Here is a 57,671-nt window from a genome sequence, read left to right as displayed (position 1 = left end):
TTTTAATTGCATTAAATGTAAATTATTATCATCTCTATTCTTATGTGCTAATTCTAGTGCTTTTGTTAAACCAACAATTTGTGCTAAATTTTCTGTTCCTGCACGTCGTTTAGTTTCTTGTTCTCCTCCTAGTTGAGAGTACTCTATTGGGGTTTTATCTCTAACTAATAAGACACCTACACCTTTAGGACCGCCGAATTTATGTGCTGTCAAACTTAAAGTATCCATTTTAAAATCTTCAAAATTAACATCTAAGTGTCCGATTGCTTGAACTGCATCTACATGAAATAATGCGTTTGACTCACTAACAATATCTTCAATATCATACATAGGTTCAACAGTTCCAACTTCATTATTAACAAACATTATTGAAACTAAAATAGTGTCATTCGTTAATGCTTCTTTAAGTTGATGCAAATCTATTGCACCTGTATCATCTACATCTAAATAAGTGACATCATATCCTTCTTTTTCCAATTGTTCAAACACGTGTAAGACAGAATGATGCTCAATTTTAGTTGTAATAATGTGATTTCCAAGATGTTCATTTGCGTATACTAATCCTTTAATGGCTGTATTATTTGATTCAGTTGCGCCACTTGTAAAAATGACTTCGCTAGGCTTAGCATTCAATAATTTAGCAACTGTTCTTCTTGATTCATCTAGATAACGACGTGCATCTCTTCCTATAGAATGAATAGACGATGGATTACCAAAATGTGATTTATAAATTGTCATCATCTCTTCAATTACTTCTGGTTTGACAGGTGTAGTTGCAGCATAATCTGCATATACTTCCATTTTTAAGTACACTCCTCACAATATTATCAATGTTCCTATAATAGCACCTGAATAGAAATTTTTCTATATAGTTGTTCATAAACATAAATTTTTCCATTATTTAATATTTTAACACTCAACCACTTTCAAAATTAACCCCACATTAACTTATAAATATTTTTAAATGTACTTTAATTAAATTATTAATATTTTTTCACTAACATTATCGATTATGAGCATTTCAATATAAATTAAACTACATATTTTGTTAAACTGAACCATATTAATTTTATATGAGGAGATGAAAACTGTGGGTAATCTAAAGGTATCTGCATTAAATTTAGTTCCAATAAGAGAAGGTCAGAGTGATAAAGAAGCAATTGAGGATATGATTAGTTTAGCTCAAAAGTTAGATTCACTTAATTATGAAAGATACTGGATTGCAGAACACCATAACGCACCAAATTTAGTAAGTTCTGCAACTTCTCTATTGATTCAACATACACTTGAACATACGAAACGTATTAAAGTTGGATCTGGAGGGATTATGTTACCAAACCATGCTCCTCTAATAGTTGCGGAGCAATTTGGAACAATGGAAACACTTTTCCCAAACAGAGTTAATCTAGGCTTAGGTAGAGCTCCAGGGACTGATATGATGACAGCTAGCGCATTGAGACGTGATCAGCATAATGGCGTATATGAGTTTCCTGAAGAAGTTGAACAATTACAAACTTATTTTGGACCTGGAAATAAACAAGCTTATGTAAGAGCTTATCCTGCTGTAGGTAAAAATGTACCATTATACATTCTTGGATCATCTACTGATTCAGCTCATTTAGCTGCACGTAAGGGATTACCTTATGTCTTTGCAGGTCATTTTGCACCTCAGCAAATGAAAGAGGCTATTCAAATATATAAAGAACTATTTGAACCTTCTGACGTATTAGATAAGCCTTATATGATTGTATGCTTGAATGTGATAGTAGCTGAAAGTGATGAAGAAGCTGAATACCTAGCAAGCACTTTAGCTCAAGTATTTATTGGTATTGCTCGTGGTAGAATGCAACCAGTACAACCACCTACAAATGACTTACAAGCTCTTCTAACACCTAGAGAATTTGAAATGGCTAAACAAAGATTTAATGATTCGCTAATAGGTTCAGAGGAAACAGTTAAAGAGAAGTTAGAAGCATTTATTGAAGAATATGGTGAAATTGATGAACTCATGGGAATCAGCTATATTTATGATCAAGAAAAGCAATTTGAATCCTTCACTCGTTTACAGAATATTATTGAAAAATTGAATCAATAATCAATATTAAAATTTAAAATTGATGGATAGTGAGAGAATTAAGGTATAATTTGGAGTGGGATATTATTTAATCTCACTCCTTTTATTTGCTTATAAACATTTAGGTATTAGTGCTAAAACAACATTAAATTTAATAAAAATGTTTTGAATTACCTAATTTATAAATATTTATTTACACATAAAAAAGCGATAACATCAAATGTTATCGCTCAAAAATTTAATTATTTATCATCTTTTTTGTCATCGTTGTTTTTTTCAGTATATTCATTGATTTTGTCTTTAGCTTTATCAACTTGTTCGTTATCGCTATTTTTAAATTTATCTGCTGCATCTTTCGCTTTATCCATGAATCCCATAATGAAATTCTCCTTTCAAATTTAAGAATATTTTTATCGATCAAGTATCAAGTTAATTCTGAGATACAAAATAAAGAATGTACCGTACTGTTGTAATTATTATTTACCACACACATTTGTATATAAACATATTTTTTAAAATTAAATATAAAACATGTAACCATCAAGTTTATCATCAGTTTCGACATAGTCTGCTAGATATTTTAAAGTAGTATTATCTAATACTTCTCTAACAGCATCTCTCATTCTTAACCATAACTGTTTTTGTGCAGGTGGTTCTGATTCAATACTTTCGACTATCGTTATAGGACCTTCTAGTAAACGAATAATATCGCCTGCTTTAATTTCGTCAGCTGGTACTCTAAGTTGATAACCACCTTTGGCACCACGAACACTTCGAATTAAACCAGCATTTCTTAAAGGACCAACTAATTGTTCGAGATATAAATCACTCAAACTGTTTTCTTCAGCAATTGACTTTAAAGATACGCATCCTTGCCCTTCTCTTTTAGCAAGGGAAATCATTAAAGTTAAGCCGTATCTCCCTTTCGTTGATATTTTCATAACATTACCTCACTTAATTCGAATAATATATAATACCATTCTAGCATTTTTTCAGTTAAGATAGTATTAGAAAGGTGTGAAAATAGTGATTACAGAACCTTTAGCCTCAAGAATGAGACCTACTAACATTGACGAAATCATTTCGCAGCAACATTTAGTAGGACCTAGAGGCATTATTAGACGAATGGTTGAAACCAAAAGATTATCATCAATGATATTTTATGGGCCACCAGGCATTGGTAAAACGAGTATTGCGAAAGCAATTTCTGGTAGCACTGACTATAAATTTAGACAATTAAATGCAGTTACAAATTCAAAAAAAGATATGCAAATGGTAGTCGAAGAAGCCAAAATGTCTGGTCAAGTCATTCTTTTATTAGATGAAATTCACCGGTTAGATAAAGCTAAACAAGATTTCTTATTACCACATTTAGAAAATGGTAAGATCGTCTTGATTGGTGCAACAACTTCAAATCCATATCATGCAATCAACCCAGCTATTCGCTCTAGAGCTCAAATATTCGAACTGTATTCATTAGATCATGATGATGTGCGACTCGCAATCAATAGAGCATTAAATGATTCTCAACGTGGCTTAGCTAATTATCATCCCAAAGTAGATGAAGATGCATTAGAATATTTTGCTACGCAAAGCCAAGGAGATGTTAGAAGTGCTTTAAATGCTCTTGAATTGGCTGTTTTAAGTGCTTCAGTTGAAAATGAAATTAGACATATTACTCTCCAAGATGCTAAAGATTGTTTGCAAAAAGGTGCTTTCGTAAGCGATAAAGATGGAGATATGCACTATGATGTTATGAGTGCTTTTCAAAAATCAATAAGAGGTAGTGATGTAAATGCTGCATTACACTATTTAGCAAGATTAATTGAAGCTGGCGATTTACCGACTATTGTAAGACGCTTATTAGTCATTAGTTATGAAGATGTAGGATTGGCTTCACCTAATGCGGGACAACGTACGCTTGCAGCCATTCAATCGGCAGAGCGACTGGGGTTCCCGGAAGCGAGAATACCTCTTAGTCAAGCTGTAATTGAGCTTTCATTATCACCTAAATCCAACTCAGCAATCACTGCGATTGACAGTGCACTTAGTGACATACGTAAAGGTAATATAGGCCAAATTCCTGACCATTTACGAGATGGACATTATGCTGGAGCTAAAGATTTAGGTCGTGCCATAGGTTATAAGTACCCTCATAACTATGAAAATGGACACGTCATTCAACAATACTTGCCAGATAAACTCAAAAATAAAATTTATTATGAGCCTAAATCAACATCAAAAAGTGAACAACAATTTAAAACTATTTATGATAATTTAAGAAACAAAAAATAAAAAAGACTATGAATCAATTAGCCATTATAAATGACTTTTAAATTTGATTCATAGTCTATTATTTATATATTCCCTTTATCTTTAATACGGCGTACAGGTATATTTTTTAAAATGTCATTTACTACGTAACTCGCACAGATTAATCCTACTGTACTTGGTACAAATGCATTTGATGATGGAGGCATTTGCCCTTTACGATTAATAGCGTTTGCATCTCCAACGGTTGCTTTTACATCTTCACGAATTACAATAGGACTTTCATCAGAAAACACGACAGGTACACCCTTTTTTATACCTTGACGCTTTAGTTTATTACGAATAATTTTAGCCATAGGGTCCATATAAGTTTTAGAAATATCTGCTATTTTAAATCGTGTAGGATCAGTTTTATTAGCTGCCCCCATACTTGAAATCATCTTAATTCCTCGTTCTAAACACTCTTTCATCAGATGAACTTTATATATTATAGTATCACTTGCATCGATAAAGTAATCAATATCATAATTATTAAATAAATCCTCATATGTCTCCTCAGTATAAAACATGTGAAGTGGTGTTACTTTACAATCAGGGTTAATAAGTTTAATACGTTCTTCCATCAAAGTGACCTTACTTTGTCCGATAGTTGTAGTGAGTGCATGTATTTGACGATTGACATTTGTGATATCTACGTCATCTTTATCGATTAAAATAATATGACCAATATTGGTTCTTGCTAATGCTTCGGCAGCAAATGAACCAACACCACCTACCCCAAGAACTGCAACTGTTTTTTCTTTTAATAGATCTAAACCCTCTTGTCCATATGCTAATTCGTTTCTTGAAAATTGATGTTTCATTTTAAACTCCTTTATAAAAAACAATACGATAACTTTATATTAACAGAAAAAGACAAATAAAAATACGCAAGACATAAAGCCTTGCGTACCGGTAGAGTCCGTGATTGCCGTAGTTATAAAAAGCTTGATCATTCGGCCTGCTATATACAGGTGGGTGCCCTGTTTCTTGTTTTGCAAGTCCTCCAATTGAGGCGTGTGCGCTGCAAGAAAACCTATTGGGCTCCCTGATCAAAAAGTGTTAGGCCCAAATAAAAAGCAAACGTACGAACAATACAGATGACTACCTTATGTTTATATATTACCACAGAGGTATAAATAAAGAAATCCTTATGAACTAGATAGAAATGTATATTTTGTGAAGCAAAACTATAATAAAATTAAGTTTAAATAATATTATTATAGTTTTTTAAAGACTGAATATAATTCTAAAAGAAAAACACTAAATAAAAGTCACCAAAATCTATTGTGATTTCGATGACTAATGTATTTATATCCTTCTATATGTTAAATCTAATGACGAATACGTAAAGAAAGCTCTTCTAATTGTTTATCTGAGACTTCACCTGGTGCATCTGTAAGCAAGCAAGTCGCAGAAGCTGTTTTAGGGAATGCAATTGTATCACGTAAGTTTGTACGATTAGTTAGTAGCATTACTAAACGGTCTAAGCCTAGTGCAATACCGCCATGTGGTGGTGCACCATATTTAAATGCATCTAATAAGAATCCAAATTGTTCTCTAGCTTGTTCTTTAGTGAATCCTAATACTTCAAACATTTTTTCTTGTAATTCACCGTCTGCAATTCTGATTGATCCCCCACCTAATTCATAACCATTTAAAACGATGTCATATGCATTCGCTTGTGCGTTTTGAGGTTCTGAATCTAATTTACTAATATCCTCTTGTTTAGGTGAAGTAAATGGATGATGTGCAGCTACATAACGTTTAGCATCTTCATCATATTCTAATAACGGCCAATCTGTTACCCATAAGAAATTAAGTTTATTTTCATCAATTAAACCTAATTCTTTGGCAATTTTAATACGTAAAGCACCTAAACTTTGAGCTACTACATTTGGTTTATCAGCGACAAACATTACTAAGTCTCCTGATTCAGCTTGTGTAAGATCTTTTAAAGTTGCAACATTTGAATCTTCAAAGAAACGAGCGATTGGACCACTCAATCCATCATCAACAACTTTTACCCATGCAAGTCCTTTAGCACCATAAATATTTACGAATTCTGTTAATGCGTCCATGTCTTTACGAGTATAATTGTCGGCTGCACCTTTAGCTACAATGGCTTTTACTTCGCCGTTATTTTCTACAGTATCTTTAAATACTTTAAAGTCCATTTCACGACCTAACTGTGATACATCTTTAAGTTCCATTTCAAAACGAGTATCAGGTTTATCTGAACCATAGCGTCTCATCGCTTCTTCATAAGTCATTCTAGGGAAAGGACCTGATACGTCAATGCCTTTAACATCTTTAACAACTTTTCGTAACATTTCTTCACCCATTTGAATCACATCTTCTTGATCAACGAAACTCATTTCAATATCGACCTGAGTAAATTCAGGTTGACGATCTGCACGTAAGTCTTCATCACGGAAACATTTAACAATTTGATAATATTTGTCAAAACCACTAATCATTAATAATTGTTTAAATAATTGAGGTGATTGTGGTAATGCATAAAATTCTCCTTCATGAACTCGAGAAGGTACTAAATAATCTCTGGCACCTTCTGGTGTAGATTTAGTTAAAACAGGAGTTTCAATATCGAAGAAACCATTGTTATCTAAATATTCACGAATAGCGCGTGTTGTTTGATGTCTCATTTTGAATGTTTGTGCCAACTCTGGACGTCTTAAATCTAAATAACGGTATTTTAAACGGATGTTTTCATCAACATTTTGATTTTCTTCATTAATAGAAAATGGTGGTGTTTCTGATTTATTGATAATTGATATATTAGAAACTTGTACTTCTACTTGACCAGTTTTAATTTTAGAATTCACAGTATCAGGATCTCTCTTTGTTACTGTTCCCTCAACTTCAACTACATATTCTGATCTTACTGTTTCAGCAACACTTAAAGCTTCTTCAGAGAAATCAGGGTTAAAGACGATTTGCACGATACCTTCTCTGTCACGTAAATCGACAAAGATTAAACCACCTAAGTCACGACGATTATGAACCCAACCTTTTAAAGTAACTTTCTGGTTTAAAAGTTCTTCTGTAACTAAACCACAATACGTTGTTCTTTTACTCATTTATATTCTCCTTTTTATTAATTATTTTTTTCTTGAAAATAATTTACTAAGTTATTTAAGTTAATAGTTTCTGTTTCACCTGTTGACATGTCTTTGACATCTATCACTTCATTTTCAAGCTCTTGATCACCGATAACAACAGTATATTGAGCATTCAAGCGATCAGCTTGTTTCATTTGGCCTTTAACTTTACGTTGTAAATAATCTTTGTCGGCTTTTATACCCGATTTTCTGAGTTGATTTAAAAGCTTAACGCTGTATCGTTCAGCTTCTTCACCCATAGTAACGATAAAAAGATCAAACGTATCCTCGACGTCCAATTCAATTCCTTCTTCTTCAAGCGCCAATAACAATCTTTCAATACTTAAAGCGAAACCAATACCCGTTTGATTTGGTCCATCTAATAATTCAAGCAGTCCATTATATCGACCACCACCACATAAGGTAGTTATTGCACCATCATAATTAGGATTATCCATCATTAACTCAAAAGCAGTGTGTGTGTAATAATCAAGACCACGTACAAGGTTAGGATCTTCAACATATGAAATACCTAAATCATCTAAGTGAGTCTTCACTTCATTAAAGTAAGCTTTTGAATCGTCATTTAAGTAATCAGTAATTCTTGGCGCATTTTTAACCGCTTCTTTATCTCTATCAATTTTGCAATCTAGTATTCTCATTGGATTTGTGTGTAATCTTGATTTACAATCATCACAAAATGTATCTATCACTGGCTCAAAATGACGTATTAGTGCCTCATTATATTCTTTACGTGAATCAGCATCACCAATACTATTGATAACTAATTTTAAATGTTTAAGACCAAATGATTCATAGATATGCATCACCATAGCTAGAACTTCAGCATCCATGCTCGGATTTTCAGCGCCAATCGCTTCAACGCCGAATTGAGTGAATTGACGGTATCGTCCTTTTTGTTTACGTTCATATCTGAACATTGGCCCATTATAATATAATTTAACAGGCTGATTTGGAATACCTTGCATTTTATTCTCAATGTATGAACGTACAACAGCTGCAGTTCCTTCTGGTCTTAAAGTTATGCTTCTGTCACCTTTATCTTTAAAAGTGTACATTTCTTTTTGTACGACATCTGTAGAGTCACCCACGCCACGTGCAAACAAATCTGTACTTTCAAATATCGGCGTGCGGATTTCTTTATAATTGTATAATTTCATTAATTTATCAAGTTGATTTTCAATGTAACGCCATTTACTAGAATCTTCAGGTAAGATATCTTGTGTACCTCTAGGAATTCTAATCACACAATCACTCCTTCTTTGTATTTTTACAAACTCTCTTTAATAAAAAAAGTCCCTTATATAGCATTTCTACTATACAAGGGACGAATCGCCGTGTTGCCACCCTAATTGTAATTAAATTCGTTAGTAAAACTTAATTACCACTCAAAACGTGTAACGTACGTCAAACGGCTTAATCTATTAAAGCACCTGTTCTTGTGTTCAAAGTAATAAATTACTCAGTATAATCTTCCAGCCATGGATTATATCTCTTCACAATATCAATTATTGCTACCTCTTTCATTTATACTTTCAAGAATCATAACGGTATTATATATAAAGTTCACTAATTATAATAACGAGTTTATGCATAGTTTGCAAGCTTTAAGATGCAAAATATTGTTTTAAACCATCCACTACAGCTTCCTCTACAACTTGTCGATGGATTTGATTTCGTATCATTACCTCATCTGTTGGATTACTTATATATCCTAATTCTAATAATACGGCTGGCTTATTGGTTTGTCTGAGTACTTGGAAGTTCTCTTGTCGAGTTCCTCTATTAAACAACATGGCTTTCTTTTGTATGTTTGTATTTAACGTTTCAGCTAAAGCTTCTTGATTATTTTTATACCAATAAACAGTTGCACCATTAGCATTAGGACTATCAAGAGAATCATTATGTATACTAATGTATGCATCACCATTAAGTTTTCTATCATCTAAGCTAACATATGTATCATCAGAACGTGTTAATTTAACTGTTGCCCCCGCTTTTTCAAGAGCACGTCTCAGTTCTTTAGCTGTTTTTAAAGTATAGTTCTTCTCCAAACTCTTTTTTGAAGTATTACTGGATGCACCCTGGTCATTGCCTCCATGGCCAGGATCTAAGACAATGACCTTATTTTTCAAAGGGTTTACTTTTTTATTCGCACCCGCTTCAATATTTAAGCTTGTGTGCCATCCAGCTATCCAACCTTTTTCAGAACCATCTCTGCTTTCAACTTCTATCCATTTACCTGATTTACTCAATCTAGTAAACGTATCACCTTTTTCGACTTGGTAAATCACAGGATAAGCAGCATTTGGACCAGTTCGTAACTCAGCATTCTCTGAAACTGTAATTCTATTACTCCCTTGATCACTATGATTCATTAACATAAATAATAATATTAAAAATAATATAAAAGCACCTACAACTATCAATGTTGTTAGATTTTTAAGGTCATGTTTAGATAACCATGCATCTACTTTGTTCATATTATTTTGCCATCCTGACTTTCATAGATAATAGTAACTGGACCATCATTGATAATTTCAACTTCCATATCAGTACCAAATTCACCTGTTTTCACTTCAACGTCATAAGCTTTTAAAGCAGTGTTAAATTTTTCGTATAACACATTAGCTTCTTCAGGATTTTTTGAATTTGAAAATCCTGGTCTATTACCCTTACGTACATCAGCATATAAAGTAAATTGTGAAATAGATAAAATTTGACCTTCAACTTGTTGGATATTTAAATTAAGTTTGCCATTCTCATCTTCAAACAAACGAGCGTTAATAATCTTTTTAGCAACTGCATCTATATCTGCTTCTGTTGTATCCTTACCTATTCCGACTAAAAGACAGAAACCCTTGTCGATTTCATTGTGAATGCTTTTATTTGTAACTGCTGCTCTTTTTACTCTTTGTACAACTACTTTCATATTAATAGCACCTCATTAATTCCAAACTCTTGACACTGTATATACATCACTTAATTGTTTTAGTTTTTCAACTACACGGAATACATCATTAACATTACGCACCATAACACTAATAGTGATAATTGCATTTTTATCAGTATCAGACCGCCCATTGATTTTAATAATACTTCCAACTGTAGAATTAACGGCTTGTATTACTTCATTTAATAAACCATTACGATCATATGCACTAACTTCTAAATCTACTTGGTATCGTTGAGTAGAATCTTTAGATTTAACCCACTCAACTGCTATTAATCGTTCTGTTTCATTTTTAACATTAGGACAATCTGTACGATGCACTTTAATACCATGTCCTTTAGTGATATATCCTACAATATCATCTCCAGGGATTGGATTACAACATTTTGAAAGCTTTATCAATACATTCTCTATACCTTCGACATATACACCACTATCAGTGATGATATCATCTTTAATCGGAAGTGATTTAATAACTTCCTGTGCCTCGTTTAGCGCTTTTTGTTTATCTTGTATACGTTGTCTTTCGGTCAATTTATTAACAACCTGTAATGCTGTTACACCACCAAATCCAACTGCTGCAAATAGGTCATCATCATTTGCAAAATTGTATTTCTCATTAACAACTTCTATATTTTTATCAGTTAAAATATCATCTACTCTAAAGCCCTGTTCTTTAATTTCTGCTTCGACCATAAACTTACCTTTTTCAATGTTAGATGAACGGTCTTGTTTTTTAAAGAAACCCTTAATTTTACTTTTAGCGCTTGATGATTTAACTATCTTAAGCCAATCTCTACTAGGTCCATAAGAGTGCTTACTTGTACGAATTTCAATAATATCTCCGGTTTGAAGAACATAATCAATAGGAACAATTTTACCATTAACTTTTGCACCAATCATCTTATTTCCGACTTCGCTATGAATAGCATAAGCGAAATCTATTGGAACTGCTCCATAAGGCAATTCAATAACATCACTTGCAGGTGTAAAAGCGTATACTTTATCACTTTGTAAATCATATTTCAGTGATTCCATAAATTCTTGTGCGTCAGATGATGTATGATCAGCTTCAGCTAATTCTTTTAACCAATTTAATTTATTTTGAAAATCTTGGTTCTTTTCATTAACTGTTTTTCCTTCTTTATATGCCCAATGAGCTGCAACACCATGTTCAGCTATTTCATGCATTTCATACGTTCTAATTTGTATTTCTAAAGGGTCTCCATTAGGACCAACTACAGTGGTATGGAGAGATTGATACATATTCTGTTTAGGCATTGCAATATAATCTTTAAATCTTCCGGGCATTGGTTTCCATAATGTATGGACTAACCCTAAAATTGCATAACAATCATTAATAGAATTAACAATTACACGAATAGCTAATAAATCGAATATTTGATCAAACTGCTTTTTTTGCTTCATCATTTTTCGGTATATACTATAAATATGTTTAGGTCTACCGCTAATTTCTCCAGTGATGTCCATTTTAATCATTTCTGTTTGAATTTTATCTATTGCATTAGCGATATAAGCTTCCCGTTCACTACGCTTTTTCTTCATTAAATTGACAATACGGAAATACTGAACACTGTCTATATATCTTAGTGCAGTATCTTCTAATTCCCATTTAATCGTATTAATACCTAATCTATGTGCTAACGGTGCATAAATTTCTAGTGTCTCTTTTGAGATACGCACTTGTTTTTCTCTAGCCATAGCTTTTAATGTTCTCATGTTATGTAATCTATCGGCTAATTTGACAAGTATCACTCGAACATCTTTTGCAATTGCAATAAATAATTTACGATGATTTTCTGCTTGTTGTTCTTCTTTAGAGCGGTATTTTACCTTTTTAAGTTTAGTAACACCATCAACAATACGCGCTATTTCTTCATTAAACATATCTTTAACATCGTCAAATGTGTACGGCGTATCTTCAATGACGTCATGCAAAAAACCTGCCACTATCGTTGGACCATCTAAACGCATTTCTGTTAATATGCCCGCTACTTGAATAGGATGCATGATATACGGAAGACCATTTTTGCGGAACTGTCCTTGATGGGCTTCATAAGCTATATGGTAACTTTTTAGAACATATTGATAATCGTCAGTTGATAAATATGATTTAGCTTTATTTAGCACTTCATCAGCGCTATATGGATACTCGTTATTCAATATATGACACCCCAACTCATTTGTATTTCAAATACTCAACTCATATTCGAATTTTTGAAAATTAAGAAAACATACATTGTCCTTCATTAATCCGAGTATATCATCTATTTAGATATAGAAATGCGAGTATTACTTTAATTTTATCAAATGTTAAAAGAACTACAAAAGCCTTAACATTTTTATAAATAATAGTTCTATGATACTACAAGTTTTTAAATAAATAAATGGTGTTACGCTGAAATCAAATCAAGTAAACAATTTAACGAAAAAATGGGAATGAGATAGAATCCCATTACGAATTCATTATCTCATTCCCAAAAATTGTTAGACATTAAAAACATGTTAATATGTCTTTTTATTCTAGTCATCTATTCATCATATGAAATTAAACTCATAACATCATAATCTTTAATTTTTTCGATACCATTTAAATATTTAAGTTCGATTATGAATGCAATACCTACGACGATGCCTCCTAGTTTTTCAACTAATTTAATAGCTGCTTCAATAGTACCACCAGTAGCTAATAAGTCATCAGTTATAAGTACACGCTGCCCTGGTTTAATGGCATCATTGTGCATCGTTAAAATATTTGTACCATATTCTAAGTCATATTCATATCGGATGACTTCACGAGGTAATTTACCTTCTTTTCTAACAGGTGCAAAACCAATGCCCATTGAATACGCTACTGGACATCCAATGATAAATCCTCTAGCTTCCGGACCTACAACAACATCTACATCTCTGTCCTTAGCATATTTTACAATTTGATCGGTAGCATAACCATAAGCTTCCCCGTTATCCATAATTGTAGTTATATCTTTAAAACTTACCCCCGGTTTAGGCCAATCTTGCACTTCCGAAACATATTGCTTTAAATCCATTTATCTATTTCCTCCTATTTACTAACCCTTCTGTGATTTGATCCAAGTTTTTAGTTGCGTGAAATCATCATATAGTAAAAGTTTCTCAACTTCCATTCTTGATTGTCTTAATTGATAAACGCGACTTGTTTCAATATTTTGTTTGTTAGCATTATCTACAATTTTAATTATACCATTTTCTTCTGTAACAAAACCTAACTCATAAAATACTTTAAGCATAAATTTTAAAATATTAGGTTTAACATTCAAATGTTGACACAGTAACATACCCTCTTGTTCAAGATTGGTTTCTTTTTTGGTCATTAGCGCTTTGAAACAGCTTTTAAATTGATTTGACGTGGGCATACCATCAAAATATATACTCTGCTGATGTTGCAGTACTAAATAGAGTTGTGAATAATTTAAGTTTTTGAGACTATCTTTAAGACTGTCTAAATCATTGGGCAAGTCTCTTAAAATTACTACTTCATGTTCTTGATCGATTTTATCACCATAATAATAGTAATTATGATTCAATTTTTCTTTTTTAGGGTGTATTAAAAAAGCAACTTTAGTATCGTTTGGGTCTATATTTAATTGTTTACGTTTACTTCGGTAATCTAATATTTGTTCATTATTCGTTGCTATATCTTGAATAATAAACTGTGGTGATTGATTTCCGTTCCATTCATTGATTTGTAAATTTCCTAGTAGATTGATTGGTTGACCAGGTTCAATTTGAGTTGCTAACTGACCATTTTTCCAAAATATGCTTTGTAATTGTAACTGACCGGTTACTAATTTTAAATGGTTTTTATCTTTTCCAATTGCTCTAACATCAACGACTTCATTATCATCAATTTCCAATAATGGTTTTTCAAAGTCTGTGCCAAATGGACTTAGTCTTTGAATATCACGAATGTTATTTATAGAAATATCATTCTCTTCTAATTTAACTGATACATGTTTTGTCGGCTCTAGTGACGTATGTTCTGATAATTTAAACATCCAGTCATTTAATCCTTGCTCTAATGCTTCAATATAATCTATCTCCATAGTCATACCCGCAGCCATATGATGACCACCAAACTTAGAAATTAAATCTTGATGTGCACTCAAAATTTCAAACATTGAAACTTGTTCTATACTACGAGCTGATCCTTTAGCATGATTTTGTTCTAAATCAATATTCAAAATTAAGGTAGGTAATGCATATGTCTCAACAATTTTAGATGCTACTATACCTAAGACACCTTCATGCCAATTTTCTTTAGCTAATAGTAAAAATTGATTGCCATTATTTACTTTTTCTTCAGCAATGGCTAGTGCCTCATCAGTTATCTGAGCTACTATTTCTTTACGTTCAACATTAAAATGTTCTACTTGTTCAGCAAGAAATTCAGCTTCTTCTTCATCTTCGGTCATTAATAACTCAGCAGATAATGATGCATCCTCTAATCTACCAACGGCATTAAGTCGCGGCCCTATAATAAAACCTACAGTTTCTTCGTTAATCGTGTCATTATAACCAGCTTGGTTAAGTAATGCTTTAATTTGAATCGGGCAGCTTTGATTTAAAAATGATAAACCTTGTTTTACTATAGAGCGGTTTTCATCTGTCATTGACACTAAATCTGCTATAGTACCAATCGCAGCTAAACTTACAAAATAATTAGGAGGATTGTCTAATAAAACTTGAGACAGTTTGTAAGCTACACCAGCACCACATAAAAAGTGAAATGGGTATTCATACTCTGGATGCATTGGATGTACGATGGCATACGCTTCAGGCAAAGTATGTCCAATTTCATGATGATCAGTTACTATGACATCAACTCCTAGCTTTTGTACCATTTCAATCTCTTTATGACCTTGTATGCCATTATCGACAGTTATGATGAGAGACACGCCTTCATCATATGCATTTCTAAATGCAAGTTCATTAGGACCATAACCTTCTGAAAATCGATTAGGAATATACCAACCCACTTCAGCCCCTAATGTCTGCAATGTTTTAACTAATATAGTTGTAGAAGTGACACCATCGGCATCATAATCACCATATACCAATATACGCTCATTTTTATCAATTGCTTCATTGATTCGAGTCACCGCTTTTTCCATATCACTTAATAGCCATGGATCGTGGTTAATGATAGTTTCATCTAATAAGGCTTTAATTGACTCATCATCAGTTATCGATTTACTTTCAAGCAGTTTTTTTATAATCGGTGTTAATTGATATTTTTTTATTAAAGTTTCATTTATGTATTCTGTTGGAGGTTCATAGAGCCAGTTATATTTAGATTTAATCATGTAATTATCCTCCCTTTTTCCAAAAGCCATTATACCGAAAATTCAACTAAATAAAAAGTAAACAACGTTTAGTTGATAAAACTATTAATGATACTAGAAAAAGAGTAGAACATTGAATGCAATGTCCTACTCCCTAATAATTTATACTAAAATCTTTTCATCATTTGATTTTTTCTCTTTGTATACCGTTAATTTACCGTTATCTGCTTTTTTAAGTTGTCGTTTCTTCATTATACCCCATAAAGGAACAGCGATAAATACTGAAGAGAATACACCAGATACTAATCCAATTAATAATGCTAATGAGAAATTGAATAAGCTTGATGCCCCAAATATTAAAATCGCAACTACGACAACAATTACCGTTAAAACAGTATTAACGGAACGAGTCATTGTTTGACGAATAGAGCGATTAACGATGTAATCGATTTGCTCTGGTTTAGTAATGACTTTAATTTTATGCAGATTTTCCCTTACACGGTCAAATGTTACAATCGTATCATTAATTGAATAACCTACGATAGTTAGTACTGCTGCAATAAATGTAATATCAACTTCCAAACGAAGTAAGCTGAATAATGCAACAATCATAAAGACGTCATGCAGTAATGCTAATACTGATGATAGACCCATTCTCCATTCGAATCTTAGTGAAACATAGATAATAATACCTATTGCCGCATAGATAAGAGCCTTCATAGCGTTTTTAGCTAATTCTTGTCCAATCATTGGTGATACTGTATTTACAGTTGGTTTATGACCGTATTCATTGTTCACTTTTTTGTTAAGTTCTACAACTTCATTTTTAGATAAATCTTTCTTAAATTGCACAGTTGCTTGTTTATTGTCACTACCATTAATTTGAACTTGATCTGGAGTTAATCCCATGTCTTTCATCGTACGTTCAACTTTAGGTTGAGACAATTTTGTATCAGAGTCGATATCAACACGCGTACCTGCAGAGAAATCAATACCTAAGTTTAATTTGAATATACTTAAAATCACAATACCAACAATCAAAATCAGAATACTGAATCCGATTAATGGTTTGGCTAATTTAACAAAATTCCACTTTTCATATGAAGTTTTAAGATCATGAACATCTACACCTTCATTAATATCATGTCTATTTTTCTTACTAACTCCAAATAGCCAGAATTTCTTCTTAAAGTAATTAGATGATACAAGTAATGATAATAAACCTCTTGATAAAAATACTGCTGTTACAAATATCATAAGAATACCTAAAAGTAACATTGTCGCAAAACCTTTTACTGAACTTTCACCGAAGAAGAATAATACACCTGCAGCAATAACTGTAGTTAAGTTCGAGTCAAATATCGTTAAGAAAGAACTCTTGTTTGCTTTAGAGTAGGCTTGTTTTAACGTCCTACCAATTCGTAATTCATCTTTTATCCGTTCATACATAATTATGTTAGCATCGACAGCCATACCTACACCGAGTACGAGAGCTGCTAATCCTGGTAATGTAAGAACACCAGAAATGAAATTAAATGCTACTAATGTAAGATAAATATAAACAGTTAATGCGATGATAGCAACTAAACCAGGTAGTCTATAGAAACCGACCATAAATAGATATATAATTGCTACGCCTATCGCTGATGCAAATATTGTTTTATCAAGTGCATCTTGACCAAACTGTGCACCTACTGAATTAGAATAAATTTCTTTTAAATCAACAGGTAGTGAACCAGCATTCAGTAATTCTGCAATTTGTTTAGCTCTTTCCACACCTTGTTGACCATGAAATCCACCTGAAATTTCAACACTATCAGAATTAATAGGTTGATCTACTGATGCAGCTGAAACGTATTTACGTTTATCTTCAGGTTTTTCTAACTCTTTATGGTAGCTATCACCTTTTTTATAATCAAGCCATACTACCATCATATTTTCTTGTTTTTTCGAAATTTCTTCTGTTACTTTTTTAAATTTAGCACGATCTTTTAATTTAAATGTAACAGCTGGTTCATTAGTACCTTGCTTAAATTCTTGTTTAGCTGAACCTTGTACAATATCTTTACCAGTTAATTTAACTTTATCATTGGCATCACGAATAGTTAAATTAGCCTGAGAAGATAATATTTTACGTGCCTCATCAGGATCTTTTACACCTGCTAATTGAACTCTGATACGATCTGGATCCTCAACTTGAATGTGAGGCTCAGAAACACCTAGCACGTTAACACGGTTTTCCAAAGTTCTAGCAGTAGATTGCAAGGCTTTTTCATCGATTTTTTTATCCCCATCAAGTGGTTTAACTTGATAAAGAACTTCAAATCCACCTTGTAAATCTAGTCCGAGATTTACATTTTTAACTACATTCTTATATGTAAGCCCCATTCCGACAAACAAAACGGCTACAATTAGTATGAATGCAATTATCCTACTAAATTTCTTCACATGAACACCTCATTGTTTACTTATGTACTAAGAATAATCTTTTAACAAACCATGTGCAAGTTAATTAAAAATTACATAGTTATTACATGACCTATCTATATTAACATACTACATCTTTTAGTGAAATTAAGATTATTACACATATACATATAATATAAAAACTGTCAACATAGTATGAACTTTGTCGACAGTTTTAAATAAATAAATTTCATTTCCCCTTAACTTTAAGAAGGGTCTACTTGTTTAATTGCTGGTTTTTCGAAAGTCATTTCTGTTCCATGACCATTAACTGTGATAACAACTGTAGTTTCATCAACAGCTTTAACAGTTCCTTTCAAGCCACCAATAGTAGTAATACGTTGACCAGATTCGATTCGGCTAATCATTTCACGATGTTCTTTTGCACGTTTTTGTTGAGGTCGAATTAAAAAGAAATAAAATACTATAATTAAAATTATAGGTAAAATAAGTGCTGAAACGTTCATTATGTTGTCTCCTTATTAGAAATTTTTAGGGTTTTCTACATTAAGCCCATATTGTTCAAAGAATTCATCTTTAAAATCTAAAAGACGATCTTCTCGAATAGCTTGTCTAATATCTTCCATCAATTTTAGCAGAAAATGTAAATTATGAATAGTAGTAAGACGGATACCGAAAGTTTCTTCAGCTTTAATCAGATGTCTGATATAAGCACGTGAATAATTCTTACATGTGTAGCAATCACAATTTTCATCTAGTGGTTTAAAATCGTTTGCATATTTAGCATTCTTAATTACTAATCTTCCGTTTGAAGTCATACATGTACCATTTCTAGCAATACGCGTTGGTAATACACAATCAAACATATCCATGCCACGTATGCTACATTCAATTAATGCATCAGGGGAACCTACGCCCATTAAATAACGAGGTTTATCATCTGGCATATATTGCACTGTATGTTCAACCATTTCATACATAACTGGTTTAGGTTCGCCTACCGACAACCCACCAATAGCATATCCAGGAAAATCTAAAGCGACTAATTCCTTAGCACTTTGTTCTCTTAAATCTTTATATTCGCCACCTTGAATAATACCAAAGAGTGCTTGGTCCTCTGGGCGCTTATGTGCGTTTAAACAACGCTCAGCCCATCTCGTAGTGCGTTCAATTGAATCCTTAACATACTTATACTCAGAAGGCATAGGTGGACATTCATCGAAAGCCATCATTATATCTGAACCTAAGTCATTTTGTATTTCCATTGATTTCTCTGGACTTAAAAATAACTTCAATCCATTTGTATGGTGTCTAAACTCAACACCCTCTTCAGTTATCTTACGAAGATTACTCAAACTAAATACTTGGAAACCACCTGAATCAGTAAGAATAGGGCCATCCCAATTCATAAAATTATGTAGACCCCCAACTTGTTTGATAATATCATTTCCAGGTTGTAACCACAAATGATATGTATTTCCTAATATTATTTTCGCTTCTATTTGTCTTAATTCTTCAGGACTCATTGTTTTAACAGTTGCTTTTGTTCCTACTGGCATAAACATAGGCGTTTCAAAAGAACCGTGCGGTGTATGAACGATACCTAAACGTGCACCTGATTGTTTACAAGTCTTTATATGTTCATAAGTTACTGCTGGCATATTTAATACCTCTCATTCATTAAATAATTAACATCGCATCTCCAAAACTGAAAAATCTATATTCTAGTTTAACAGCTTCTTTATATGCGTTTAAAATGTTTTCTCGACTACTAAATGCTGATACAAGCATAACTAAAGTTGATTTAGGTAAATGGAAATTAGTAATTAAACCATCTATAGCTTTATATGTAAATCCTGGATATATAAAAATATCAGTCCATCCACTAACAGCTACAAATTCATTGTAATCACGACGAATAGTCTCTAGAGTCCTTGTTGAGGTTGTACCTACAGAAATGATTCTATGACCTTCTTTTTTTGTTTGATTTAATAAGTTAGCTGTTTCTTGGGTCATTTGATAATATTCACTATGCATTTCATGGTCATTAATATCTTCAACACTTACAGGTCTAAATGTTCCTAATCCAACATGCAATGTTATAAATGCAATATTTATACCTTTTGCTCTAATTTCATCTAAAAGTTCATCTGTAAAATGCAACCCTGCTGTTGGTGCTGCTGCAGAACCACTTTCTTTAGCGTAGACAGTTTGATAGCGGTCAGGATCATCTAATCGTTCTTTTATATATGGTGGTAAAGGCATTTCACCGAGTTCATTTAATCTTTCCTCAAGAATTCCCTCATAATGCAAACGCATGATACGTCCACCTTGATCCAATTCCTCTATACATTCAGCTATAATCTTACCCTCTCCGAAAGACAACTTATTCCCCACTTTAATTCGCTTTGCTGGTTTAAGTAAAACTTCCCAATCATTATTCTCAATTCGAGTAAGCATTAGCATTTCAACTTTTGCACCAGTCTCTTCTTTTAAACCAAATAATCGTGCAGGCATAACACGTGTATCATTTAAGACAAGTGTATCACCAGTTTCCAAGTAATTAATGACATCTTTAAAATGTTTATGTTCAATATTACCACTGTTTCTACCTAACACTAACAATCTACTTTGGTCTCTATCTTTTAAAGGGGTCTGAGCAATTAATGATTCAGGCAAGTCATAATCAAATTCCTCAACATTCATTTTTTATCCCTCATTTATTAAAATTTTTGAAATGTTCGTATGCAAATGCAGTAGCTTTTCTACCTCTAGGTGTACGTTCTATAAATCCTTTTTGAATTAAAAAAGGCTCGTAGACATCCTCAATTGTTATACGCTCCTCACCGATAGAAACAGCTATGGTATCAAGACCCACCGGACCACCATCATATTGATTAATGATGCATCTCATCATTTTATGATCAATGTAGTCTAAACCTTCTGCATCTACTTGAAGCAATTGTAAAGCTTGTTTAGTAGTCTCAATATAAATCTGTTCATCTTCATTGACTTGTTGAAAATCTCTAACGCGTTTCAATAAACGATTTGCGACTCGAGGCGTTCCTCGTGAACGTTTAGCTAACTCAGTTGCACTTTCATCATCAATTTTTGTGTTTAACACTTCTGCTGTTCGAATTATAATTTCTTTTAAATCATTCTCATTATAATATTCTAATCTCAAATGAACGCCAAATCTATCTCTTAGTGGACCAGTTAAGCTTCCAGCCCGTGTAGTCGCACCTACTAGCGTAAATGGAGGCAAATCTATTCTAATACTACGAGCCTCATCACCTTTTCCAATGATAATATCAATGAAGAAATCTTCCATCGCTGAATATAAAACTTCTTCAACTGTGCTGCTTAAACGATGAATTTCGTCAATGAATAGTACATCCCCAGGTTGCAAACCAGATAGTATTGCTGCTAAGTCACCTGGTCTATCTAATGATGGACCTGAGACAGTTCTTATATTAACGTTCATTTCATTAGCGATAATATTGGATAGTGTTGTTTTACCTAATCCTGGTGGTCCAAATAGAAGTACATGATCTAATGGCTCTTCACGTAGTTTAGCTGCTTTAATGAATACTTCTAAGTTGTTTTTTATTGATGATTGCCCAATATATTGTTTTAACATTGTTGGTCTAAGTGATAATTCAAAAGAAGTTTCTTCACTATGCAAAGCTTGATCAACCATTCTGTCATCCATAGTTTCTCCCCCCAGTTACATTAGTAGTTGTAAATAATATGATTTTTTTATAATTTAAGACACAAGTGTTTTTAGTCCTAGTTTTACTGCTTCATCAACAGAATCAAATGTTGATTTGTTGAGTACTTTTTCAACTTTAGAAATTTCTCGTTTTGAGTAACCTAAAGCCTCTAGGGCGAGTAATGCTTCTTTAACTAGGTTTTCGCTATTTGAATTTTCTTCATTCATACTTAAAAGTGTCTCAGTTGTTTCTCTTGTAATTTGAACTTTGCCTTTTAAATCTAGCACAATTTGACGTGCAGTTTTTTTACCAATACCTGGAAACTTAGTCAAATAAGCATCATTCTCATTTTCAATTGCCATTTTAACTTCATTTGGTGTACTAGTAGCTAAAATTGCTAATGCAGACTTTGGACCTATACCTGTAACTTTGATTAAACTTAAGAACATATCTTTTTCTTCTTCATTAATAAATCCATAAAGTAACTGAGCATCTTCTCTAACAATTAAAGATGTATAAATTACTAATTCTTTCTCCAAATATTTTTGAAATCGATAGGAATTTGGAGTCTGAATTTCATATCCAACCCCATTAATTGATTCAACAACTACATGCGTTGGAAATAATTGCGTCAATTTACCTCTAATATAAGCGTACATTCGTTACCTTCCTTACATACTCATACTTATTAATTCAACTTTAGAAACATGTTCAATATTTCTTAGTGCCTTTATAATTTCATCAATTGAAATGGTGGTATCTTTTGCGCTAAGTGATAATGTTATCGTAGCTTTCTCTTCCATTGGTACACTTTGATGTATAGTAAGAACAGATAATTGCAATTTAGAAACCGTATTAAGTACTTGTGCTAACATCCCTACAATATCATTAACATAAAGAATAAGCGTAAATTCACGATGATCTAACATTTTTTCATCTACAGGGAAGATTGTTTCTCTATATTTATAAAATGCACTACGTGAAAGATCAAATAATTTAACAGCTTCATAAATGGACAATTCCGGATTATTTTTTAAAGCATCTTTAATTTTTAATGTTTTTACCACTGATTCAGGCAAGACATCTTCACGTATCAAGTAAAACTTTTTATAATCATTGTTGTCCACTGTTAGCACTCCTATTCTACAAATTCAAATTCTCCACCTAAAATTCTAACGATGTCTCCATTACTACAGCCACGTTCTCTCAATGCATCATCAATACCCATTGAACGCATTTGTCTAGCAAACCTTCTTACTGCTGGGTCACTATTAAAGTCTGTCATTTTAAACATTCTCTCAATTGCATTACCACTTACTACATACGCACCATCGTCGTCTCTAGTGATAGTGAATTTATCTTGAGAAGGCGTGTGTTTATAAAGTACACGGTTAACACCTATTTCTTCATCGTTATCAACGCTAAAGTCAATATCTTTAACTTCATCTAATTTATCTGCTATAGCGTATAATAACTGTTCAATATTATCTCTTGTAATTGTAGAAACAGGAATAATCGTAACGCTATCATCTACTTGTTCCTTAAATAAAGTTAAATTATCTTGTGCATCGGGCATATCCATTTTATTAGCTACTACAATTTGAGGTCTATCCTCTAATCGTTGTTTATAATTTACTAATTCTTTATTTATAATTTGGTAATCATCAAATGGATCTCTACCTTCTGACCCACTCATATCTATCATATGAACAATCACTTTTGTACGTTCAACATGTCTTAAAAACTGATGTCCTAATCCAACACCATCTGAAGCGCCTTCAATTAAACCTGGTAAATCGGCCATAACAAAACTTCTATTGTCGGGTGTTGAAACGACACCTAAATTTGGCTTAATTGTAGTAAAATGATACGCACCAATCTTAGGTTTAGCTTTTGAAACTATTGACAATAATGTTGATTTACCAACACTAGGGAATCCAACTAATCCAACATCTGCTAATAATTTAAGCTCTAATGTTACATCTAATTCTTCACCTGGCTCACCATTTTCACTAAAGTCTGGTGCTGGGTTTCTAGGTGTAGCAAAACGAGAATTACCTCGTCCACCTCGTCCACCACGAGCTACGACAGCACGTTGGCCATCTTCAACAAGGTCAGCTAATACTTCATCAGTTTCCACACTTTTGATTATTGTACCAGGAGGTACTTTTAACACTAAATCGTCTGCACCTCTACCATGCATATTACTACTTTGCCCATTTTCGCCCTTTTTAGCTTTAAAATGACGTTGGTATCTAAAGTCTAATAATGTTCTTAATCCCTCATCTACTTCAAAAACAACTGATGCGCCCTTACCACCGTCGCCACCAGCTGGTCCTCCAAATGGTACATATTTCTCTCTTCTATAGGCAGTGATACCATTACCACCATCACCAGCTTTAAGAGATATTGTAACTTGATCGACAAACATATATCTCACCTCTTTTACGATTTGTTCTTTAATGACAACATTATATCATTATCCATTAAAGCATGAAAAATTAACACTATAAAGTTACACTTTTGTATTAAAACAAAATAAAACACCAGAAGCATTCACTTCTGGTGTTAACTAGACAAAAATTATTCAGCTACTGCGTATACAGAAACTTGTTTTTTGTCGCGACCTTTACGTTCGAAACGAACAACGCCGTCGATTTTAGCGAATAATGTATCATCGCCACCACGACCTACATTTTCACCAGGATAAATTTTTGTACCACGTTGACGGTATAAAATAGAACCGCCTGTAACGTATTGACCATCAGCACGTTTAGCACCTAAACGTTTTGATTCTGAGTCACGACCGTTTTTAGTAGAACTTACCCCTTTTTTAGATGCGAAGAACTGTAAGTTTAATTTTAACATCGGGATACACCTCACTTGTAATTTAATCTGATATTTTCATTATATTCATCTTCAATCGTTTGTAAAGAAACTAACATTGCTTGAAGAATTAATTGCGCTTGTTCATTGTTTGTATCTACACTTCTAATATGAAAATGACCTCCATCATCCTCATAGTCAATGTCTGGTTTCTCAGAAGTTAAACCTAGAATTGCATTAACGCTTCCAAATAAAACCGCTGAAGCACCTGCACAAACAATGTCATGTCCATATTCACCATGATTAGCATGACCATCCATAATAACGTCTGTTACTTTTCCACTATCATTAATAGTGATGTCAATTGTAATCATAAATTAAGCCTTGATTTTATCAATAGTTAATTTAGTATATGGTTGACGATGGCCTTTTTTACGTTTAGAGTCTTTACGACGTTTATACGTAAATACAGTGATTTTTTTACCGCGACCCTGTTTGTTAACTGTAGCAGTAACAGTAGCACCTTCAACAGTTGGGGCACCAACTTTAACTGAATCGCCACCTACAAATAATACTTTATCAAATGTGAATGAGTCACCTTCATTAACATCTAATTTTTCAACGAAGATTTCTTGACCTTCTTCTACTTTAATTTGTTTACCGCCTGTTTCGATAATAGCAAACATACTTTGCACCTCCTATATTAATAAGTCACGCCATATATAGGTGACATAAAAAAATGTTCTTAAACCTATATTTGAGCGGTTGTATGTAGCTATAAAACTACTCAACTATTGCATCTTACCATTACTAAATACCGGTGTCAATCTTGTATATGAGTTTTTTTCATAAATTTTATAAAAGCTGGGAAAAGTATAATAAGTAAAATGACATTTAATATAATAGTTGGAATCATTCTTAATAAAGTGAAATTGATTATATCAATATTAGCGAATCCAATCACACCATAAATAATTGCTACGTAAATTTCGAAAACAATAATACTAATAATACTCAAAATACAAATCATTGTATAGTCTCGATAAAAAACTTTGAGAAATTTATCAAATATAACGACAAGTGCTAAGTAACCAAACATATATAATCCATAGACACTGCCGACATATATATCAGTTACGATTCCAAACAGAATTGCGAATATTAATCCGATTCCAAAGCCACGATAAATCGTTATCAACAATATATACAACAAAATTAAATGAGGAATAAAATTAAACTCGAAATGACCAAAATGCATTGGGATTAGAAGTCCAATGATACTGTCAATGTAAAACAGTACTACACCAACGATTAAGTACAAAAATACTCTCATCAATTGTCCCTGCTTTCATCGGAAGCATTGTCAGGATCTTTTTTGGCGATATATATATGGCTAATATCGGATAAATTAGCGCCTGTTTTAACTCTAACTTCTTTTGCTAATCCGTACTCATCATTTTCAACTTTGGTCACTTCACCTATGTATAAATCACTTGGTAATTGATCGGCTAACCCACTAGTTACGACCTTATCGCCTTTTGAAATCTTATTTTTATTATTGATATTGCCAATGATTAGTTCTTGATTCTTTTTATCATAGTGATCGATTAAACCAAATACATTTTTAGAATCGTGTTGAATGTTAACAGACAATTTACCTGTTCTAGTGTTAGTAGATAATAAGTCTACTTGTGCTGAAAATTGGTTAACTTTCGTTACTCTTCCAACTAAACCTTCAGCTGTCATTACAGCCATATTTGATTTAACACCGTCTTTATTTCCTTTATCAATGATTACTGTATTCATCCATTGATCAGCATTTCTAGCGATTACAGCACCAGAAATTGGATCATATTTAGAAATATCAGTCATATCTAATTCTTTTTTTAAATCTTTATTTTCCGCTTCTAACTTTTCATTTTTAGCCTCTAGTTGTTTTATTTTCTTGTTGTCAGTTGTTTTATTTGAGCTAAAAAGATTATTTATCGCTCCAGTAACAAAATTGACAGGATAGCTCACGACTCTTTGCCCAAGAGAAACAGAATCCCCCACATATTGTTCAGGAGGTGATTGTGTATGTGACCTTAAGGACAAACCAATCAGTGCAATAAAAATTATAACAGCACAAAAAACAACAATTAATTTGTTATTTTTAAAAAACTTTTGCACTCATAACACCTCTACAAATTCTAATTTAAATCATCCTTTATTATTTTATATTACTCGTTGTTTGAAATAAAGCACTAAGTTCATTCTATATCAACATCTTTGAATAAAAAAGAGATTAGATAGCACGACTATTTCGCAATGCGTAAAATAGTTAGTGGTACCTAATCTTAATAAACTCAGTATGAACTCAATTTAGTTATTTATCTTTATCCTTTTTATCATCGTCACTATAAAGTTTTTCATCTTTTCTCCATTTAGCGAAAAGATTTTGTGCTTTAGCTTGTTCATTTGCTTGTTTTTCTTTAGATTGTTCAGACATGTATCACACCAACCTTTGAAATATAGTTTATAACTTAACCATAACGTAGAAAATAAACTAGTTCAATTATGAAAACTTAATTAATATGCATCAAAAGGCTTTAATTCAATATATTGACCAAGTGCATTCAAATCTTGTTCCATTTCTATTTCAGTTCGATATACTTTTATCTGATCACTACCAAATTTATAAATAATGAATTCGTCATTACGTTGTCCAGCAATGTAATTTTCATTATATCCCATTCTTCCTAAGCCTGATACCGCCATAAACTCTTTCTTATCTATGTATTTAAATACATTTCTTGTTTGACTTGCCGGGATATTTTGTAAAATATCATTATCCTCAAGCACATAACGCTTACCATTTGTTGATATGTTATGAGGACGATCTAAATTGTTTGGTAAGTTATTCAACTGCTCATTGTTTATAGAATGATTTATCGGATTCCAATCTTGATCTCTTAGAAATGGTGCATATTTTAATGCAAAATATATAATACAAATAATAGCTATAACTGCAATGGTATTTTTTATAATACTAAGAAAAAACCGCATTAAATACCCTCCAATAGTAATCTTTATTATTATAATAGAACAATATAATATCAACATCAGTCTTTAGCATGATAATGGTATGTACTAAAGTATGATTCCAAATTAATCATGGATGCTTTATAATAAGATTATATTATCGTTTATGGATATTCATGAGGAGTGTTGATAATGAGTATTGTGAGTATCATTTTAATTGCATTACTTGTGATATTGTTATTTAGAGTTGGGTTTGCAATTCTTAGATTTATAATATCTGCAGCCTTAATATTATTAGGATTATATTTAGGATATCAAGGCATACTTTGGATTATGGAAAATTTCCAAGTACTATCAGCCTATATTCAATAAATTATTAAACTAGCCATGTCTCAATTTTGTAGGATTGATATTGCAATGGCTAGTTTTATTTTTTAAATGTATGTGTCAGATAGTTAAATAATTTATATACACCTGATAATAATAGTCCCCATATTACCCCTGTAATTAACGAGGCAAAAATTAATGATGCTATATTAATATTTTGACCGCTAATTAGTACACCTATCACAGTAAATATGACAATTCCTATCATAGATAAAACAATTGTCGTGAACATTTCCTTGAGTCCAATCGTATGTTCTTTGATTGTCAGTCTAAGAACATAAACTACTGGTATCAAAATCCCTATTATTAAAAATAATGTCATAATGCACCTCTATAAAATTTTTCAACCATAATTATACAGGATTACTAATATTTTAAACAAATGATACCATTAATTTCTCAAGTCAAAGTAACCTTCTTCTACTAAACTAGCATATTTTTGATCACCAATAATTATATGATCAAGGACTTGAATTCCTAGTAATTCACCACATTCCTTTAACCTAATTGTTGTTTCTATATCTTCTTTAGAAGGTGTGACATCGCCAGAAGGATGATTATGCAAAACTATAATCGCATTACTAGATGCTCTAATAGCTGCTTTGAAAACTTCGCGTGGATGTATTACTGAAGAATTCAATGTCCCTTTGTAAATCGTTTCTTCTTTTATCACAATATTTTTAGAGTTTAATAGAAGTACTACAAAATGTTCTTGAGTCAAATCTTTCATTTTTGACATCATAATATTAGATACATCACTTGGTGATGTTATTTTAATTTTTTCATTAAAATCTCTAGCATACATTCTTTCACCTAATTCAAAAGCAGCTTTAAGGATGACTGCTTTATAGAGTCCAATTCCTTTAATTGTTGTTAAATCATTAATTGATAAATGTTTTAGTTCTTTCAAACCATTAAAGCTAATCAGTAATTCATTAGCAATATCTAAACTTGAAAATCCGTGTCTTCCTGTATTTATAAGAATTGCTAATAACTCACTATTGGATAAACTTTTTGCTCCATTGTGAATAAGACGCTCTCTAGGTAATTCAGACTTTGCCATACTTTTAATTCTCAAACTAGATCAACCTTTCTAAATGTATAATAGCGTGTTCTGGTATAAATAATTTGTCATTATAAAACCAATAAACATGAATGGTACAAATGGAATATAAGTTTGCTGTTTCATTATTAATAAAATTGAAGAAACTATAATAGCGATTAAAAGCGTATAAAGGAGAAATATCAAATAAAAGTGATATGGAAAAAAACAAGATAAGATACTTAAAAGTAATATATCACCATATCCTATTTGTCTTGGAAAAAGAAAATAGTATAGATGAAATATTAAAGTGAAGAATATAAAGGTTGAAAAATAAATCATCGTGATTTTTGCACATACAATAGTATATAGAATTATCATGACTATATTAATTGTTAATGTTTGAAGGTCATATAATGCCATTGTAAGAAGGAATAAATAAGTAGTAATAAACAGAGAGAAGTGTACATTAGTATCAAAATTAATTATTAAAGGGATAATTAAGAAGGCAAAGCATTCTCCAAAAATATAATGACGTTTTAACTTTTGATTACAACAATGAGATTTTCCTTTTAAAATAAAAAAGCTAAATATAGGTACTAATTCGAACCAACCTAATTTACGACCGCAATGATCACACTTGGAACGCCTAACCAGATAATTCAAATTCAAACTGTTAGTATTGGTAAGATGGTATAAAAAACTAAACAAAACACTACAAACATAAGATATTAAAAACACTAGCATCACCTAAATTAATTATAACTATTTAATCTTGAAAGTAAATGAGTTGTATCATTTATTTTATAAATAAATAATAGTATTTAATAAAAATGTTAATCTCATTATCAATAACTAAAATTTAGTGATAAACAAATATCCCCGAGTCACATAGGTATAAAGTTAGCCTAAATGACTTGAGGATATACTATTTCAAATTTAAAATTCAGTTTTACTTTTTACTTCACTTATAAAATATAAACTACCTGTAATTAATAACCCATTGCCATCATAATTGTTTATAAAAGAAACATAATCATCAATAAATTCAATATGCTCTAAATTTACTTGTTCTGACAACTCATCTTTAGTCAATGCTTTAGGGAAGTCGAATTCAGTGAAATATAGGTGATTTGAGATTTCTTCTAGTTTATTAAGCATGCCATGCACTGGTTTACCTTTTATCGCCGAGAAAAGAACGTCCATTTTTTCGTTATCGTAATAATTCTTAATCGTATCAATTAAAGCTTCAATACTTTCGTTATTGTGGGCTCCATCTATAATGATTAATGGATTCTCTTTTACTTGTTCAATACGACCAGTCCAACTAACACTCTCAATAGCATCAATCATCTTATTAAAATCTAACGTAATAATTTCTTGTTCATATAGCTCAATCAATGCAGTAATTGCAAGCGCTGCATTTTCTTTTTGATGTTCACCAAGCATGTTTAAAATAATTGTTTCTAGCTCATAGTCCTTATAACGATAAGTAAATTCATCGCCTTGTGAAACAACCACAATCTCACGGTCTAATTCAATTGGTTTAGCCTCACTACTTTCAGCTAGGTCTCTAATATATTTTAATGCTTCCTCGTTTTTAACAGCATAAATCACAGGTATATTAGGTTTAATAATGGCACCTTTGTCTTTTGCAATATCTAAATAAGTGTTACCTAAAATATCAGTATGATCTAATCCAATACTTGTAAGTACTGAGAGAATTGGGTTAAACACATTAGTGGAGTCATTTTTTATACCTAACCCCGCTTCAACTACAACAAAATCAACTGGGTGAATTTGTCCAAAGTATACAAACATCATTGTTGTAATGATTTCAAACTCAGTAGCACCACCTAGTTCAGTTTCCTGCTCTAAGACTTCACTAATTGGTTTAACTATTTCGACTAATTCAACAATCTCGTCATTTGTAATTGGAAGTCCATTTAGACTAATTCTTTCATTAAAAGTTTCAATAAATGGAGAAGTAAACGTTCCTACCTCATAACCATTTTCCACTAAAGCGGCTCTAATATAAGCTACAGTTGAGCCTTTACCATTTGTACCACCAACATGTATGCCTCTAATATTTAATTGAGGGTTATTCAAACGATCTAGCATCCACTCCATACGTTTTACACCAGGTTTGATACCAAATTTAGTTCTCTCATGTATCCAATACAAACTCTCTAGGTAATTCATTGGCGATTCTCCTATGCTTTTAATTGTTCAATTCTGTTTTTCACACCATCATATTTTTCTTGATAACGTTGTTGTTTTTCTTTTTCTTCGTTGATAACTTTTTCAGGCGCTTTATTAACAAAATTTTCATTAGATAATTTTTTATCAACACGATCAAGTTCTTTTTGTAATTTATCTAATTCTTTTTCTAAGCGTGCAATTTCTTTATCCATATCAATTAAACCTTCTAAAGGTAATACAACTTTACCAGCGATTACCACTGCAGTCATTGCTTTTTCAGGAATATCAATATGTGTATCAATCGTTAATTCACTAGGATTACAGAATTTATGAATATAATCTTCATTTTCAATTAGTGTTGCTTTAATATTTTCATCTTTGGCTTGAATGTAAATAGGTATAGCTTTAGAAAGTGGCGTATTTACTTCAACACGAGATTGTCTTACAGATTTGATAATTTCAACTAATTGTTGCATCGTTTGCTTACTTTCTTCAAATACAAGCTCTTCCCTAACCGTTGGCCATGATGCTTTTACAATTGTTTCTCCTTCATGTGGAAGACTTTGCCATATCTTCTCAGTAACAAAAGGCATAAATGGATGTAACATTCTCATAATTTGATCTAGTGTATAACTTAAAACAGAACGTGTCGTTTGTTTTTGTGCTTCATCTTCACCGTTCATTGGTATTTTACTCATTTCAATATACCAATCACAGAACTCGTCCCAAATGAAATTATATAGCGCACGACCAACTTCACCAAACTCATACTTTTCACTTAAATTAGTAACTGTTTCAATCGTCTCATTCAAACGAGTTAAAATCCATTTATCCGCTAAAGAAAGGTTTCCAGTTAAATCGATATCCTCAAATTTAAATTCATCACCTATATTCATTAAGCTAAAACGCGCACCGTTCCATATTTTATTAATGAAATTCCAAACAGACTCTACTTTCTCAGTAGAATAACGTAAGTCATGACCAGGTGATGATCCTGTTGCCAAGAAATATCTTAAGCTATCTGCTCCATATTCTTCAATTACATCCATAGGATCTACACCATTACCTAAAGATTTACTCATTTTCCGACCGTCTTCAGCTCGAACTAAACCATGAAGTAAAACATCATTGAATGGTCTTCTGTCAGTGAATTCAAGACCTTGGAATATCATTCTTGCAACCCAGAAGAAAATAATGTCATATCCAGTAACAAGTGCATTAGTTGGATAGTAACGTTTAAAATCATCTGCATCAATATTCGGCCAACCTAAAGTTGAAAATGGCCACAATGCACTAGAGAACCAAGTATCTAGAACATCTTCATCTTGCACCCAATTATCAATATCTTTAGGCGCTTCTTCACCAACATAAATTTCACCAGTTTCTTTATGGTACCAAGCAGGTATTTGATGACCCCACCATAATTGTCTAGAAATTGTCCAGTCTCTAATTTCTTCCATCCAACGATTGAAAGTGTTCTCAAAACGTGGTGGATAAAAATCGATGCGATCATCTGTTTTTTGATTATCAAGTGAACGTTGCGCTAACGGTTTCATTTTTACAAACCATTGCGTTGATAAGTATGGTTCAACAACAGCACCTGAGCGTTCAGAATGACCAACTGAATGAACATGTTCTTCAATCTTAATGACTAGATCTTGCGCTTTTAAATCTTCAACTAATTGTTTACGACATTCAAATCGATCTAATCCAGCATATTTATCAGCTTTATCGTTCATTTTACCATTTTCATCCATGACAATAATGTTCTCTAAACTATGTCGTTGACCAATCTCAAAATCATTTGGATCATGTGCAGGCGTTACCTTCATAGCACCACTACCAAAATCAATATCAACATACTCATCAGCTAATATCGGTAACTCTCGACCAACAATTGGTAATATAACTTTCTTACCAATTACATCTTTGTAGCGATCATCATTAGGATTAACAACTATGGCAGTATCTCCTAACATTGTCTCAGGTCTTGTTGTCGCAATTTCAATATAGCCATCACCATCAGCGTAAGGATATTTAAAATGATAGAAATGACCTTGCACATCCTCATGAATTACTTCAATATCTGATAAAGCCGTTCTAGCTTCAGGATCCCAGTTAATAATACGTTCACCACGATAAATTATGCCTTTATTGTATAAGTCAACGAAGACTTTTCTTACTGCCTTACTTAACCCATCATCTAGAGTAAAACGCTCTCTGCTATAATCTAGCCCCAAACCTAATTTAGCCCATTGTTGGCGTATAAATGACGCATATTCTTCTTTCCATGACCAAGCGTGTTCTAGGAACTTCTCGCGTCCGATATCATGACGAGAAATACCTTGTTCTTTTAATTTAGCATCTACCTTTGCTTGAGTAGCAATACCTGCATGGTCCATACCAGGTAGATATAGTGTGTCATACCCTTGCATACGTTTCATACGCGTAATAATATCTTGTAAAGTTGTATCCCATGCATGTCCAAGGTGTAATTTTCCTGTCACATTGGGTGGTGGAATTACAATTGTATATGTCTCTTTTGACTTGTCTTCTGAGGGTTTGAAATAATCATTCTTTACCCATTCTTCATAACGCCCAGCCTCAACTTCGCGTGGATTATACTTAGGCTCCATATTCATCGATTAAAACCTCCTAATAATTAAAAAAACATCCTCCTAAATAATATAGGACGGATGTTCCGTGGTACCACCTAAATTCAAGTATAAATTAATATACTTGCACTTAATTTGATTAACGCTCAAACACGCTTTTATCTACTAATTAATGGTTCAATAAAAGTTCAAGTGGGCTACCTTCAGATTGAATGTTATACATATTTACACCAACCATATGCTCTCTGTGCTATCATTCAAACTTACTCTTCCCAATAATATATTTCATTACTTAATTATAGTATAATGGAAATCGTGATAAGTCAATCTCTTGGAGGTATATTTATGAATGAATGTGCATTTAGCACAAAAGACCCGACTTACTTAGATTATCATGACAATGTTTGGGGTCAACCTATATATGATAGCAAAGCCCTATTTAAACTAATGGCTTTAGAATCTCAACATGCTGGATTATCTTGGCTAACCATTTTAAAAAAGAAACAATCTTACGAACAGGCATTTTACAACTTTGAGCCAAGCAAAATTGCTCAGATGTCTACGAAAGATATAGATGATTTAATGGAATTTCCTAACATTGTTCATAATCGTAAAAAGTTAGAAGCGATTGTATCACAAGCACAAGGTTATTTTGAAATAGAAAAGGACTTTGGTAGTTTTAGTAATTTCCTTTGGTCATATGTTAATCATCAACCTATAGATTTGAACTATACAACTGCCTCAGAAAGAATTACAGTTGACGATCGTGCTAAACAATTATCTAAAGACTTAAAAAAATATGGTTTTAAATTTTTAGGACCAGTAACTGTTTTTTCATTTTTAGAAGCGGCAGGTCTATATGATGCCCATTTGAAAGGATGCCCATCTAAACCTTCTTAAAATTAATATAGATTGTGTCATAGAGTGCAATTTAAGAAATGAGTCGAATAGTTATTGTAAGTAGAAGGTTTTATCAATCCTCTCTTATTTCAAGTATACTAACGCTTAAACTTTACATGACACAACCTATCTTTTTTGATGAAATTTTGATATACCACCACGTAAGAAAAAGCCAATGACAGGCGCTACTACAAATAAAATAAAAAAGATTCTAAATATGTGGAAACTAGAAATCATAGCCACATCTGCCCCAGTTGCCATAGCAACTAAAACAATTTGACTCATACCTCCTGGCGCTCCGCCTAAAAACAACTCATTAATATTATTATTTGTAAATATGTGCACAATATATACCATGATAAATGATCCAATAATTAGAAAGACATTTTGATAAATGATTGCAACGGCAATTCGACCTTTTAAATCGGAAAGTAAATTGGCAATCTGCAATCCAATTCTAATCATATAAATCACTTGTGCAGTAGCAAGAATATAATTATCTAATGTAAATGTGTGATGTGTAGTTAAATTCCATATTACTAACACGACAATAGGGGCCAATAATTGCTTAGTAGGAAAATTAATTTTAGCCATAAGGCTATAAATGATTGCAATACAACACATTAATATTATTATTTGTGATAAGTTTAGTACTTCCGTTAATGGAGGTGATTTAATAGAAGTTGTTTCATTTCCACCATCACTACTAAAGAAATAAGAAATTAAGGGTACTAATATCACGACGAATATAACGCGAGACGTTTGAGTTAAACTCACTACGAGAATATTTGCCTTTTTATTTTCCTCTGCCATAATTAGCATTTGACTTAAAGCACCTGGAATGACACTTAATATAGCTGTCTCAGTGTTTACTCTTGCTATTTTTTTGAAAAAGAAGGCGATCAATAGAGATAAAACTAATAGTAATAGTGTAATAACAACAATTATCAACCAATCATTTTTAATATCATGCAACACTTCAGACGTAAATGTTAATCCAATTTGCACCCCTAATAGAATCAATCCAATTTGACTAAGCCAGAATGGCCATTTAACCTCTAATTTAAATACTTTAATGACGATTATCGATGCAATAATCGGACCGAACATAAATGGTAAAAGAACGTGCGCAACATGTAATAACAAACTTATAACAATAGCAGTCACTAATAGAATAAAGTTATTGGTCCATACATTTTTCATTATGTAGCCACTTCTTTCATTAAAAATGAGGTTAAGACGTCATCTAGTTGAAAGTCCTAACCTCATTTTATTTCATAACATTATACAATACGACTTAAAGCAGTATCAAATGCTTGGATTGTTTTTTCAATGTCTTCTTTACTATGTGCTGTAGATAAGAATGTTCCCTCAAATTGAGAAGGTGGTAGGAATACACCTTCTTTAGCCATTTCACGATACATTTGACTGAACAATTCTAAATTACTTTTATTTGCTTCTTCAAAGTTAGTTACTGGTCCTTCATTTAAGAAATATCCAATCATAGAACCAGCTCGATTAATAGTAATTGGGACATTATGTTTGCTAAATACTTTTTTTAGTCCTTCTTCTAAGATATCACCTAATTCTTGGAAATACTCATAAGATTCAGGTGTTAATTGACTTAGAGTTTCGTAACCACTCGTCATTGCTAATGGGTTCCCGGATAATGTTCCAGCTTGATAAATATTTCCAACTGGAGCAACTTTGTCCATAATCTCTTTTCTACCGCCAAACGCACCTACTGGTAATCCACCACCAATAACTTTACCTAAACATGTAAGATCTGGTGTTACACCAAAGTAACCTTGCGCACAATTGTACCCTACTCGGAAACCTGTCATTACTTCATCAAATATTAATAGCGCCCCATAGTCATTTGTAATCTCACGTAACCCTTGTAGGAATCCATCTTTAGGAGGTACAACGCCCATATTACCAGCAACTGGTTCTACGATAATTCCAGCGATATCATCTCCATAATTTTCGAAAGCAATTTTAATTGCTTCTAAATCATTATACGGAACTGTAATCGTATTCTTAGCAGTACCTTCTGGGACACCAGGTGAGTCTGGTAATCCTAGTGTTGCAACACCAGAACCCGCTTTAATTAATAAAGAATCACTATGACCGTGATAGCATCCTTCAAATTTAATAATCTTATTTCTTCCAGTATAACCACGAGCCAATCTTAACGCTGCTAACGTTGCCTCAGTTCCTGATGAAACCATACGCACTTTTTCAATTGATGGTACGCGTTCGATTACTAATTCTGCAAGTTTGTTTTCTTCTAAGGTAGATGCTCCGAAGCTTGTTCCTCTATTAACAGCCTCATGTAGTTTTTTTATAACTTGTTCGTTTTTATGACCTAGAATTAAAGGTCCCCAGCTTAATACATAGTCAATATACTCGTTACCATCGATATCATAAATTCTTGATCCTTTTGCATGATCCATAAAAATCGCTGGTGTATCTACTGATTTAAATGCTCTTACAGGACTATTAACGCCACCTGGCATTAAATTTTCAGCAATTTTCATCGCTTCAATCGATTTCTCGTAACCCATATCAAAATCCTCCTAAAATTAATTATTTATCTAAGTAATGGCAAATATCTTTCGCAAAGTAAGTAATAATCATATCTGCACCTGCACGTTTCATTGAAACCATTTGTTCCATAACAACACGTTCTTCATCTATCCAACCATTTTGTGCTGCTGCTTTTGTCATTGCATACTCACCACTTACGTTATAAGCAATAACAGGAATATTTGTATTGTTTTTAACGTCTCTTACAATATCTAAATAACTTAGCGCAGGTTTTACTATCATCATATCAGCGCCCTCTTTTAAGTCACTTTCAAGTTCACGAAATGCTTCTAAGCGATTCGCTGGGTCCATTTGGTAAGTCTTTCTGTCACCAAAAGAAGGTGCAGAATCAGCCGCATCTCTAAATGGACCAAAGAAACTTGATGCATATTTGATACCATAACTCATAATTGGAATATTGTAATAGCCGGCATTATCTAGACCTTTACGAATTTCTGCAACAAAACCGTCCATCATATTACTTGGTGCGATAATGTCTGCTCCCGCTTCAACTTGTGAGATAGCTGTTTTAACAAGTAAAGGTAATGATTTATCATTATCTACATCATGAGTGTGATCATCAATAACACCACAATGTCCATGATCTGTATATTCACATAAACATGTATCTGCTACAATTAATAAATCTTTATGCAATTCTTTAGCCTTTCGTGTTGCTTCTTGGATAATACCATTATGATCATATGCACCAGAACCTACGTCATCTTTAGCATTTGGTACACCAAAGAACATGATTGCTCTAATACCTAGTTCATATGCCTCATTTATTTCATCATCTAATAAATTCAAGCTTATTTGGTAAACGCCTGGAAGTGATTTAATCTCACTTTTTACGTTATCTTTTTCAACTACGAATATTGGATAAATTAAATCTTCTTTTCTAACATGGTTTTCTCTAACTAAATTACGCATTGACTCTGATGAGCGTAATCGTCTATGTCTATCAAATTTCATTATTATACCAACTTTCAATAATTTTATTTATAAGTGATTCCGAAGTTTGTTTATCAGCTATTAATGGCTTGAGACCGTTCTTTCGTAATGTGTTAGCAGTTTGGGCCCCAATAGCAACATACTTATCAAAACCACAAGGAACGTCATGCTTTATATATGCATTTACTGCAGAAGAACTTGAAAATGTTAACGCATGAACTTTGTGATGTTCTATCAATTGAATGACTTCTCTAATATTCCTATCATTAGGAATAGGTTTATATAAATCGATTTTAGTCACTATATTGTTTTGTGCTAATGTATGTTGGAGTTTGGGACGCGCTTCAGCACTACTCGGTATGAGAATGCTTTGTTGATCCTTTTTAAACTGATTCAAAAATCCTTCTTGAGAGTAGTCATTAGGTATAAAATCAACATTAATTTTAAGCGCTTCACAAAGTTCGGCAGTTTTCTGTCCAATGACAGCCACATATTTAACATCTAATTGATTTAAATATTTATAAAATATGCGAACCGCATTTTTAGAAGAAAAAATAATCCAGTCATATTTATGATGCAAAACTTGAGTATCAAATTCAAGTGATTGAATTTCTATAAATGGCTTATGTATTATTTCCACTAAATCACTATTAAATTCACTCGATTGCGTCATAACTACAACTGGTTTCATATTTCATTACACCTCAATAATCTGGTTTAATGCGCTTGCTCTTCATTTAGTTTTTTGATTATTTCATAAGCACCCTGTTCTTTTAAAACACGGCTGACTGCTTCACCTAAATCAACAGGATTTTTACCAACTTCTGTGTGCTCATATCTCTTTGTACCGTCTGGAGTCATAATTAACCCAGTAAATTCAATTTCACCATTTTCCTTATTAGTTGCATACCCTCCAATAGGTACTTGACAACTACCATCCATAGCTGAAAGGAATGTTCTTTCAGCTGTAACACAATTCGCTACTGCTTGATTATGAACTTTACTTAATAATTCCAATAGTTCGACATCATCACTACGACACTCTATACCTAATGCACCTTGTCCAATAGCTGGTAATAAAATATCTTTGTCCAGATAAGTCGTTACAATATCATCTGACCAACCCATACGTCTAAGTCCTGCAGCAGCTAAAATAATTGCATCATAATCTTCTATTTCTAATTTTTTAAGTCGAGTGTCAATATTTCCTCTTATCCATTTAATTTCTAAGTTTGGATATTTAGATAAAATTTGAGCACCACGTCTTAATGAACTCGTACCAATAATACTACCATCCGGTAATTCATTTAAAGGTATATGATTTTTAGAAATATAAGCATCAAATGGAACTTCTCTATCAGGTATGCAACCTAGTGTTAAACCTTCAGGAATGATACTTGGTACATCTTTAAGTGAGTGTATTGCCATGTCAATTTCTTTGTCAAAAAGTTCTTGTTGGATTTCTTTAACAAATAGTCCTTTACCGCCCACTTTAGATAATTGTTTATTTACGATGCGGTCACCTTTAGTGACAATCTCCTTAATTTCTATTTCAAGTGTTGGATCCACCGCTTTTAACTTATCTATAAATTGTTGACTCTGAGTTAAGGCAAGCTTACTTCTACGTGAGCCTACAACCAATTTGCGCATAATTGTTGCCTCCTAATGACATTTGAAAATTCAAGTGAAATGTGTTGTAAAAAATAGATTAATCATGCATAAGCAAAATAACATAATATTAAAGTAAATTAAATAAATTGTTTTAAACCATCGATTAATACGACTTAGTAAATAAATAGCGTAAAAAATTGTAATAATAGAAGATAGTACTACTTTAGGGTCAGCAAAAATACTATGTCCAATTGCATAGACACCCCACTGTGCGCCTAAAATAACACTCAAAATTAATATAATGAAACCACTTAAAGATGAATAAAAAACAACCGTTTCAAGTGTGGCTACGCTACCAATTCTAAAGTATTTTTGATCAAAATTCTTTTCCCTTAAATTGCGGTATTGAATAATATAAAGTAATGAATTTACAAAAGCTAGTGCAAAAAGAGCATAACTTAATACCGCTAAGCCTATATGCACTAATAACAATTCATTTATAACTGCAATGCGTTGCACATTTGTTGAGTAATGCTCAGGTTGAAAAGTATTCATCATCAATAATATAAATCCAATAACATTGAGAAAGAATACTGAAAAACTTAATACTTTAACTACATTTAAAACCAGTGCTATACATATAATTATCCATGATAAAAAGAAAAATACATCAAATAATGAACTCAACGGAATTTCATTATGCGAAGTGATATAAACAGATAAAGAGATTGTTTGCAATATCCAAACAATCCCTAATGTATAAATTCCTAATTCTCTAATTTTATGACTCTTTTTAACGAAATCTATAAAATAACAGAGAATACTAATTAAATATATAATTAATATTATTTCATGAAATCTAATAAACAGGGTCTCTTGCATATTATCACCATATTAATATGCTTATTCAAAACTAAAGATGTGACGGATAGAAACTTCTTTTTCTTTTTGTGCTTTACGAGCTTTAATATCCTCGTAAGGGTCTGCAGTATCAATATCAAATATGTTTTGAAATAGCTCTAATTTTTCATTACTTCTCTTATCATTACTCAATTCTTTGGCCTGTTTTATTGGATCTTTCAACATTTGATTAATAATACTTTTAGTATGTTTCGAAATGATTGTACGTTCTCTATCACTAAGATCAGGTAGCTTTCTATCAATACTATCCATTGTTTCTGACTGGATTGTCATTGCTTTTTCACGCAATGCTCTAATTACAGGTACAACACCTAACATATTTACCCAATCATTATGAGCCTGGACTTCATCAGGAATCTGACTTGCTATAAAGTCAGCAGCCATCTGACGTTCTCGCAAGTTAGCATCAACTAAACCTTTAAGATCATCCACGTCATAGCTAAAAATATTTTCGCTGATATTAACATTTGGTTCAATATCTCTAGGAACCGCAATGTCTATTAACAATAATGAAGAAGCTTTTCTCTTAAGATTGACCGACTCAATCATAGATTTTGTAACAATAAAATCTGGCGAACTTGTTGAACTGATAACAATATCAGCATTAGTCAAAAGAGTTGGTAATGACTCAAGTGTATTATAATTTACGCCGTGCTTCGTTGCTAATTTATACGCATTAGTTTCAGTTCTATTAACGACAGTAATATCATCAATACCAGAACCTAATAAATTTAAGAGTGATAATTCACTCATTTCCCCTGCACCTATAATAATAGTTTGTTTACCTTTTAGTTTACCAAATACCTTTTTAGCTAATTCAACTGCTGCATATGAAACACTCACAGCATTATCTGCTATGTCAGTCTCATTATGCGCCTTTTTAGCGAAAGTAATAGCCTGTTTAAATAAATGATTAAAAATTGTACCAGTTGTTTGAATGTCTTGAGCTAAAAAGAATGCATCTCTCATTTGTCCAAGAATCTGAGTTTCACCTAATACAATTGAATCCAAGCCAGAAGTGACACGCAGTAAATGTTCAACTGCTTCGTCCCCCACTTTAACTTCTGACATATTTTTTATATCATCTACATCAAATCCAAATGAACGCGCTAAAAATCTTTGAATATAGTAACGACCTGTGTGAATTTGATCAACAATAGCATATACTTCAGTACGATTACATGTAGATAAAATGACGTTCTCTAAAATAGATTTAGTTTCGAACAAATCTTCATGGGCTAATCGTAAGGCATCATCTCTAAAAGCTACTTGCTCTCTAAGTGCTACATCGGCAGTGCGATGATTTATACTTATAGCAATAAAATGCATTTATAACGCCCTCCAAATACTAACAATACAGTTAGTATAACACATAATTTAATGATTTTAAGTTGATTGCTCAAACAAATTAGAAAGATTCTAATTTAAAGTCAAAATTTTGACACTTATCCCATTAAAAAATCTAAACAGAAGTTTGACCTCTGCTTAGATTAAAATAATTATAAATAATTAGCAATTAAATCCCATATTTGTTGCTGCTTTGTATTTTGAATTGATGAGTAACTAATAATCGTATCATCTGGATCTAAATCTAATTTCTCTTTAATATTTTTAATATGCTTTTGAATCTTACCCTTTGCAATCTTGTCCTCTTTAGTACAAATAACTAGTGTAGGTATATCAAAATGTTTTAAGTAATTATACATTAAAACATCATCTTCAGTAGGATTGTGTCGTAAGTCAACTAATTGAATGACTAGCTTTAAACTCTCTCTCTTAGTCAAATATTCTTCAATCATTTTACCAAATTTCTCACGTTGTGATTTACTCACTTTTGCATAGCCATACCCAGGGACGTCGACAAATATTAATTGATCATCAATATTAAAGAAATTTAATGTTTGTGTTTTGCCTGGTTGTTGCGACGTGCGAGCCATATTTTTTCTGCCAATCATACTATTAATGAAAGAAGATTTACCAACGTTTGAACGTCCACTTAATGCTACTTCAGATAAACCTGTATCAGGATATTGAGCTTCTTGTACAGCACTTATAATCAAATCAATGTTATTAGGATTAATATTCATAAATTATCCTCTCTTTAGTAATTAAATTTAACTGTTTCATTATAATATATATTTCATTATATCTAAATAAGCAATTTTTTAATTAAAAAAGGAGCAGAACAGAATTCAAATAGAATTCGATGTTCCACTCCAACTTTAATTGTTTATAAAATCTTAAAATTATTTCAACTGTTCGGCGCAATCTTTACAAAGCGTACTCAAACTTAATTATGCTGATGTTTTACTATCATTTAATATGTTACCTTCAGAATCGTATAATTCTGGGTCAACTTCATCATTAATTGTTTTATCAGTAATAACAACTTTAGTTACGTCTTCTGATGAAGGAACATCATACATGATATCGATTAATGCTTCTTCAATGATAGAACGTAATCCACGTGCTCCTGTTTTACGCTCAATAGCTTTCTCACTTACCGCAGCTAATGCTTCTTCGGTAAATTCTAACTCAACATTATCAAGTTCTAACATTTTAGTATATTGTTTTACTAAAGCGTTCTTAGGTTGCGTTAAAATGTTTTTAAGCGCTTCTACATCTAATGTTTCTAAGTTAGCAACTATTGGCACACGACCAATAAACTCAGGTATTAAACCATATGATTGTAAATCTTCTGGGCGAATTTGTTCTAACAATGCTTCTTCATCGTATTTATCCGCTTCATTACTTGCAAATCCAATCACTTTTTCTCCTAAGCGACGTTTAATTACTTCATCGATGCCATCAAACGCACCACCTAGAATGAATAAGATATTTGTTGTATCAATTTGTATTAATTCTTGGTTTGGATGTTTACGTCCACCTTGTGGAGGCACACTTGCAGTCGTTCCCTCCAAAATTTTAAGTAAGGCTTGTTGAACACCTTCACCAGATACATCACGTGTAATTGATGTGTTTTCAGATTTTCTAGCAATCTTATCAATTTCATCAACATAGATAATACCTTTTTCAGCTTTATCAATATCGAAGTCAGCTGCTTGAATTAATCGTAATAAAATATTTTCTACATCGTCACCAACGTAACCTGCTTCAGTTAAACTTGTAGCATCTGCAATAGCAAATGGAACGTTTAAAGTTTTAGCTAATGTTTGTGCTAATAGTGTTTTACCGCTACCAGTTGGTCCTATTAACGCAATATTACTTTTTTGTAACTCAACTTCATCTTCATTAGGTCCTAATTGTTGGATACGTTTATAGTGATTATATACTGCAACTGCTAAAGATTTTTTAGCTTTTTCTTGACCAATAACATATTCATTTAAATGATCCATAATTTCTTTCGGTGTAGGCAGTTCAGTAAATTCTTCAGAAGTCGTTTGAGCTAACTCTTCTTCTACAATTTCTGAACATAGTTCGATACACTCATTACAGATATATACGCCACTTCCTGCGACTAATTTCTTAACTTGGTCTTGGTCCTTACCACAGAAAGAACATTTTAAATTTTCTTCATCTTCATTGAATTTAAACATTCATTTACACCTCTATTCTTAAACGACTATACTAGATAGCATTCTACAATGCAAATTCATGGTTAACAACTAAAATGCTTAAAACATAGAGTAGCAGGTTACATATATTGATGCACCTGCTACTTTAAATTTTAATTATTAATTTAACAATGAATTATTATTTATCTTCTTTAGTAGATTCAACGTATTTAGCATTGTCTCTAAGTAAGTCAATTACTTTTTGGATACGTACATCATTTTTAATAATGTCAGTATTACCTAAAGTATTTTTAATATCTTCAACTGAGATATTAAATTGTTTACTCATTTTTTCTAATTCTTTATCGATATCTTCATCATTTGCTTCAATATTTTCTTTATCGGCAATAGCTGAAAGTGTTAAGTTTGTTTTAATGCGTTGTTCTGCATCATCTTTCATTTGTTCTCTTAATTGAGATTCATCTTGACCTGAAATTTGGAAGTAAGTTTGTAAATCTAATCCTTGTTGTTGGATTCTTTGACCAAATTCTTGAACCATACGATCTAATTCAGTGTCAATCATTGCTTGAGGAATATCGATTGTAGCATTATCAGTTGCTTTATTAATTGCTTCTTCTTTTTCAACATTTTCAGCTTCCTCAGCTTTTTGTTCTGATAAACGTTTGCGTAAGTTTTCTTTGTACTCATCAACACTGTTAGCATCTGAATCTAATTCATTTGCAATTTCATCATCTAATTCAGGTACTTCTTTATATTTAATTTCATTTACTTTAGTTTTGAAAGTAGCTTCTTTGCCAGCTAATTCTTCAGCATGATATTCTTCAGGGAAAGTTACAACTACATCTTTTTCTTCACCTGTTTTAACGCCTACCAATTGATCTTCAAATCCAGGAATAAATGAGCCTGAGCCAATTTCAAGATCATAACCATCTGCTTGTCCACCTTCAAATTGCTCGCCATCAACATAGCCATCAAAGTCAATGTTTACTGTATCTCCATTTTCAACAGCACCATCTTCTTTAACTACCATATCAGCTAAGTGTCCTAGGCTATGGTCAATTGCTTCTTGTAAATCTTCATCAGTTAATTCTGAATCTTGTTTTTCTATTTCTAAACCTTTGTAATCACCTAATTGAACTTCAGGTTCAACAGTTACAGTAGCTTCAAATTCAAAATCTTTACCTTTTTCAATTTGTGTAACATTAACTTCTGGTTGAGCTACTGGATTGATTCCAGTTTCATCAATAGCTTCACCATATGCTTCAGGTAATAGAATATCTACCGCATCTTGATATAATGCTTCTACACCGAAACGTTGTTCAAAGATAGGACGAGGCACTTTACCTTTACGGAAACCAGGCACGTTAATTTGTTTAACTACTTTTTTAAATGCTTGATCTAATGCTTTGTCTACTTTTTCTGCTGGAACTGTAACTTTTAATAATCCTTCGTTACCTTCCTTTTTTTCCCAAGTTGCTGTCATGTATAAATACCTCCATGATTACATTTTTATTTTTTCAACTTCCCTATTATAGCACACGTCCTATACGGACACAAACAGTCTTTTATAGGGTTTAAAACACTTTTAAAATTCAATAATCTAACTTTAACGAATTAATTTAACAATATAAAATAATTTGCTCAAATTTGACCATCAAGACTATTAATAAAATTTAATATTTTTAAACTATCTTCATTAGTTTGTATACCAATCATTGATTTAAAGTAAACATCATAACCAGTAATCCAATCATCACAAGTGTATAAATCGAATACATTAAGTGGATATAGTAATATAGCATGATTATTCATGGTATGTATTGCTTCATCAATGATATTGAGTGCTCCATTTTCTAGCTTATCAATTACTCGAGGAATTACTTGAGTTTTAAGTTCAGTATGTTCCAAACCATTAAGCTCATTAGGAATAACGTTAACTGAATAATTCATCTTGTTAATATTAATTGGTGTATTGTAGCCAGCAAATCTTAAAAATTCTAACATTAAACTTTTTAAATTGTCTGCCTCAACCTCATTAGATAATAAAAAGGCTATAGTTTCTTTAAATTCATAATGCCCATTATCAATTAATTTAAGAACTAATTGTATTTGTTCATTCAAATTGAGTGTATTAAATTTAGCCAATGATTGGCTTGTGATATGTTTATCTTCATTGAGTTGAGATTGAGCATATTCCTTTAATGGAAATAACGCCATTCTTGTTTTATGACTTTGAACTTCGTCTATAATTTGATTGATAACATTTACAGACTCATAATACTGACCTAAGCCATTTAACGCCTTGATATAATATAACATTAACTCATCATACGCTTGAATGCCTCTTTTTAAAAGTACAATAGCTTCTTCTCTTAACTCCAAAAACGAATTCAAATGATATAACATATCACATTTAATTAAGGCTAATGTCTCATCTAGTTCAAATTGTGCTTCATAATCTTCAATTAATTGATATACTGTTTCGTAATGTTGACTGTTATGAGATGATTTAATATCTTTATACAATTTTTGTTGTAGTTTTGGAAAAGGGATGATGTCTGACATGTTGTATCCCTCCTATAAATCTTTTAAAATTAATGCACTCCATGTTTCAAATTCATCATTATTATCAATACGCTCTTTTTCTAACCATTGAATTTTTAATGTATCTGTTTCACGTACTTCAATATCATTTGAGTTAACTTTAATTTTAAAAACTACACCTATATGTACTTTACCCACATCGTTTGTATCATCATTTATAAAACCTATATATTCCAAATTCTGAGAATTAGCTTCTAATAAACCGACTTCTTCTTCTAGCTCTCTTTGAGCATTTACCCTTAAAACTTCATTTACAGAATTTGCGCCAATCACATCATTCATGTGTCCACCTACACCGATAGAAGATTGACCATGTAAACGTGACTCTCCACCACCACTTAATCTTTTGTATACTAATATTTCATTTTTCTCATTTTCTAAAAGACAATATGATATTAATTGTTTATATGAAGGATCTTCTTCCATATCTCCACGTCTTTTAACTTCATAATTAGAAAAAGTATTAAATATCGCTTCACCTTGTGGATCATTTTTAGTTAAAAAGCCGTTAAAAGCATTTGACTCTTGTTCAAAAAGGATATCTCTTGGTACAACTATAATTTGCTCATCATATTTAGACATAGTGTTCTCCTTACAATAATTTCTTAATTAGCATTTTATCAAACTCGATCACCAAAGAACAAATAAAGGTGCATTAACGATTTATAATTTCAATTCTTAATTATTTGAAAACAAAAAAAGATGACTTCAAAGTCATCTTTTATAAATCAATTATTTTAAAGCTTCTTTAGCTTTTGAAACTAACTCTGCGAAAGCTTTTTCATCTGAAATAGCAACTTCAGAAAGCATTTTACGGTTAATATTGATGTCAGCTTTTTTCAAGCCGTTCATTAATCTTGAATAGCTCATGTCATGTTGACGTGCAGCTGCGTTAATACGTGTAATCCATAATTTACGGAAATCACGTTTACGTTGACGACGGTCACGGAAAGCGTATTGACCTGATTTCATTACTTGTTGTTTTGCTACTTTATATAATGTGTGTTTAGCACCGAAGTAACCTTTAGCTAATTTAATCGTTTTTTTACGACGTGCTCTTGTTACTGTTCCACCTTTAACTCGTGGCATATTAAATTCCTCCTTAGATATAACAATTAATTATCGTACATTTATCAATTACAATTATTTTTTATAAGCTAATAATTGTTTTACTCGTTTCATATCGCTTTTAGAAACTAATTTAGCTTTACGTAATTTACGTTTTTGTTTAGTGTTTTTATTTGCAAATAAGTGTGATGTGAAAGCTCTTGAACGTTTTAATTGACCTGAACCAGTTCTTTTAACACGTTTAGCTGCTCCACGGTGAGTTTTCATTTTTGGCATGATTCATTTCCTCCTAATAATAGTGAATTATTTTTCGTTAATAGGCGCTAACATGATAAACATTTGACGCCCTTCCATTTTAGGTTTCTGTTCAACAGTGGCAATATCTTTACATTCGTCAGCGAATTTTTCTAATACGCGCTGACCAATTTCCTTATGAGTGATTGCACGACCTCTGAAACGAATAGAAACTTTACATTTATCGCCTTTAGATAAGAATTTACGACCATTTTTCAACTTAGTTTGGAAATCATGTTCCTCAATAGTTGGACTTAGGCGTATTTCTTTAACATTGATAACTTTTTGTTTCTTTTTCATTTCTTTTTCTTTTTTCTGCTGTTCGAATTTGTATTTACCATAATCCATAATTCTTGCAACAGGTGGTTTAGCATTTGGTGCTACAACTACTAAATCTAATTCAACACGTTCAGCCATTTCTAATGCTTCTCGTTTTGATTTAACACCAATTTGGTCACCATTTTGGCCAATTAAACGTAATTCTTTAGCGCGAATCTTTTCGTTAACTTGCGTTTGATCTTTTGCTATGGTTGACACCTCCCAAAATTTTACGAAATTTTCCAAGCAAAAAGAGCGAGCATAGAATGCCCGCTCTTCTCTCATACACATATAATGTGTGACATGATTAACCTGCCAACTGCTTGATGCGTCGCTACAGGTGAGAAACGGGTGTTTCTACTTGGTACGTTTCGTATTCAACGTTAATAATCATATCAGTGTATATCATATAAGTCAACAATTATTTTAATATTAGTGATGTTTTACTTCATCCATTGAAACATCTTGTCTTAAATCTACTTTATCTAATGGAATTATCTTCGTTTTATATCTCAATTTATGATAAATAAAGAATACTAAGAAAACTGGGATTCCCATATATGTGATAATGAAGCGATTTAAATCGAAATGACCTGTTTTAATAAAATCAACATCTTGCCCGATTATGACAATCACACAGAGCAAGCCTGCGAATATAGGACCGAATGGGAACCATTTAGCTTTATACTTCAACTCCCTTTTACTATGATGTTGTTTTTCGAAAGCTCTTCTAAATCTGTAGTGACTAATTGCAATACCTACCCATGCGATAAAGCCTGTCATACCACTTGCAGCAACAATATATTCATATGCGTCACCACTTAGTTTTTGCACTAAGAAAATAATAACAACTAAAATCGCTGTCGCAAATAAAGATAAGTATGGCACACCATATTTATTCGTTTTACCAAATGAATGGAAAGCTAATTTATCTTTACTCATAGAATATAACATTCGTGTTGATGCATACATACCTGAATTACCTGCTGATAAAACTGATGTTAAAATAACTGCATTCATAAATGATGCCGCAAAAGCTAACCCAGCATTTTTAAACACGAGTGTAAATGGAGAAGTAGCAATATTATCATCGCCACCCATCAATGCATTACTATCGTAAGGGATTAACATACCTATAACAAATATTGCTAATATGTAGAATAATAATATTCTCCAGAATACTTGTTTAATAGCTTTAGGTACAGCGCGTTCTGGATTTTCAGATTCTCCAGCTGTAATACCAATTAACTCTGTACCTTGGAATGAGAATCCAGCAACTAGGAAGACGCCTAGAATTGATAATAAACTTCCACCTAAGTTACCACCTAGAATTGGTCCGTCACCTTTCGTAAATGTCTCGAAACCTACAAATTCTCCACCCATAATACCTAGTATCGTTAAAAGACCAATAATGATAAAGATAATGACTGTTACAACTTTGATTAAAGCGAACCAATATTCACTTTCACCATAAACTCTAACAGATAAAGAGTTTAGTGCGAATATAATAACTAAGAATATACAACTCCAAACCCATGCTGGAATACCAGCCATAGGTGTCCAATATTGAATGACTTGTGCAGCAATGGTTACATCTGCTGCAACTGTAATAACCCAGTTAAACCAATAGTTCCAACCTAACGCAAATCCTAAAGATGGATCTACAAAACGTGTTGCGTAAGTACTAAATGAACCAGACACTGGTAAATACGTTGCCATTTCACCTAAAGATGTCATGAGGAAGAATACCATAGCTCCAATAATCGCATATGCAATTAAAGCACCTAATGCCCCTGCATCGTGTATTGCTCCCCCAGAGGTCATAAATAATCCGGTACCGATACAACCACCCATTGCTATCATAGAAATATGGCGGTCCTTCAGTCCTCTTTTGATTCCATCATCTTGATTTTCGACTTTTTTCATAGAAGCTCCCTTTCTTACAGTAGAGGCTAACTAAAATAGTTTTGTTGTGTTATGCGATGATTATGAACGCATTCAAATTATACTTCCAAATAGTTTATAATTCTTTAAAGCATAAAAAAATGGTTGCATACCTTTAGATATGCAACCATCTGCTTAATCTATGTCGGTAGCACATCACAAATTGTGACAGTACAGTTTCTTTTCGATAACTGTCCCAACAAATGATAATTAAGGGTATCATTCATTTCGGCATCTTTACCTTCCACACTTTCAACATACGTTCCTTAATAACTTCTGAAGTGTTACTAATTAAAGACGCAACCTCTAACTCTTTTTTTAATTAACTATATAGTAATATACATTAAGCTATCATTTTTATCAAGACTATCTATGTTTTTTCAAACGAATTTCATCTACTAAATTCCAAATAAATTCATCTTTTTCAACTGTTTCTTGATCTTGAGAGCCGTATTTACGTACATTGACTTGATTGTTTTCAACTTCTTTATCACCAACAACTATTTGATAAGGTATTTTTTGCATTTGTGCTTCACGAATTTTGTACCCCATTTTTTCATTACGGTCATCAATTTCTACACGTACACCTTGTGATTTTAATTCATCTTGTAAATTTCTAGCATAGTCATAATGTAAGTCAACATTAACAGGTATTATTTCAACTTGTTTAGGTGCTAACCAAGTTGGGAATGCACCCTTAGTTTCTTCAGTTAAGAACGCTACAAATCGTTCCATAGTTGAAACTACGCCACGATGAATAACTACTGGACGATGATTTTCACCATCGCTACCGATGTATGTTAGTTCAAAACGTTCTGGCAATAAGAAATCAATTTGAGCAGTTGATAAAGTTTCTTCTTTACCCATAGCAGTCTTAACTTGAACATCTAGTTTTGGACCATAGAATGCCGCTTCACCAATTGCTTCAACATATGGTAATCCCATTTCATCGACTGCTTCTTTTAACATAGTTTCAGCTTTGTTCCACATTTCATCATCATCCATATACTTCTCTTTATCTTCTGGATCTCTGTAACTTAATCTGAATGTGTAATCTTCAAAGCCAAAGTCACTATATACTTCTTGAATCATGTTAACAACACGTTTAAATTCATCTTTAATTTGATCAGGTCTAACAAATATGTGTGAATCGTTTAATGTCATTCCACGTACACGTTGTAATCCTGATACAGCACCACTAGCTTCATATCTGTGCATAGTTCCTAATTCTGCAATACGGATAGGTAGTTCACGATAAGAATGAGGACGATTATTATAGACCATCATATGATGTGGACAATTCATAGGTCGTAATACCATTTCTTCTGTTTCATCTAATTTCATTGGTGGGAACATATCATCTCTATAATGATCCCAGTGTCCAGAAGTTTTGTATAACTCAACATTTGCTAACACTGGAGTATATACGTGGTCATAACCCATACTTACCTCTTTATCAACTATATAACGTTCAATTTCTCTACGAATTGTAGCACCATTAGGCAACCATAATGGAAGACCTGCACCTACTAATTGATTATTAGTGAATAGCTCTAAATCTTTACCAATTCGACGGTGATCACGCTCACGACGCTCTTCAAGCATCTCTAAATGTGCTTTCAAATCTTTTTTATCAAAGAATGCTGTACCATAAATACGCTGTAACATTTTGTTATTGCTGTCACCACGCCAATATGCACCGGCAGTTGAAAGTAATTTAAATTCTTTGATTTTTGAAGTTGAAGGAACGTGTACACCACGACATAAATCAGTAAATTCACCTTGCGAATACAAAGTAACACTTTCATCTTCAGGTATAGCGTCTATTAATTCCAATTTATAAGGATCATCTTTGAAGAATGATTTAGCTTCTTCTCTTGATACAACTTTACGTTCAATTTTATGATTTTCATCAACAATTTGTTTCATCGTTTTTTCAATTTTTTCAAAGTCATCTGACGAAACCTTTTCATCCATATCAAAATCATAATAGAATCCACCGTCTATAACAGGGCCAACTCCAAACTTAACATCCCCATATAAACGTTTTAAAGCTTGGGCCATTAAATGGGCAGTAGAATGACGTAAAACTTCAAGCGCTTCATCACTACCTGGAGTCACAATTTCAATTGAACCGTCTTCTTCTAACGGTCTAGTTAAATCGACCATTTGATTTTTAAATTTACCAGCAACCGCTTTTTTTCTTAATCCAGGGCTAATTGATTGTGCAATTTCTTCAGTTGTAATGCCTTTATCAAACGCTTTCGAATTTCCATCTGGGAATTGAACATTTATTTGATCCATTAGAAAACCTCCATAATTAAATTCTAATTTCGTTGAAATAAAAAACTCGCCCCTAAAAAAAGGGACGAGTTCGTCGTGGTACCACCCTAGTTATTTAGCAATAGCTAAATATCTCTACTTAAGATAACGGTCTTGAGCCGGGCATTGATTACCAACACCTAATGATGAAGGAGTAATAATTTAATTTATTAGCTAATCTCTCATCATACATTAGCTCGCTGTATAACATGGATTAAATTATCATATCTTCAACTATTTCAACGATTAAGATTTATCTTAATTATACAATAGTTATTTTAAATTTCAATTGTTTCTTAAATTTTTACCATCCAAATAATATGGCGTTGATAAAGATTTAATTCTTTCAATAATTCTAGCGGCTTTTGTTTCTTCCGCACCTTCACGTGTGATAGATAAATGATGTTCTAGCTCTTCAAAATTTAAATTCGATGAGAAAAACGTTGGTAGTTCTTGAACCATGCGATAGTGTAATAATGGTCCAATTACTTCATCTCTAACCCAAGGTGTTACTTCTTCCGCACCTATATCATCTATCATTAATATATTTGCCTCTCTTATTCGTTGTAACTTTGTTTCATAACTCCCATCTCTGAAACCACTTTTGAGTGTGCGAATATATTCAGGTAAATAAACAATCGTAGAAGCAACACTTTTAGCTTTAAGTTGATTGGCAATTGCACCTAGAATAAATGATTTCCCTGTTCCAAATGGGCCGTGAATATACATTCCTTTTACATTTTCTCCATTAACTAATTGTTTACAGATATCATTTACATTTTTAGCAATAACTAATCGGTTCAAATCAGTGTCATAAATATCTTTCATCTTAGCGTTTAATGTATCACGTTGCATATGGTGTGATGTGATTAAGTGAGAATTAAATCTTTCTTCATCGTGTTTAATTTTGCAAGGGCACATGTTATAACGTATTTTAATTCTATTATTGTCGATATATAATTCAGGAACATGACCCTTAACAAAGTTCGGACAATTTTCATAATCATGCCCATCATAATTTTTTTGTTGATCTTTATACTCTTGCAACACATTTAAGTCATTATCAATGATTTCATTGGTCAATTCAGATTGATGTTCATTTAAAAATGATTTAACATCAGGATCGTTAACGACTTGTTTTTTAATTTTAGCAATTCTTTTTTCTAAATCGCCATTTGATTTGATAATACTATTGAATGATTTCATTTAATCCTCCTCCCAATCGCGTTTTAGTTGTTCACGAAACGCAGCTCTTTCCTTTTCAAACTGTTCTTGTTCTTCTTTAGTCGTTTCTTTATCAGTTTTTTCTTGACCTCTATTTTTTAACCATTTAGGTGTTTTTTCTCTAGATACAATCTCACGTGATTTTGAATAACGCTTTCTTGATTGACGTTGGTCATTACCTTTATATTCTGATTTTGATTCATTTGCTTTTAACGCATAGTTATATGCTTCTTTTGCAGTCTTAATACCTAATTTTTTCCAATTAGATGCGATTTCTAAAATATATGTTTTAGGTAGTTTCATCTCATTTTTTAGCATTACAAATTGTAAAAGAATATTAATTACACCAAAGCTTAATTTTTCTCTTTCGACTAACTCTTCAATCATTTTCTTTTGTTGAAATGTTGGTTCTGATTCTGACCATGACGCCAACATATCTACTGGACTTGTTTCCTCTAACAATTGAAACCAATCATCATTGGAAGTTGGTTGACTTGAAGACACAGATTGATTGTTACTATTCACTTCATTATGATTACTTGCCTTAGGCTCTAATTCAGGTAATTGTTGATTATGTTCAATTAAATAATACGAACGTGCATGCTTTCTCATTTCTTCGTATGATAATTGTTGATTACTTGTAATAGAATTCAATATAATTCGTTTCATAGCATCTTCTGTTAAACCATACAATGTAGCCAATTGAACAATTAAATCTCTAGCTTCTTTAGTTATAATTTCATCGCTAATAAAATGATGACGTAGCATTTCTTTTAAAATCTCAAAATCAAATGATACATTGGATAAATCAATACCATGATATGGTTTTTCTTTTTTAATTGATGAAGCATCAATAGTAACGCTTGAGTGTGGAATTTTAAAAACATCAGTAAACTTGCGAGTTACTTGTTGAAACCCACTTAAATCAAAATCATGCTTTTTAAAATAATTTTTTAAGCTTTTAAAACGTTGTTTATCGACTTGGTTATATAGATAAATTGATAACATAGGATCATTAAAAAATTGATAGGCAGTTGGTGGTTGTATCAATTCGTAAATAAAAAATGATTGTCGTTCATCATGCTTTACATATGTTTTAAATAAACCGATTGCTTCCAATAAATCCATATACTGTCTAAATTCTGATAAATTCATTTTCAATTCATTCATTATTGTGTAATGCGTTAATGTGTCATCACTATTCACGAATTGGTTCATAAAGTGATATGTACCTATCGCTTGCGCGCCAATTAATGGCATATACAATCTATTAAGTATTTCCAAATGATTATGATTAAATTGGAACTGACGATACACTTTAAAACCGTCATGTGGACTCAAACCATACTCATACGATTGTAAACTCATTTATAGATCACTCCGTTTATTATCGTTCAAGATACCTTGCATTGATGCTAACAATTGATCAACATCTTTAAACTCTTTATAAACTGAAGCAAATCTCACATAAGAAACTTGATCGACATGCATCAACAGGTTCATAACATGTTCACCAATATCTCGCGAAGATATTTCAGTTTGTCCGCTATCACGTAGCTGCCATTCAACTTTATTAGTAATATCTTCTAATTGTTGATAACGTACTGGTCTCTTTTCACAAGATCTAACAAGACCATTTAAAATTTTCTCTCTTAAAAATTGTTCTCGAGTTCCATCTTTTTTTACGACAATTAATGGACTTACTTCTATATGTTCGAACGTCGTAAATCGAGTACCACAATTTTCGCATTCTCTTCTTCTTCTAATTGCATTTGCATCATCCGCATGTCTAGAATCAACTACACGCGAATGTGTTGAACTACATTTTGGGCATTTCATATCTTTCACCCTCTTGAATAGATTATGATTCATTATACTATAAAAGCATTCTTGACAAAAGAAGTCTAATTCTCATTTAAATTAAACTAAAACAAAAGTATCTTAATAAAAATCTAGTTTTATGCATAATATATTTCTTTAATGACAAGAATGCGTGAAAGTTTTAATACAAAATCACATAAAAATAAAATACGAGACTATCAAATCTTAGTCAAAAGATTTAACAGTCTCGTTTTAATTTATAGTGATATCTTATTATTTAGCCGTTGCAACATTTTCAGAGCCAATTAATTTAGCAATTTGTTGAGCAACTTCAACTACTCTATTTGAGTAACCCCACTCATTATCATACCATGCAATCACTTTTACTTTATTATCATCCATCACAATTGTGTTTTGAGCGTCAATAACTGCTGAATTAGGATTTGTATTGAAGTCCATTGATACTAGTGGCTCGTCTTCTACATCGAGAATACCATCTAGTCCAGCATTTCTGAATGCGTCATTGACTTGTTCAGCTGTAACATCTTCTTTTAAATCTACAACTAAGTCTACAAGTGACACGTTTTTAGTTGGCACACGTAAAGCTAAGCCATGCAATTTACCTTCTAATTCTGGAAGTACTTCTTTTAAAGCTTTAGCTGCGCCAGTTGAAGTTGGAATAATACTTTCATTACATGAACGTGCACGACGTAAATCTTTATGCGGATTATCAATATTATTTTGATCGTTAGTAATCGCATGTACTGTTGTCATAAGACCGTTAACGATGCCAAATTTATCATTAAGCACTTTTGCTACCGGACCAATACAGTTAGTTGTACAAGATGCATTACTAAAAATGTCATATGTATCTACATCTAATTGGTTATCATTTACCCCTTTAACCACCATTTGTACATGGCCACCCTTAGAAGGACCAGTTAGTAATACTTTTTTAGCACCTGCATTAATATGGCCAATTGCTTTATCGCCATGGTTAAATTTACCTGTAGCTTCAATTACAATATCAATGTCTAAGTCTTTCCAAGGTAAATTTTCAGGGTTACGGTCAGAAACAAGTTTAATATCTTGTCCATCGACACGGATACCGTTCTCAATTGGTTCAACTTTTTTATCAAATCTACCATGAGTAGTATCGTAATTTATTAGATGCGCAATTGTTTCAGGTGGATAGCTTGCGTTAATCGCTACAACGTTTAAATCTTCTTTATGTAATGCGATTCTTAACACCATTCTACCTATTCTACCCATACCATTAATTGCAATATTTGTTGACATTTAAAGCACCCCTTGATTGTTTGTTTATATGTTATACTTTATAAAAATAGTGTAACATAATAATTTAAATTTGAAAGCGTTTTCCATTAATTTTAAAAAATTTTTTAATCGACAATATTTGGTTAACAAAAAAAGGTTCTATAATAAATTGGACTGATGACAAAATTCATCAGTCCAATTTTTATGTTTTTGAATAGAAAAAAGGCGC

Annotated in this window: 55 protein-coding genes, 1 other RNA gene, 1 riboswitch and 3 other annotated features (1 of these 60 running past the window's edge); of the genes, 4 read left to right on the top strand and 52 right to left on the bottom strand. The window is 32.2% G+C overall.

Annotated features, from left to right (window positions below; all coding sequences use genetic code 11):
• Positions 1–801, bottom strand: the 5' portion of a protein-coding gene (locus tag AC1RRU_RS07205) for a cysteine desulfurase family protein (RefSeq protein ID WP_016930850.1). It extends 339 nt beyond the left edge of the window; 801 of the gene's 1,140 nt are visible here — the first part of the coding sequence; its start codon is at positions 799–801; its stop codon lies off the left edge, out of view.
• A 280-nt stretch (positions 802–1,081) separates the two neighbouring features.
• Here AC1RRU_RS07205 and AC1RRU_RS07200 point away from each other — a divergent pair, with 280 nt between their 5' ends.
• Entirely contained in the window at positions 1,082–2,095 is a 1,014-nt protein-coding gene (locus tag AC1RRU_RS07200) for an LLM class flavin-dependent oxidoreductase (RefSeq protein WP_011275594.1), read from the top strand.
• Positions 2,096–2,316: 221 nt separating this feature from the next.
• On the opposite strand, the gene AC1RRU_RS07195 is transcribed toward AC1RRU_RS07200, so the two are convergent.
• Both AC1RRU_RS07195 and cymR read right to left on the bottom strand, forming a co-directional pair.
• A complete protein-coding gene (locus AC1RRU_RS07195) occupies positions 2,317–2,451 on the bottom strand; it encodes an SAS049 family protein (protein WP_011275593.1) in 135 nt (44 codons plus the stop codon).
• A gap of 141 nt (positions 2,452–2,592) precedes the next feature.
• The gene (gene cymR, locus AC1RRU_RS07190; protein ID WP_033080142.1) at positions 2,593–3,015 is read right to left on the bottom strand and encodes a cysteine metabolism transcriptional regulator CymR; all 423 of its coding nucleotides are present in this window, start codon (positions 3,013–3,015) and stop codon (positions 2,593–2,595) included.
• Positions 3,016–3,100: 85 nt separating this feature from the next.
• On the opposite strand from cymR, the gene AC1RRU_RS07185 reads away from it, so the two are divergent.
• On the top strand, positions 3,101–4,369 hold the full coding sequence (locus tag AC1RRU_RS07185) for a replication-associated recombination protein A (RefSeq protein ID WP_011275591.1): 1,269 nt from the start codon (positions 3,101–3,103) through the stop codon (positions 4,367–4,369).
• Positions 4,370–4,431: 62 nt separating this feature from the next.
• Here the strand turns inward: AC1RRU_RS07185 and AC1RRU_RS07180 are convergent, their stop codons facing one another.
• The 24 genes from AC1RRU_RS07180 to AC1RRU_RS07065 all read right to left on the bottom strand — a co-directional run bounded on the left by AC1RRU_RS07180 (position 4,432) and on the right by AC1RRU_RS07065 (position 27,836).
• On the bottom strand, positions 4,432–5,208 hold the full coding sequence (locus AC1RRU_RS07180) for a tRNA threonylcarbamoyladenosine dehydratase (RefSeq protein WP_011275590.1): 777 nt from the start codon (positions 5,206–5,208) through the stop codon (positions 4,432–4,434).
• Positions 5,209–5,299: 91 nt separating this feature from the next.
• Positions 5,300–5,490: non-coding RNA, 6S RNA (ssrS, locus tag AC1RRU_RS07175), on the bottom strand.
• A 228-nt stretch (positions 5,491–5,718) separates the two neighbouring features.
• Positions 5,719–7,485: an aspartate--tRNA ligase gene (gene aspS, locus AC1RRU_RS07170; RefSeq protein ID WP_011275589.1), complete on the bottom strand. Its 1,767-nt coding sequence runs from the start codon at positions 7,483–7,485 to the stop codon at positions 5,719–5,721.
• Between the two features lie 17 nt (positions 7,486–7,502).
• Complete coding sequence (gene hisS, locus AC1RRU_RS07165) at positions 7,503–8,774, bottom strand: histidine--tRNA ligase (RefSeq protein ID WP_011275588.1); 1,272 nt, start codon at positions 8,772–8,774, stop codon at positions 7,503–7,505.
• Between the two features lie 360 nt (positions 8,775–9,134).
• The gene (locus tag AC1RRU_RS07160; RefSeq protein WP_037558159.1) at positions 9,135–10,010 is read right to left on the bottom strand and encodes an N-acetylmuramoyl-L-alanine amidase family protein; all 876 of its coding nucleotides are present in this window, start codon (positions 10,008–10,010) and stop codon (positions 9,135–9,137) included.
• Positions 10,007–10,459: a D-aminoacyl-tRNA deacylase gene (gene dtd / locus AC1RRU_RS07155; RefSeq protein ID WP_011275586.1), complete on the bottom strand. Its 453-nt coding sequence runs from the start codon at positions 10,457–10,459 to the stop codon at positions 10,007–10,009. Before dtd ends, AC1RRU_RS07160 begins: the two co-directional genes overlap by 4 nt.
• A gap of 15 nt (positions 10,460–10,474) precedes the next feature.
• A complete protein-coding gene (locus AC1RRU_RS07150; RefSeq protein WP_011275585.1) occupies positions 10,475–12,664 on the bottom strand; it encodes a RelA/SpoT family protein in 2,190 nt (729 codons plus the stop codon).
• A gap of 368 nt (positions 12,665–13,032) precedes the next feature.
• Positions 13,033–13,551 (bottom strand): adenine phosphoribosyltransferase, encoded by a 519-nt coding sequence (locus AC1RRU_RS07145; RefSeq protein WP_011275584.1) that lies wholly within the window; start codon positions 13,549–13,551, stop codon positions 13,033–13,035.
• Positions 13,552–13,572: 21 nt separating this feature from the next.
• The gene (gene recJ / locus AC1RRU_RS07140) at positions 13,573–15,846 is read right to left on the bottom strand and encodes a single-stranded-DNA-specific exonuclease RecJ (protein ID WP_011275583.1); all 2,274 of its coding nucleotides are present in this window, start codon (positions 15,844–15,846) and stop codon (positions 13,573–13,575) included.
• Positions 15,847–15,987: 141 nt separating this feature from the next.
• Positions 15,988–18,273 carry a protein translocase subunit SecDF gene (gene secDF, locus AC1RRU_RS07135; protein WP_016930845.1) on the bottom strand — a complete coding sequence of 762 codons (2,286 nt, stop codon included), beginning with the start codon at positions 18,271–18,273 and terminating at the stop codon, positions 15,988–15,990.
• A 224-nt stretch (positions 18,274–18,497) separates the two neighbouring features.
• Positions 18,498–18,758: a preprotein translocase subunit YajC gene (gene yajC / locus AC1RRU_RS07130; protein ID WP_011275581.1), complete on the bottom strand. Its 261-nt coding sequence runs from the start codon at positions 18,756–18,758 to the stop codon at positions 18,498–18,500.
• Between the two features lie 15 nt (positions 18,759–18,773).
• Positions 18,774–19,913, bottom strand: coding sequence for a tRNA guanosine(34) transglycosylase Tgt (gene tgt, locus AC1RRU_RS07125; protein ID WP_037558157.1), 1,140 nt, complete (start codon positions 19,911–19,913; stop codon positions 18,774–18,776).
• 19 nt (positions 19,914–19,932) lie between these two features.
• The gene (gene queA, locus AC1RRU_RS07120) at positions 19,933–20,958 is read right to left on the bottom strand and encodes a tRNA preQ1(34) S-adenosylmethionine ribosyltransferase-isomerase QueA (protein WP_011275579.1); all 1,026 of its coding nucleotides are present in this window, start codon (positions 20,956–20,958) and stop codon (positions 19,933–19,935) included.
• 10 nt (positions 20,959–20,968) lie between these two features.
• A complete protein-coding gene (ruvB, locus tag AC1RRU_RS07115) occupies positions 20,969–21,964 on the bottom strand; it encodes a Holliday junction branch migration DNA helicase RuvB (protein ID WP_011275578.1) in 996 nt (331 codons plus the stop codon).
• A 54-nt stretch (positions 21,965–22,018) separates the two neighbouring features.
• The gene (ruvA, locus tag AC1RRU_RS07110) at positions 22,019–22,624 is read right to left on the bottom strand and encodes a Holliday junction branch migration protein RuvA (protein ID WP_011275577.1); all 606 of its coding nucleotides are present in this window, start codon (positions 22,622–22,624) and stop codon (positions 22,019–22,021) included.
• A 12-nt stretch (positions 22,625–22,636) separates the two neighbouring features.
• Positions 22,637–23,092, bottom strand: a complete 456-nt coding sequence (locus AC1RRU_RS07105) for an ACT domain-containing protein (RefSeq protein ID WP_011275576.1) — start codon at positions 23,090–23,092, stop codon at positions 22,637–22,639.
• 11 nt (positions 23,093–23,103) lie between these two features.
• Positions 23,104–24,396: a GTPase ObgE gene (gene obgE / locus AC1RRU_RS07100; protein WP_011275575.1), complete on the bottom strand. Its 1,293-nt coding sequence runs from the start codon at positions 24,394–24,396 to the stop codon at positions 23,104–23,106.
• 152 nt (positions 24,397–24,548) lie between these two features.
• Positions 24,549–24,833 (bottom strand): 50S ribosomal protein L27, encoded by a 285-nt coding sequence (gene rpmA / locus AC1RRU_RS07095; protein ID WP_011275573.1) that lies wholly within the window; start codon positions 24,831–24,833, stop codon positions 24,549–24,551.
• A gap of 11 nt (positions 24,834–24,844) precedes the next feature.
• Positions 24,845–25,165: a ribosomal-processing cysteine protease Prp gene (locus AC1RRU_RS07090; RefSeq protein WP_011275572.1), complete on the bottom strand. Its 321-nt coding sequence runs from the start codon at positions 25,163–25,165 to the stop codon at positions 24,845–24,847.
• 3 nt (positions 25,166–25,168) lie between these two features.
• Positions 25,169–25,477: a 50S ribosomal protein L21 gene (rplU, locus tag AC1RRU_RS07085; protein ID WP_011275571.1), complete on the bottom strand. Its 309-nt coding sequence runs from the start codon at positions 25,475–25,477 to the stop codon at positions 25,169–25,171.
• Positions 25,478–25,490: 13 nt separating this feature from the next.
• Positions 25,491–25,568, bottom strand: a sequence feature (ribosomal protein L21 leader region).
• A gap of 46 nt (positions 25,569–25,614) precedes the next feature.
• Positions 25,615–26,124, bottom strand: a complete 510-nt coding sequence (mreD, locus tag AC1RRU_RS07080; RefSeq protein ID WP_011275570.1) for a rod shape-determining protein MreD — start codon at positions 26,122–26,124, stop codon at positions 25,615–25,617.
• On the bottom strand, positions 26,124–26,960 hold the full coding sequence (mreC, locus tag AC1RRU_RS07075) for a rod shape-determining protein MreC (RefSeq protein ID WP_011275569.1): 837 nt from the start codon (positions 26,958–26,960) through the stop codon (positions 26,124–26,126). Before mreC ends, mreD begins: the two co-directional genes overlap by 1 nt.
• 196 nt (positions 26,961–27,156) lie before the next feature.
• Positions 27,157–27,279 carry a hypothetical protein gene (locus AC1RRU_RS07070; protein ID WP_011275568.1) on the bottom strand — a complete coding sequence of 41 codons (123 nt, stop codon included), beginning with the start codon at positions 27,277–27,279 and terminating at the stop codon, positions 27,157–27,159.
• An 80-nt stretch (positions 27,280–27,359) separates the two neighbouring features.
• Positions 27,360–27,836: a DUF4930 family protein gene (locus tag AC1RRU_RS07065; RefSeq protein ID WP_011275567.1), complete on the bottom strand. Its 477-nt coding sequence runs from the start codon at positions 27,834–27,836 to the stop codon at positions 27,360–27,362.
• A 168-nt stretch (positions 27,837–28,004) separates the two neighbouring features.
• Here AC1RRU_RS07065 and AC1RRU_RS07060 point away from each other — a divergent pair, with 168 nt between their 5' ends.
• Complete coding sequence (locus AC1RRU_RS07060) at positions 28,005–28,184, top strand: hypothetical protein (RefSeq protein ID WP_011275566.1); 180 nt, start codon at positions 28,005–28,007, stop codon at positions 28,182–28,184.
• Between the two features lie 406 nt (positions 28,185–28,590).
• On the opposite strand, the gene radC is transcribed toward AC1RRU_RS07060, so the two are convergent.
• The 4 genes from radC to AC1RRU_RS07040 form a co-directional block, all read right to left on the bottom strand.
• Positions 28,591–29,277: a RadC family protein gene (gene radC, locus AC1RRU_RS07055; protein WP_011275564.1), complete on the bottom strand. Its 687-nt coding sequence runs from the start codon at positions 29,275–29,277 to the stop codon at positions 28,591–28,593.
• Positions 29,278–29,292: 15 nt separating this feature from the next.
• Entirely contained in the window at positions 29,293–29,988 is a 696-nt protein-coding gene (locus tag AC1RRU_RS07050) for a prepilin peptidase (protein WP_076689962.1), read from the bottom strand.
• A 192-nt stretch (positions 29,989–30,180) separates the two neighbouring features.
• Complete coding sequence (locus tag AC1RRU_RS07045) at positions 30,181–31,443, bottom strand: bifunctional folylpolyglutamate synthase/dihydrofolate synthase (RefSeq protein WP_037569931.1); 1,263 nt, start codon at positions 31,441–31,443, stop codon at positions 30,181–30,183.
• A gap of 11 nt (positions 31,444–31,454) precedes the next feature.
• Positions 31,455–34,085: a valine--tRNA ligase gene (locus AC1RRU_RS07040; RefSeq protein ID WP_037569934.1), complete on the bottom strand. Its 2,631-nt coding sequence runs from the start codon at positions 34,083–34,085 to the stop codon at positions 31,455–31,457.
• A 43-nt stretch (positions 34,086–34,128) separates the two neighbouring features.
• Positions 34,129–34,347: a binding site (T-box leader), on the bottom strand.
• A 56-nt stretch (positions 34,348–34,403) separates the two neighbouring features.
• Here AC1RRU_RS07040 and AC1RRU_RS07035 point away from each other — a divergent pair.
• Positions 34,404–34,958, top strand: a complete 555-nt coding sequence (locus tag AC1RRU_RS07035; protein WP_011275560.1) for a DNA-3-methyladenine glycosylase I — start codon at positions 34,404–34,406, stop codon at positions 34,956–34,958.
• A 126-nt stretch (positions 34,959–35,084) separates the two neighbouring features.
• On the opposite strand, the gene AC1RRU_RS07030 is transcribed toward AC1RRU_RS07035, so the two are convergent.
• From AC1RRU_RS07030 to gap, 21 genes are all read right to left on the bottom strand, one after another.
• A complete protein-coding gene (locus AC1RRU_RS07030; RefSeq protein WP_011275559.1) occupies positions 35,085–36,161 on the bottom strand; it encodes an AbrB family transcriptional regulator in 1,077 nt (358 codons plus the stop codon).
• Positions 36,162–36,241: 80 nt separating this feature from the next.
• A complete protein-coding gene (gene hemL / locus AC1RRU_RS07025) occupies positions 36,242–37,525 on the bottom strand; it encodes a glutamate-1-semialdehyde 2,1-aminomutase (RefSeq protein ID WP_011275558.1) in 1,284 nt (427 codons plus the stop codon).
• Between the two features lie 22 nt (positions 37,526–37,547).
• Entirely contained in the window at positions 37,548–38,522 is a 975-nt protein-coding gene (gene hemB, locus AC1RRU_RS07020) for a porphobilinogen synthase (RefSeq protein WP_011275557.1), read from the bottom strand.
• Positions 38,512–39,192: a uroporphyrinogen-III synthase gene (locus AC1RRU_RS07015; RefSeq protein ID WP_493196486.1), complete on the bottom strand. Its 681-nt coding sequence runs from the start codon at positions 39,190–39,192 to the stop codon at positions 38,512–38,514. The genes hemB and AC1RRU_RS07015 overlap by 11 nt, the downstream gene beginning before the upstream one ends.
• Positions 39,193–39,218: 26 nt before the next feature.
• Complete coding sequence (gene hemC, locus AC1RRU_RS07010; RefSeq protein WP_011275555.1) at positions 39,219–40,151, bottom strand: hydroxymethylbilane synthase; 933 nt, start codon at positions 40,149–40,151, stop codon at positions 39,219–39,221.
• Positions 40,152–40,181: 30 nt separating this feature from the next.
• Positions 40,182–40,994, bottom strand: a complete 813-nt coding sequence (locus AC1RRU_RS07005; protein WP_016930842.1) for a cytochrome C assembly family protein — start codon at positions 40,992–40,994, stop codon at positions 40,182–40,184.
• A 21-nt stretch (positions 40,995–41,015) separates the two neighbouring features.
• Entirely contained in the window at positions 41,016–42,362 is a 1,347-nt protein-coding gene (gene hemA, locus AC1RRU_RS07000) for a glutamyl-tRNA reductase (RefSeq protein WP_016930841.1), read from the bottom strand.
• A gap of 170 nt (positions 42,363–42,532) precedes the next feature.
• Entirely contained in the window at positions 42,533–43,120 is a 588-nt protein-coding gene (yihA, locus tag AC1RRU_RS06995) for a ribosome biogenesis GTP-binding protein YihA/YsxC (protein ID WP_011275552.1), read from the bottom strand.
• Between the two features lie 207 nt (positions 43,121–43,327).
• Positions 43,328–44,590: an ATP-dependent Clp protease ATP-binding subunit ClpX gene (gene clpX / locus AC1RRU_RS06990; protein WP_016930840.1), complete on the bottom strand. Its 1,263-nt coding sequence runs from the start codon at positions 44,588–44,590 to the stop codon at positions 43,328–43,330.
• A 157-nt stretch (positions 44,591–44,747) separates the two neighbouring features.
• Complete coding sequence (gene tig, locus AC1RRU_RS06985) at positions 44,748–46,052, bottom strand: trigger factor (RefSeq protein ID WP_016930839.1); 1,305 nt, start codon at positions 46,050–46,052, stop codon at positions 44,748–44,750.
• Positions 46,053–46,210: 158 nt separating this feature from the next.
• Positions 46,211–47,134 (bottom strand): hypothetical protein, encoded by a 924-nt coding sequence (locus tag AC1RRU_RS06980; protein ID WP_011275547.1) that lies wholly within the window; start codon positions 47,132–47,134, stop codon positions 46,211–46,213.
• A 12-nt stretch (positions 47,135–47,146) separates the two neighbouring features.
• Complete coding sequence (locus tag AC1RRU_RS06975) at positions 47,147–47,755, bottom strand: NUDIX domain-containing protein (protein WP_037558152.1); 609 nt, start codon at positions 47,753–47,755, stop codon at positions 47,147–47,149.
• Between the two features lie 150 nt (positions 47,756–47,905).
• The gene (gene rplT, locus AC1RRU_RS06970; RefSeq protein WP_011275545.1) at positions 47,906–48,262 is read right to left on the bottom strand and encodes a 50S ribosomal protein L20; all 357 of its coding nucleotides are present in this window, start codon (positions 48,260–48,262) and stop codon (positions 47,906–47,908) included.
• 54 nt (positions 48,263–48,316) lie between these two features.
• Entirely contained in the window at positions 48,317–48,517 is a 201-nt protein-coding gene (gene rpmI, locus AC1RRU_RS06965; protein ID WP_002448990.1) for a 50S ribosomal protein L35, read from the bottom strand.
• 27 nt (positions 48,518–48,544) lie between these two features.
• The gene (gene infC, locus AC1RRU_RS06960; RefSeq protein ID WP_029376631.1) at positions 48,545–49,072 is read right to left on the bottom strand and encodes a translation initiation factor IF-3; all 528 of its coding nucleotides are present in this window, start codon (positions 49,070–49,072) and stop codon (positions 48,545–48,547) included.
• A 22-nt stretch (positions 49,073–49,094) separates the two neighbouring features.
• Positions 49,095–49,222 (bottom strand) — a sequence feature (ribosomal protein L20 leader region).
• 63 nt (positions 49,223–49,285) lie between these two features.
• Positions 49,286–50,779: an amino acid permease gene (locus AC1RRU_RS06955; RefSeq protein ID WP_016930836.1), complete on the bottom strand. Its 1,494-nt coding sequence runs from the start codon at positions 50,777–50,779 to the stop codon at positions 49,286–49,288.
• A gap of 159 nt (positions 50,780–50,938) precedes the next feature.
• A riboswitch (Lysine riboswitch) is annotated at positions 50,939–51,114 on the bottom strand.
• A 49-nt stretch (positions 51,115–51,163) separates the two neighbouring features.
• Positions 51,164–53,101 (bottom strand): threonine--tRNA ligase, encoded by a 1,938-nt coding sequence (thrS, locus tag AC1RRU_RS06950; protein ID WP_011275541.1) that lies wholly within the window; start codon positions 53,099–53,101, stop codon positions 51,164–51,166.
• 303 nt (positions 53,102–53,404) lie between these two features.
• Complete coding sequence (gene dnaI / locus AC1RRU_RS06945) at positions 53,405–54,325, bottom strand: primosomal protein DnaI (protein ID WP_011275540.1); 921 nt, start codon at positions 54,323–54,325, stop codon at positions 53,405–53,407.
• Positions 54,326–55,711 carry a replicative helicase loading/DNA remodeling protein DnaB gene (gene dnaB, locus AC1RRU_RS06940; RefSeq protein ID WP_011275539.1) on the bottom strand — a complete coding sequence of 462 codons (1,386 nt, stop codon included), beginning with the start codon at positions 55,709–55,711 and terminating at the stop codon, positions 54,326–54,328. It lies immediately after the preceding gene.
• Complete coding sequence (gene nrdR / locus AC1RRU_RS06935) at positions 55,712–56,182, bottom strand: transcriptional regulator NrdR (RefSeq protein WP_011275538.1); 471 nt, start codon at positions 56,180–56,182, stop codon at positions 55,712–55,714.
• 255 nt (positions 56,183–56,437) lie between these two features.
• A complete protein-coding gene (gene gap, locus AC1RRU_RS06930) occupies positions 56,438–57,463 on the bottom strand; it encodes a type I glyceraldehyde-3-phosphate dehydrogenase (protein WP_011275537.1) in 1,026 nt (341 codons plus the stop codon).
• Positions 57,464–57,671 lie beyond the last annotated feature (208 nt).

The organism is Staphylococcus sp. GW821-FHT11H10, from assembly GCF_058807855.1.
The sequence above is the reverse complement of the archived record's forward strand: the minus strand, read 5'-3'. Positions and strand labels throughout refer to the sequence as shown.

Excerpts from the sequence above, each read along its gene's own strand:
- AC1RRU_RS07200 (WP_011275594.1), top strand. The coding sequence starts at position 1,082 with ATGAAAACTGTGGGTAATCTAAAGGTATCTGCATTAAATTTAGTTCCA.
- AC1RRU_RS07195 (WP_011275593.1), bottom strand. The coding sequence starts at position 2,451 with ATGGGATTCATGGATAAAGCGAAAGATGCAGCAGATAAATTTAAAAAT.
- cymR (WP_033080142.1), bottom strand. The coding sequence starts at position 3,015 with ATGAAAATATCAACGAAAGGGAGATACGGCTTAACTTTAATGATTTCC.
- AC1RRU_RS07180 (WP_011275590.1), bottom strand. The coding sequence starts at position 5,208 with ATGAAACATCAATTTTCAAGAAACGAATTAGCATATGGACAAGAGGGT.
- aspS (WP_011275589.1), bottom strand. The coding sequence starts at position 7,485 with ATGAGTAAAAGAACAACGTATTGTGGTTTAGTTACAGAAGAACTTTTA.
- AC1RRU_RS07160 (WP_037558159.1), bottom strand. The coding sequence starts at position 10,010 with ATGAACAAAGTAGATGCATGGTTATCTAAACATGACCTTAAAAATCTA.
- dtd (WP_011275586.1), bottom strand. The coding sequence starts at position 10,459 with ATGAAAGTAGTTGTACAAAGAGTAAAAAGAGCAGCAGTTACAAATAAA.
- AC1RRU_RS07145 (WP_011275584.1), bottom strand. The coding sequence starts at position 13,551 with ATGGATTTAAAGCAATATGTTTCGGAAGTGCAAGATTGGCCTAAACCG.
- recJ (WP_011275583.1), bottom strand. The coding sequence starts at position 15,846 with ATGATTAAATCTAAATATAACTGGCTCTATGAACCTCCAACAGAATAC.
- yajC (WP_011275581.1), bottom strand. The coding sequence starts at position 18,758 with ATGAACGTTTCAGCACTTATTTTACCTATAATTTTAATTATAGTATTT.
- tgt (WP_037558157.1), bottom strand. The coding sequence starts at position 19,913 with ATGCCAGCAGTAACTTATGAACATATAAAGACTTGTAAACAATCAGGT.
- queA (WP_011275579.1), bottom strand. The coding sequence starts at position 20,958 with ATGAATGTTGAGGAATTTGATTATGACTTGCCTGAATCATTAATTGCT.
- ruvB (WP_011275578.1), bottom strand. The coding sequence starts at position 21,964 with ATGGATGACAGAATGGTTGATCAAGCTTTGCATAGTGAAGAAACTTCT.
- ruvA (WP_011275577.1), bottom strand. The coding sequence starts at position 22,624 with ATGTACGCTTATATTAGAGGTAAATTGACGCAATTATTTCCAACGCAT.
- obgE (WP_011275575.1), bottom strand. The coding sequence starts at position 24,396 with ATGTTTGTCGATCAAGTTACAATATCTCTTAAAGCTGGTGATGGTGGT.
- rpmA (WP_011275573.1), bottom strand. The coding sequence starts at position 24,833 with ATGTTAAAATTAAACTTACAGTTCTTCGCATCTAAAAAAGGGGTAAGT.
- AC1RRU_RS07090 (WP_011275572.1), bottom strand. The coding sequence starts at position 25,165 with ATGATTACAATTGACATCACTATTAATGATAGTGGAAAAGTAACAGAC.
- rplU (WP_011275571.1), bottom strand. The coding sequence starts at position 25,477 with ATGTTTGCTATTATCGAAACAGGCGGTAAACAAATTAAAGTAGAAGAA.
- mreD (WP_011275570.1), bottom strand. The coding sequence starts at position 26,124 with ATGAGAGTATTTTTGTACTTAATCGTTGGTGTAGTACTGTTTTACATT.
- AC1RRU_RS07070 (WP_011275568.1), bottom strand. The coding sequence starts at position 27,279 with ATGTCTGAACAATCTAAAGAAAAACAAGCAAATGAACAAGCTAAAGCA.
- AC1RRU_RS07065 (WP_011275567.1), bottom strand. The coding sequence starts at position 27,836 with ATGCGGTTTTTTCTTAGTATTATAAAAAATACCATTGCAGTTATAGCT.
- AC1RRU_RS07060 (WP_011275566.1), top strand. The coding sequence starts at position 28,005 with ATGAGTATTGTGAGTATCATTTTAATTGCATTACTTGTGATATTGTTA.
- AC1RRU_RS07050 (WP_076689962.1), bottom strand. The coding sequence starts at position 29,988 with ATGCTAGTGTTTTTAATATCTTATGTTTGTAGTGTTTTGTTTAGTTTT.
- AC1RRU_RS07045 (WP_037569931.1), bottom strand. The coding sequence starts at position 31,443 with ATGAATTACCTAGAGAGTTTGTATTGGATACATGAGAGAACTAAATTT.
- AC1RRU_RS07040 (WP_037569934.1), bottom strand. The coding sequence starts at position 34,085 with ATGAATATGGAGCCTAAGTATAATCCACGCGAAGTTGAGGCTGGGCGT.
- AC1RRU_RS07035 (WP_011275560.1), top strand. The coding sequence starts at position 34,404 with ATGAATGAATGTGCATTTAGCACAAAAGACCCGACTTACTTAGATTAT.
- AC1RRU_RS07030 (WP_011275559.1), bottom strand. The coding sequence starts at position 36,161 with ATGAAAAATGTATGGACCAATAACTTTATTCTATTAGTGACTGCTATT.
- hemL (WP_011275558.1), bottom strand. The coding sequence starts at position 37,525 with ATGGGTTACGAGAAATCGATTGAAGCGATGAAAATTGCTGAAAATTTA.
- hemB (WP_011275557.1), bottom strand. The coding sequence starts at position 38,522 with ATGAAATTTGATAGACATAGACGATTACGCTCATCAGAGTCAATGCGT.
- AC1RRU_RS07015 (WP_493196486.1), bottom strand. The coding sequence starts at position 39,192 with ATGAAACCAGTTGTAGTTATGACGCAATCGAGTGAATTTAATAGTGAT.
- hemC (WP_011275555.1), bottom strand. The coding sequence starts at position 40,151 with ATGCGCAAATTGGTTGTAGGCTCACGTAGAAGTAAGCTTGCCTTAACT.
- AC1RRU_RS07005 (WP_016930842.1), bottom strand. The coding sequence starts at position 40,994 with ATGCAAGAGACCCTGTTTATTAGATTTCATGAAATAATATTAATTATA.
- hemA (WP_016930841.1), bottom strand. The coding sequence starts at position 42,362 with ATGCATTTTATTGCTATAAGTATAAATCATCGCACTGCCGATGTAGCA.
- yihA (WP_011275552.1), bottom strand. The coding sequence starts at position 43,120 with ATGAATATTAATCCTAATAACATTGATTTGATTATAAGTGCTGTACAA.
- clpX (WP_016930840.1), bottom strand. The coding sequence starts at position 44,590 with ATGTTTAAATTCAATGAAGATGAAGAAAATTTAAAATGTTCTTTCTGT.
- tig (WP_016930839.1), bottom strand. The coding sequence starts at position 46,052 with ATGACAGCAACTTGGGAAAAAAAGGAAGGTAACGAAGGATTATTAAAA.
- AC1RRU_RS06980 (WP_011275547.1), bottom strand. The coding sequence starts at position 47,134 with ATGTCAGACATCATCCCTTTTCCAAAACTACAACAAAAATTGTATAAA.
- AC1RRU_RS06975 (WP_037558152.1), bottom strand. The coding sequence starts at position 47,755 with ATGTCTAAATATGATGAGCAAATTATAGTTGTACCAAGAGATATCCTT.
- rplT (WP_011275545.1), bottom strand. The coding sequence starts at position 48,262 with ATGCCACGAGTTAAAGGTGGAACAGTAACAAGAGCACGTCGTAAAAAA.
- rpmI (WP_002448990.1), bottom strand. The coding sequence starts at position 48,517 with ATGCCAAAAATGAAAACTCACCGTGGAGCAGCTAAACGTGTTAAAAGA.
- AC1RRU_RS06955 (WP_016930836.1), bottom strand. The coding sequence starts at position 50,779 with ATGAAAAAAGTCGAAAATCAAGATGATGGAATCAAAAGAGGACTGAAG.
- thrS (WP_011275541.1), bottom strand. The coding sequence starts at position 53,101 with ATGGATCAAATAAATGTTCAATTCCCAGATGGAAATTCGAAAGCGTTT.
- dnaI (WP_011275540.1), bottom strand. The coding sequence starts at position 54,325 with ATGAAATCATTCAATAGTATTATCAAATCAAATGGCGATTTAGAAAAA.
- dnaB (WP_011275539.1), bottom strand. The coding sequence starts at position 55,711 with ATGAGTTTACAATCGTATGAGTATGGTTTGAGTCCACATGACGGTTTT.
- nrdR (WP_011275538.1), bottom strand. The coding sequence starts at position 56,182 with ATGAAATGCCCAAAATGTAGTTCAACACATTCGCGTGTAGTTGATTCT.
- gap (WP_011275537.1), bottom strand. The coding sequence starts at position 57,463 with ATGTCAACAAATATTGCAATTAATGGTATGGGTAGAATAGGTAGAATG.